This window comes from Mycobacterium sp. 23, assembly GCF_048287075.1.
GTDB lineage: Bacteria > Actinomycetota > Actinomycetes > Mycobacteriales > Mycobacteriaceae > Mycobacterium > Mycobacterium gordonae_B.
The window spans coordinates 1-56,662 of the sequence record NZ_JBLVUX010000005.1 but is presented as its reverse complement, the minus strand read 5'-3'; the positions used below and the strand labels follow the sequence as shown (position 1 = coordinate 56,662).

At 67.1% G+C, this 56,662-nt stretch carries 51 protein-coding genes and 4 pseudogenes (1 of these 55 cut by a window edge); 25 read left to right on the top strand and 30 right to left on the bottom strand.

The annotated features are described in order from the left end of the window. On the bottom strand, window positions 1-4,399 hold the 5' portion of the coding sequence (locus ACNQS7_RS01630) for a type I polyketide synthase (protein ID WP_418011151.1). Its footprint begins 8,027 nt before the window's first position; 4,399 of the gene's 12,426 nt are visible here — the first part of the coding sequence; it begins with the start codon at window positions 4,397-4,399; its stop codon lies beyond the left edge, outside the window. 295 nt (window positions 4,400-4,694) lie between these two features. Beyond that, the gene (locus ACNQS7_RS01625) at window positions 4,695-5,045 is read right to left on the bottom strand and encodes a hypothetical protein (protein ID WP_418011150.1); all 351 of its coding nucleotides are present in this window, start codon (window positions 5,043-5,045) and stop codon (window positions 4,695-4,697) included. A gap of 176 nt (window positions 5,046-5,221) precedes the next feature. Between ACNQS7_RS01625 and rbpA the strand changes: the two genes are divergently transcribed. Further along, entirely contained in the window at window positions 5,222-5,557 is a 336-nt protein-coding gene (gene rbpA / locus ACNQS7_RS01620) for an RNA polymerase-binding protein RbpA (RefSeq protein ID WP_418011149.1), read from the top strand. Between the two features lie 34 nt (window positions 5,558-5,591). On the opposite strand, the pseudogene ACNQS7_RS01615 reads toward rbpA, so the two are convergent. The 4 genes and pseudogenes from ACNQS7_RS01615 to ACNQS7_RS01600 form a co-directional block, all read right to left on the bottom strand. Further along, window positions 5,592-6,389: pseudogene (locus tag ACNQS7_RS01615) on the bottom strand (polyprenol monophosphomannose synthase); the annotation flags it as partial. 113 nt (window positions 6,390-6,502) lie between these two features. Continuing rightward, window positions 6,503-8,182 (bottom strand): annotated as a pseudogene (gene lnt, locus ACNQS7_RS01610) (apolipoprotein N-acyltransferase); the annotation flags it as partial. 115 nt (window positions 8,183-8,297) lie between these two features. Then, window positions 8,298-9,830, bottom strand: a complete 1,533-nt coding sequence (locus ACNQS7_RS01605; RefSeq protein ID WP_418015846.1) for an amidohydrolase — start codon at window positions 9,828-9,830, stop codon at window positions 8,298-8,300. A 103-nt stretch (window positions 9,831-9,933) separates the two neighbouring features. Beyond that, window positions 9,934-10,428, bottom strand: a complete 495-nt coding sequence (locus tag ACNQS7_RS01600) for an FxsA family protein (protein WP_418011148.1) — start codon at window positions 10,426-10,428, stop codon at window positions 9,934-9,936. A gap of 72 nt (window positions 10,429-10,500) precedes the next feature. Between ACNQS7_RS01600 and ACNQS7_RS01595 the strand changes: the two genes are divergently transcribed. Next, a complete protein-coding gene (locus ACNQS7_RS01595) occupies window positions 10,501-11,193 on the top strand; it encodes a dienelactone hydrolase family protein (RefSeq protein WP_418011147.1) in 693 nt (230 codons plus the stop codon). Further along, a complete protein-coding gene (locus ACNQS7_RS01590; RefSeq protein ID WP_418011146.1) occupies window positions 11,190-11,708 on the top strand; it encodes a hypothetical protein in 519 nt (172 codons plus the stop codon). The genes ACNQS7_RS01595 and ACNQS7_RS01590 overlap by 4 nt, the downstream gene beginning before the upstream one ends. Window positions 11,709-11,725: 17 nt before the next feature. Here ACNQS7_RS01590 and ACNQS7_RS01585 read toward each other — a convergent pair whose 3' ends face one another. Continuing rightward, window positions 11,726-12,115, bottom strand: a complete 390-nt coding sequence (locus ACNQS7_RS01585) for a PPOX class F420-dependent oxidoreductase (RefSeq protein ID WP_055579704.1) — start codon at window positions 12,113-12,115, stop codon at window positions 11,726-11,728. Between the two features lie 141 nt (window positions 12,116-12,256). On the opposite strand from ACNQS7_RS01585, the gene ACNQS7_RS01580 reads away from it, so the two are divergent. Together ACNQS7_RS01580 and ACNQS7_RS01575 are read left to right on the top strand one after the other, a co-directional pair. Further along, window positions 12,257-13,060, top strand: a complete 804-nt coding sequence (locus ACNQS7_RS01580; RefSeq protein WP_418011145.1) for an SDR family NAD(P)-dependent oxidoreductase — start codon at window positions 12,257-12,259, stop codon at window positions 13,058-13,060. A gap of 178 nt (window positions 13,061-13,238) precedes the next feature. Then, window positions 13,239-15,194 carry a PE domain-containing protein gene (locus ACNQS7_RS01575; protein ID WP_418011144.1) on the top strand — a complete coding sequence of 652 codons (1,956 nt, stop codon included), beginning with the start codon at window positions 13,239-13,241 and terminating at the stop codon, window positions 15,192-15,194. A 79-nt stretch (window positions 15,195-15,273) separates the two neighbouring features. Here ACNQS7_RS01575 and cobN read toward each other — a convergent pair whose 3' ends face one another. Beyond that, window positions 15,274-18,846: a cobaltochelatase subunit CobN gene (gene cobN, locus ACNQS7_RS01570; protein ID WP_418011143.1), complete on the bottom strand. Its 3,573-nt coding sequence runs from the start codon at window positions 18,844-18,846 to the stop codon at window positions 15,274-15,276. 57 nt (window positions 18,847-18,903) lie between these two features. Between cobN and ACNQS7_RS01565 the strand changes: the two genes are divergently transcribed. Next, window positions 18,904-19,104, top strand: a complete 201-nt coding sequence (locus tag ACNQS7_RS01565) for a hypothetical protein (protein WP_055579700.1) — start codon at window positions 18,904-18,906, stop codon at window positions 19,102-19,104. 2 nt (window positions 19,105-19,106) lie between these two features. Here the strand turns inward: ACNQS7_RS01565 and ACNQS7_RS01560 are convergent, their stop codons facing one another. Further along, a complete protein-coding gene (locus tag ACNQS7_RS01560) occupies window positions 19,107-20,621 on the bottom strand; it encodes a molybdopterin-dependent oxidoreductase (RefSeq protein WP_418015845.1) in 1,515 nt (504 codons plus the stop codon). A 196-nt stretch (window positions 20,622-20,817) separates the two neighbouring features. On the opposite strand from ACNQS7_RS01560, the gene ACNQS7_RS01555 reads away from it, so the two are divergent. The 3 genes from ACNQS7_RS01555 to ACNQS7_RS01545 are packed head-to-tail and all read left to right on the top strand — an operon-like array spanning window position 20,818 to window position 22,798. Next, on the top strand, window positions 20,818-21,645 hold the full coding sequence (locus ACNQS7_RS01555; protein WP_418011142.1) for an SDR family oxidoreductase: 828 nt from the start codon (window positions 20,818-20,820) through the stop codon (window positions 21,643-21,645). Between the two features lie 38 nt (window positions 21,646-21,683). Next, on the top strand, window positions 21,684-21,914 hold the full coding sequence (locus ACNQS7_RS01550; protein WP_418011141.1) for a hypothetical protein: 231 nt from the start codon (window positions 21,684-21,686) through the stop codon (window positions 21,912-21,914). Further along, window positions 21,911-22,798 carry an oxygenase MpaB family protein gene (locus ACNQS7_RS01545; RefSeq protein ID WP_418011140.1) on the top strand — a complete coding sequence of 296 codons (888 nt, stop codon included), beginning with the start codon at window positions 21,911-21,913 and terminating at the stop codon, window positions 22,796-22,798. The genes ACNQS7_RS01550 and ACNQS7_RS01545 overlap by 4 nt, the downstream gene beginning before the upstream one ends. A gap of 6 nt (window positions 22,799-22,804) precedes the next feature. On the opposite strand, the gene ACNQS7_RS01540 is transcribed toward ACNQS7_RS01545, so the two are convergent. The 3 genes from ACNQS7_RS01540 to ACNQS7_RS01530 form a co-directional block, all read right to left on the bottom strand. Then, on the bottom strand, window positions 22,805-24,202 hold the full coding sequence (locus ACNQS7_RS01540; protein ID WP_418015844.1) for a flavin-containing monooxygenase: 1,398 nt from the start codon (window positions 24,200-24,202) through the stop codon (window positions 22,805-22,807). Beyond that, on the bottom strand, window positions 24,093-25,709 hold the full coding sequence (locus ACNQS7_RS01535) for an FAD-dependent oxidoreductase (RefSeq protein WP_418011139.1): 1,617 nt from the start codon (window positions 25,707-25,709) through the stop codon (window positions 24,093-24,095). The genes ACNQS7_RS01540 and ACNQS7_RS01535 overlap by 110 nt, the downstream gene beginning before the upstream one ends. Window positions 25,710-25,779: 70 nt before the next feature. Then, on the bottom strand, window positions 25,780-26,457 hold the full coding sequence (locus ACNQS7_RS01530; protein ID WP_418015843.1) for an alpha/beta hydrolase: 678 nt from the start codon (window positions 26,455-26,457) through the stop codon (window positions 25,780-25,782). Between the two features lie 153 nt (window positions 26,458-26,610). Between ACNQS7_RS01530 and ACNQS7_RS01525 the strand changes: the two genes are divergently transcribed. From ACNQS7_RS01525 to ACNQS7_RS01510, 4 genes are all read left to right on the top strand, one after another. Further along, window positions 26,611-26,766 (top strand): hypothetical protein, encoded by a 156-nt coding sequence (locus tag ACNQS7_RS01525; protein ID WP_418011138.1) that lies wholly within the window; start codon window positions 26,611-26,613, stop codon window positions 26,764-26,766. A gap of 74 nt (window positions 26,767-26,840) precedes the next feature. Continuing rightward, complete coding sequence (gene cobG, locus ACNQS7_RS01520; protein ID WP_418011137.1) at window positions 26,841-27,932, top strand: precorrin-3B synthase; 1,092 nt, start codon at window positions 26,841-26,843, stop codon at window positions 27,930-27,932. A gap of 9 nt (window positions 27,933-27,941) precedes the next feature. Next, on the top strand, window positions 27,942-28,568 hold the full coding sequence (locus tag ACNQS7_RS01515) for a precorrin-8X methylmutase (protein WP_418011136.1): 627 nt from the start codon (window positions 27,942-27,944) through the stop codon (window positions 28,566-28,568). Then, the gene (locus ACNQS7_RS01510; protein WP_418011135.1) at window positions 28,565-30,031 is read left to right on the top strand and encodes a precorrin-2 C(20)-methyltransferase; all 1,467 of its coding nucleotides are present in this window, start codon (window positions 28,565-28,567) and stop codon (window positions 30,029-30,031) included. The genes ACNQS7_RS01515 and ACNQS7_RS01510 overlap by 4 nt, the downstream gene beginning before the upstream one ends. On the opposite strand, the gene bla is transcribed toward ACNQS7_RS01510, so the two are convergent. From bla to ACNQS7_RS01485, 5 genes are read right to left on the bottom strand one after another with little or no spacing between them, the layout of a single operon-like run. Further along, window positions 30,028-30,936: a class A beta-lactamase gene (bla, locus tag ACNQS7_RS01505; protein WP_418011134.1), complete on the bottom strand. Its 909-nt coding sequence runs from the start codon at window positions 30,934-30,936 to the stop codon at window positions 30,028-30,030. The two genes, ACNQS7_RS01510 and bla, sit on opposite strands and share 4 nt — an antisense overlap. Beyond that, window positions 30,933-31,667, bottom strand: coding sequence for a cobalt-precorrin-6A reductase (locus ACNQS7_RS01500; protein ID WP_418015842.1), 735 nt, complete (start codon window positions 31,665-31,667; stop codon window positions 30,933-30,935). Before ACNQS7_RS01500 ends, bla begins: the two co-directional genes overlap by 4 nt. Next, window positions 31,664-32,419 carry a precorrin-4 C(11)-methyltransferase gene (gene cobM, locus ACNQS7_RS01495; protein WP_418011133.1) on the bottom strand — a complete coding sequence of 252 codons (756 nt, stop codon included), beginning with the start codon at window positions 32,417-32,419 and terminating at the stop codon, window positions 31,664-31,666. Before cobM ends, ACNQS7_RS01500 begins: the two co-directional genes overlap by 4 nt. After that, complete coding sequence (gene cbiE, locus ACNQS7_RS01490; RefSeq protein ID WP_418015841.1) at window positions 32,416-33,588, bottom strand: precorrin-6y C5,15-methyltransferase (decarboxylating) subunit CbiE; 1,173 nt, start codon at window positions 33,586-33,588, stop codon at window positions 32,416-32,418. Before cbiE ends, cobM begins: the two co-directional genes overlap by 4 nt. Beyond that, window positions 33,585-34,334, bottom strand: coding sequence for an SDR family NAD(P)-dependent oxidoreductase (locus ACNQS7_RS01485; RefSeq protein ID WP_418011132.1), 750 nt, complete (start codon window positions 34,332-34,334; stop codon window positions 33,585-33,587). Before ACNQS7_RS01485 ends, cbiE begins: the two co-directional genes overlap by 4 nt. 35 nt (window positions 34,335-34,369) lie before the next feature. On the opposite strand from ACNQS7_RS01485, the gene ACNQS7_RS01480 reads away from it, so the two are divergent. After that, complete coding sequence (locus tag ACNQS7_RS01480; RefSeq protein ID WP_055579687.1) at window positions 34,370-34,777, top strand: F420-dependent biliverdin reductase; 408 nt, start codon at window positions 34,370-34,372, stop codon at window positions 34,775-34,777. Between the two features lie 14 nt (window positions 34,778-34,791). On the opposite strand, the gene ACNQS7_RS01475 is transcribed toward ACNQS7_RS01480, so the two are convergent. Beyond that, complete coding sequence (locus tag ACNQS7_RS01475) at window positions 34,792-36,252, bottom strand: hypothetical protein (RefSeq protein ID WP_418011131.1); 1,461 nt, start codon at window positions 36,250-36,252, stop codon at window positions 34,792-34,794. Window positions 36,253-36,499: 247 nt separating this feature from the next. Here ACNQS7_RS01475 and ACNQS7_RS01470 point away from each other — a divergent pair, with 247 nt between their 5' ends. The 3 genes from ACNQS7_RS01470 to ACNQS7_RS01460 all read left to right on the top strand — a co-directional run bounded on the left by ACNQS7_RS01470 (window position 36,500) and on the right by ACNQS7_RS01460 (window position 40,205). Further along, a complete protein-coding gene (locus ACNQS7_RS01470; RefSeq protein WP_418011130.1) occupies window positions 36,500-36,814 on the top strand; it encodes a DUF2563 family protein in 315 nt (104 codons plus the stop codon). A 2-nt stretch (window positions 36,815-36,816) separates the two neighbouring features. Then, window positions 36,817-39,165, top strand: a complete 2,349-nt coding sequence (locus ACNQS7_RS01465) for a hypothetical protein (RefSeq protein ID WP_418011129.1) — start codon at window positions 36,817-36,819, stop codon at window positions 39,163-39,165. Window positions 39,166-39,287: 122 nt separating this feature from the next. Then, entirely contained in the window at window positions 39,288-40,205 is a 918-nt protein-coding gene (locus tag ACNQS7_RS01460) for a hypothetical protein (RefSeq protein WP_418011128.1), read from the top strand. A gap of 178 nt (window positions 40,206-40,383) precedes the next feature. Here ACNQS7_RS01460 and ACNQS7_RS01455 read toward each other — a convergent pair whose 3' ends face one another. From ACNQS7_RS01455 to ACNQS7_RS01435, 5 genes and pseudogenes are all read right to left on the bottom strand, one after another. Further along, entirely contained in the window at window positions 40,384-40,800 is a 417-nt protein-coding gene (locus tag ACNQS7_RS01455; protein WP_120795212.1) for a low molecular weight phosphatase family protein, read from the bottom strand. A gap of 30 nt (window positions 40,801-40,830) precedes the next feature. Continuing rightward, on the bottom strand, window positions 40,831-41,499 hold the full coding sequence (locus ACNQS7_RS01450) for an arsenate reductase ArsC (protein WP_133449264.1): 669 nt from the start codon (window positions 41,497-41,499) through the stop codon (window positions 40,831-40,833). 39 nt (window positions 41,500-41,538) lie between these two features. Beyond that, window positions 41,539-42,609: pseudogene (gene arsB / locus ACNQS7_RS01445) on the bottom strand (ACR3 family arsenite efflux transporter); the annotation flags it as partial. Continuing rightward, complete coding sequence (locus ACNQS7_RS01440) at window positions 42,606-42,971, bottom strand: ArsR/SmtB family transcription factor (RefSeq protein ID WP_120795209.1); 366 nt, start codon at window positions 42,969-42,971, stop codon at window positions 42,606-42,608. The pseudogene arsB and the gene ACNQS7_RS01440, both read right to left, overlap by 4 nt. 102 nt (window positions 42,972-43,073) lie before the next feature. Further along, the gene (locus tag ACNQS7_RS01435; RefSeq protein ID WP_120795208.1) at window positions 43,074-43,565 is read right to left on the bottom strand and encodes an ArsI/CadI family heavy metal resistance metalloenzyme; all 492 of its coding nucleotides are present in this window, start codon (window positions 43,563-43,565) and stop codon (window positions 43,074-43,076) included. 101 nt (window positions 43,566-43,666) lie between these two features. Here ACNQS7_RS01435 and ACNQS7_RS01430 point away from each other — a divergent pair. After that, window positions 43,667-44,025: pseudogene (locus ACNQS7_RS01430) on the top strand (Rv2640c family ArsR-like transcriptional regulator). Between the two features lie 70 nt (window positions 44,026-44,095). On the opposite strand, the gene ACNQS7_RS01425 reads toward ACNQS7_RS01430, so the two are convergent. Further along, a complete protein-coding gene (locus ACNQS7_RS01425; RefSeq protein WP_133449262.1) occupies window positions 44,096-44,749 on the bottom strand; it encodes an adenylate/guanylate cyclase domain-containing protein in 654 nt (217 codons plus the stop codon). Then, complete coding sequence (locus ACNQS7_RS01420) at window positions 44,746-45,414, bottom strand: methyltransferase family protein (protein ID WP_240743954.1); 669 nt, start codon at window positions 45,412-45,414, stop codon at window positions 44,746-44,748. Before ACNQS7_RS01420 ends, ACNQS7_RS01425 begins: the two co-directional genes overlap by 4 nt. Window positions 45,415-45,489: 75 nt before the next feature. Between ACNQS7_RS01420 and ACNQS7_RS01415 the strand changes: the two genes are divergently transcribed. From ACNQS7_RS01415 to ACNQS7_RS01385, 7 genes are all read left to right on the top strand, one after another. After that, window positions 45,490-45,861 (top strand): ArsR/SmtB family transcription factor, encoded by a 372-nt coding sequence (locus ACNQS7_RS01415; protein ID WP_133449308.1) that lies wholly within the window; start codon window positions 45,490-45,492, stop codon window positions 45,859-45,861. Next, entirely contained in the window at window positions 45,858-47,813 is a 1,956-nt protein-coding gene (locus ACNQS7_RS01410; protein WP_240743953.1) for a heavy metal translocating P-type ATPase, read from the top strand. The genes ACNQS7_RS01415 and ACNQS7_RS01410 overlap by 4 nt, the downstream gene beginning before the upstream one ends. Before the next feature lie 135 nt (window positions 47,814-47,948). Next, window positions 47,949-48,290, top strand: a complete 342-nt coding sequence (locus ACNQS7_RS01405) for a hypothetical protein (RefSeq protein WP_120795205.1) — start codon at window positions 47,949-47,951, stop codon at window positions 48,288-48,290. Further along, window positions 48,287-48,766: a MerR family transcriptional regulator gene (locus ACNQS7_RS01400; RefSeq protein ID WP_133449261.1), complete on the top strand. Its 480-nt coding sequence runs from the start codon at window positions 48,287-48,289 to the stop codon at window positions 48,764-48,766. The genes ACNQS7_RS01405 and ACNQS7_RS01400 overlap by 4 nt, the downstream gene beginning before the upstream one ends. Before the next feature lie 11 nt (window positions 48,767-48,777). After that, window positions 48,778-49,110 carry a YnfA family protein gene (locus ACNQS7_RS01395; protein ID WP_120795203.1) on the top strand — a complete coding sequence of 111 codons (333 nt, stop codon included), beginning with the start codon at window positions 48,778-48,780 and terminating at the stop codon, window positions 49,108-49,110. A gap of 26 nt (window positions 49,111-49,136) precedes the next feature. Then, complete coding sequence (locus tag ACNQS7_RS01390) at window positions 49,137-49,502, top strand: STAS/SEC14 domain-containing protein (RefSeq protein ID WP_120795202.1); 366 nt, start codon at window positions 49,137-49,139, stop codon at window positions 49,500-49,502. 163 nt (window positions 49,503-49,665) lie between these two features. Further along, window positions 49,666-49,992, top strand: a complete 327-nt coding sequence (locus ACNQS7_RS01385) for a hypothetical protein (RefSeq protein WP_120795201.1) — start codon at window positions 49,666-49,668, stop codon at window positions 49,990-49,992. A gap of 208 nt (window positions 49,993-50,200) precedes the next feature. Here ACNQS7_RS01385 and ACNQS7_RS01380 read toward each other — a convergent pair whose 3' ends face one another. The 5 genes from ACNQS7_RS01380 to ACNQS7_RS01360 are packed head-to-tail and all read right to left on the bottom strand — an operon-like array spanning window position 50,201 to window position 56,146. Beyond that, window positions 50,201-50,632: a transposase gene (locus tag ACNQS7_RS01380; protein WP_120795200.1), complete on the bottom strand. Its 432-nt coding sequence runs from the start codon at window positions 50,630-50,632 to the stop codon at window positions 50,201-50,203. 2 nt (window positions 50,633-50,634) lie between these two features. Continuing rightward, window positions 50,635-52,890, bottom strand: a complete 2,256-nt coding sequence (locus ACNQS7_RS01375; protein WP_205879846.1) for a tyrosine-type recombinase/integrase — start codon at window positions 52,888-52,890, stop codon at window positions 50,635-50,637. Next, window positions 52,877-54,082 carry a tyrosine-type recombinase/integrase gene (locus ACNQS7_RS01370; protein ID WP_133449260.1) on the bottom strand — a complete coding sequence of 402 codons (1,206 nt, stop codon included), beginning with the start codon at window positions 54,080-54,082 and terminating at the stop codon, window positions 52,877-52,879. The genes ACNQS7_RS01375 and ACNQS7_RS01370 overlap by 14 nt, the downstream gene beginning before the upstream one ends. Before the next feature lie 26 nt (window positions 54,083-54,108). Beyond that, window positions 54,109-55,359 carry an ImmA/IrrE family metallo-endopeptidase gene (locus ACNQS7_RS01365; protein WP_120795196.1) on the bottom strand — a complete coding sequence of 417 codons (1,251 nt, stop codon included), beginning with the start codon at window positions 55,357-55,359 and terminating at the stop codon, window positions 54,109-54,111. 49 nt (window positions 55,360-55,408) lie between these two features. Further along, window positions 55,409-56,146: a hypothetical protein gene (locus ACNQS7_RS01360; protein ID WP_011855061.1), complete on the bottom strand. Its 738-nt coding sequence runs from the start codon at window positions 56,144-56,146 to the stop codon at window positions 55,409-55,411. Window positions 56,147-56,662 lie beyond the last annotated feature (516 nt).

Here is a 56,662-nt window from a genome sequence, read left to right as displayed (position 1 = left end):
ATGACCAATCCGACGGCATCGGCAGCAGCAACCGGACATCACCGGGGACCAGGGTGCCGCTGGTGTCGGGGAAGAAGCCGTACACCGAATCGCCGACCGCGAACTCGGTGACGCCGGGTCCGACCTCGACCACCACGCCGGCGCCCTCGCCACCCAGCAACGCTTCGTGGGTGAACATGCCCAGCGTGATCATGATGTCGCGGAAGTTGGCCGCGATGGCGTGCAGGGCGACGCGGACGTAACCGGGCTCCAGCGGCGCGTCGGCGTTGGGCACCGGCTCCAGCCGCAGGTTCTCGAAGGTGCCCGCACTGCTCAGGCCCAGCCGCCACGGCCCGTCGCCCGGCGGTTCGAGGATGTGGTCGACCGCGCGACTGCCGCGAACCCGCGGGGTGTAGATCTGGCCCGCGCGCACCAGCAGCTGCGGCTCGCCCACGGCCAGTGCCGCTGTCAGCGCCGAATCATCGAGTGGTGCATCGGAATCGATCAACAACAGACGACCGGGGTTTTCGGTTTGCGCCGAGCGCACCAGGCCCCAGACCGCGGCGCCCGCCAGATCGGTGACGTCCTCGCCCGGCAGCGCCATCGCGCCCCTGGTCGCCACCACAAGCACACCCGTCTCGTGCTCGGTCAGCCAGGACTGCAGCGCGGCCAGCGCGCGGTGCGTACGTTCGTAAGTTGCGGTGACCGGATCCTCGTCACCGGCGACGGATTCGAAGATCTCATACGGCGTCATAGCGGCACCGCCGGTGGCGGTTGCCGGCGTCCAGACCAGTTCGAACAGCCGGTCCGGTCCGGATCCGGAAAGTGCCGCGCGCAAGCGCTTTTCGTTCACCGGGCGGGCCACCATGGCAGCGACCGACAGCACCGGCAGACCCAGGCCGTCGGCCAGCTCGACAGAAACCGCGGACTCGCCGGCGGGGGCGATCCGCACCCGTACCCCGGAAGCGCCCGCGGCGTGCAGCGTCACGCCCTGCCAGGCGAACGGCAGCATGAGTTCGGCTGCCGGATTGGCCAGTACCGCGGCGTGCAGGGCGGCATCGAGCAGCGCCGGATGCACCCCGTAGGCGGCCGAACCGCCTGCCGCCTCCGGCAGCGTCACCTCGGCGAACAACTCCTGACCCCGGGACCACAACGCCGTCAACCCGCGGAACGCCGGACCGTACCCGTAGCCGTGCTCGGCCAGCCGCTCGTAACCGCCGGCCAGATCGATGGCGACAGCGCCCTTCGGCGGCCAGACCGACAGATCCGCGCCGGGCTCGACGGAGCCCGGACGCAATGTGCCCTCGGCGTGACACACCCACACCGAACCGCCGTCGACGTCGGCGTGCGAGTAGATCGACACGCCCCGCTGCCCGGTCTCGTCGGCGGCCGCCCCGACAATCACCTGTACCGCAACCGATCCCGAAGCCGGGATCACCAGCGGTGACCGCAACGTCAGCTCGTCGACCGCCGAACAGCCGACCTCGTCGCCGGCGCGGATCGCCAGTTCGACGAAGCCCGTGCCGGGGAAGACGGCCATGCCGGAGACCGCGTGGTCGGCCAACCATCCCTGCGCACTCGCAGAAAGCCGGCCGGTGAGGACGACACCGCCCGAGTCGGGCAACTCCACCACCGCGCGCAGCAACGGGTGTTCGCTGGCGGTCAGCCCCAGACCGGAGGCGTCAGCCCCGGTGCCCTCGCTGGACAGCCAGAACCGGCGCTTGTCGAACGCGTAGGTCGGCAACTCGACAAACCCGGCACCGTCCAGCACTCCACGCCAGTTCACGGCCACCCCTGCGACGAAGGCAGCCGCCGCCGAGGACAGGAACCGTTGCAGTCCGCCATCTTCGCGACCCAGGGTGGGGACCACGACGGGTTCGGTGTCGCACGCGCTGACGGTGCCCTCGATACCGGCGATCAGGGCCGGATGCGGACTCGATTCGATGAACACCCGGTAGCCGTGTTCACAGGCACTGCGCACCGCCTGGTCGAGTTGCACGGTCTGGCGAATGTTGCGGTACCAGTACTCACCATCCAAACCGGCAGTGTCCAAACGACTTCCGGTCACGCTGGAGAAGAAGGCGATGCGCGACGAGGACGGCTTCAGTCCGGCCAGCACCTCGGTGAGCTCGCCGCGGATAGCCTCGACCTCCGCCGAGTGCGACGCATAGTCGACGTCGATACGGCGAACACGTAGCTCCCGCTCGACGCAGACCGCACTGAGTTCGTCGAGCGCGGCCCCCTCGCCGGACACCACGACCGCAGACGGGCCGTTGACGGCAGCGATGTCGAGCCGGCCACCGAAGGGCGCCAACAACTCTCGCGCCTGCTCGGCACCACATGCGATCGAGAGCATTCCGCCCGGCCCGGCCAGCCCGGTCAGCAACCTGCTGCGCAGCGTCACCACCCTCGCGGCATCGTGCAGCGTGAGCGCACCGGCGACATAGGCCGCGGCGATCTCACCCTGGGAGTGACCGATGACCGCATCCGGGCGCACCCCGATCGACCGCCACAGTTCGGCCAGCGACACCATCACGGCGAACAGCACCGGTTGCACCACGTCCACGCGATCCAGGCGCGGAGCACCGGGGGCGCCGCGCAGCACGTCGAGCAGCGACCAGTCGACGAACTCAGCGAAGGCCTCCGCGCATGCGTCGATCTGCCGCGCGAATACCGGTGCGGTGTCCAGCAATTCGACCGCCATGCCGGGCCACTGGGAGCCCTGGCCGGGGAAGACGAAGACGGTCTTGCCGGTCGGGTGGGCCACGCCGCTGACGAAGTCGCCCGGTTCATCGTCGGCCAGGGCGGCCAATCCGGCCAGCAGTCTGTCGCGGTCTCCCCCGACGATGACCGCCCGGTGTTCAAACGCGGTGCGGCCGGCCAGCGACCAGGCGACATCGGCGATGTCCAGATCGTCACGCCCACCGATGTATTCGGCCAACCGGGCAGCCTGCGCCGTCAAAGCCGAGGCCGACTTGGCCGAGATCGTCCACGGCACCGCCGGGCGCTGCGGGCCGGCTTCGCGCAGTTGCGCGGCCGGCGCCGACTCGATGATCACGTGCGCGTTGGTGCCGCTGATCCCGAACGAGGACACCGCCGCACGGCGGGCACGGGCCGACTCGGTGATCCAGGGCTGCGGCTGGGCCAACAATTCCACTGCCCCCGCCGACCAATCCACGTGCGGGGACGGCACATCCACGTGCAGCGTCGCCGGCAACACCTCGTGGCGCATGGCCTGGACCATCTTGATCACGCCGGCGACGCCGGCGGCGGCCTGGGTGTGACCCATGTTGGACTTGATCGACCCCAGCCACAGCGGCTGCCGTCCGGACTCCGCGCGTCCCTGCCCGTAGGTGGCCAACAACGCCTGCGCCTCGATCGGGTCACCGAGCGTGGTGCCGGTGCCGTGGCCCTCGACCACATCGACGTCGGTCGCCGACAGCCCGGCGTTGGCCAGCGCCGCGCGCACCACCCGTTGCTGGGAGGGGCCGTTGGGCGCGGTCAACCCGTTGGATGCGCCGTCCTGGTTCACCGCGGTTCCTCGCACCACTGCCAGCACCGGGTGTCCCAACCGCTGGGCGTCCGAAAGCCGTTCCACCACAACGACCGCGCCGCCCTCAGACCATCCCACTCCGTCAGCGGCGCCCGCGTAGGCCTTACACCGGCCGTCCGGAGCCAGGCCCCGGTGCCGGCTGAACTCGACGAAGACCGTCGGGGTGGCGTTGACGGTCGCGCCACCGGCCAGCGCCAGGTCGCACTCTCCCGATCGCAGCGACTGCACCGCCATGTGCAACGCGACCAGCGACGAGGAGCACGCGGTGTCGACCGACACCGCGGGCCCTTCCAGGCCCAGGACATACGACACCCGGCCGGAGGCGACACTGGACGTCATACCGGTTAGCCGGTAGCCCTCGATCTCCTCAGCAAACATTCCGTAGCCCTGAGCGATGATTCCAGCAAACACACCCGTGGCGCTGCCCCGCAGCCCGCCGGGATCGATTCCGGCCCGCTCCAGGGCTTCCCAGGACAGCTCCAGCAGCATCCGGTGCTGGGGGTCCATCGCCAGCGCTTCGCTGGGGGCGATGCCGAAGAAGGCGGCGTCGAAGTCGGCGACACCGTCCACGAAGCCACCGGTGTTGGCGTAGGTCTTGTGCTGCGCGTCGGGGTCGGGATCGAAGAGCTGGCCGACATCCCATCCACGGTCGTTGGGGAACTCCGCGATGACGTCGCGGCCCTCGGCGACCATCTGCCACAGGCTGTCCGGGGAGTCGACGCCGCCCGGGAACCGGCACGACATTCCGACGATGGCGATCGGCTCGCTGGTCCGCTCCAGCAGCGCGCGGTTGGTCTTCTTCAGGCGTTCAACCTGGACCAGCGCTTTCCGCAATGCTTCAGTCGCATGCTGGAGCTGATCACTCATCACTAACCCCTCGCCTAATTTGGTCGTCTCTGACCCGCCGGATGCGGCTCTCGCCGAGTCATAGAAACTGCTGCGCGAAGCGATGCCTTGGTGCAGCATTCCGACCCAAGAATCTCGCTCGTGAGTATCGCCAACTCCGGCAGGATTTCAAAAACGTCAGATACTCCCAGCAGCTAGCCGAAGGCCGGCCGGGCACCCCGCGTACCGTGAGCCTCCTGCACTCCCTTGTACACGCGGCCCGCCGTTCATGGCGCGACTGTACCGGTCCGCGCGGTACCCGCGTTCCGCGAGCGCGTCAGACTCCCACGCGACGCCAGCCGTCCGCGGCCCTGGCCGCGCGCAACAACTCGTCGCACAATTCGCGGAGTTCGGCGGCCGCCGCGCCTTCATCCAGGGCGGTGGCGACGTCCTCCGCGGCACATCTGACCTGATAGACCCGATCCGAGAGGTCGGCGGCCTCGTCGGCCGACAACACCACGGCGTCGACGGGCAAGGCAGCGGTTTCACCGCGGGAAATCATCGCCCGCTGCTCATAGGCCCGCTGCCGGCACGACTGCCGGCAGTACTGGCGGCGGCGACCCATTCCGACGTCGGTCACATCACGACCACACCAGCGACAGGGCTGGGGCCGAAGGCGACGACTCACGCCTGACGACTTTAGTCCGATACCGGCCGTGATCCCGGTATCATGGACAGTCGCGTCGCGCACCGCGCAGCAACGTGGAAAACCGGGAACTTGTGCAGACGGTCTTAACGTTTGCTTAGACAGATCCAGAATTACGGGAGCACCAGCAGCTCGCCGGACCCAAAGGAGCAGCACCAATGGCTGATCGTGTCCTACGAGGTAGTCGCCTCGGAGCCGTGAGCTATGAGACCGACCGCAATCATGACCTCGCACCGCGCCAGATCGCTCGGTACCGCACCGAGAACGGCGAGGAGTTCGAGGTCCCGTTCGCCGACGACGCCGAGATCCCCGGCGCCTGGCTGTGCCGCAACGGCATGGAAGGCACCCTGATCGAAGGTGACATTCCCGAGCCGAAGAAGGTCAAGCCGCCTCGGACGCACTGGGACATGCTGCTGGAGCGGCGTTCGGTGGAGGAGCTCGAAGAGCTGCTCAAGGAGCGCCTGGAGCTGATCCGGTCCAAGCGCCGCGGTTAGCGAGCCGGGCGCGTAGCGGGTCGCCGCCGTCAAATCACGTGTGGGCGCGGCTGGACCGGGTGCGGTTGCGCCGGCCCTCAATGCCCCACTGGGCAACCTTGACCAGCGCCTCGCGGATGTTCGAGCCGCTCATCTTCGACACACCGATCTCACGCTCGGTGAAGGTGATCGGAACCTCGACGACGACGAAGCCGGTGTTCACGGTTCGCCAGGTCATCTCGATCTGGAAGCAATAGCCCTTGGAGTCGACGCTGGCCAGGTCGATCGTCTCGAGCACTTCGCGACGGTAGGCCCGGTAGCCGGCGGTGATGTCGTGGACCCCGACGCCCAGGGCCAGCCGCGAATAGGTGTTGGCGGTCCAGGACAGGGCCCAACGGCGCCACGGCCAGTTCCGCACCGTGCCACCGTGCACATAGCGTGAGCCGATTGCCAGATCGGCGCCGGCCTCGACCGCCTCCAGCAGCCGGTAGAGCTGCTCGGGCGCGTGGCTGCCGTCGGCGTCCATCTCGACCAGGACCTGGTAACCGCGGCTCAGACCCCACGCAAAACCTTCCAGATATGCCGCGCCCAGACCGTTCTTCACGGTGCGGTGCAGCACATGGATGCGATTAGGATCGGCCGCGGCCAGCTCGTCCGCGAGCCGGCCGGTGCCGTCGGGACTGTTGTCATCGACGATGAGGACGTGCACGTCGGGGCAGGCGTCGGTGACCCGCCGATGGATCAGCGGCAGGTTCTCGCACTCGTTATAGGTGGGGATGATCACCAGGACGCGCTGGCTGGGACTGTTGCCCGCAACCTCGGGCCCAGACTGGCCGGTGGTCATGTAGCTCCTTCATTTCGCCCGATAGACGTTCGGTCGCCCTCGTCGGACTGGCCTTCGTTCGCAGTCTCAACGTGTGCCGTCGCTGATTCGTTCGCAACTTCCTCGTTGTCCGTTTCAGCTGACGGCGTATCGGAATTGTCAGGTTCGCCCGCCGGCCCCGACCGCCTTCGCAACCGAGGGCGCCTCGGACGTGGGAACCAGCCGGAGGAAGAACTATTGTGCCGTATCGCGAAGACGATCACCGCGCCAGCTGCCCCGACCAGCACCCATTGCAGTATCGGAGCCCACCGGGTGGCGGGTGTGAGCTTGGTCTTGAGGCGCACCTGGATATCGATGTAGTCAGGAGTGAAGAAGTCGGTGCGCTTGAGTTCGGCGCCGTCCGGGGCGATCACGGCGCTGATCCCGGTGGTGCCCGCCACCAGGACGTACCGGTCATGCTCGACGGCGCGGACCTTGGCGAACGCCAGCTGTTGCTCACTCATCGCCTTGGTGAAGGTGGCGTTGTTGCTGGGCACGGTCAGCAACTGCGCGCCGTTGAGGACGGAGTTGCGCGCCGCGCGGTCGAAGACCACTTCCCAGCAGGTGGCGACGCCGACGGGGATGCCGGAGATGTGCACGGTCCCGGTGCCGGGCACGGGGACGAAGTAGCCGGCGCGGTCGGCGTAACCGGAGAGATGCCGGAACAGCCACCGCATCGGCAGGTACTCGCCAAACGGCTGCACGATCGCCTTGTCGTGCCGGTCAGCGGGCCCGGTGCCGGGGTTCCAGACGATCATCGTGTTGGTGTACTCGGGGTTGTCGTTCGTGCTGCCCGGCTTCGCGAGCAGCGTGCCGATCAGGATCGGCGCCCCGATGGCGTCGGCGGCCTTGGAGATCTCCTGGCCGGCGTCGGGGTTGACGAACGGATCGATGTCCGAGGAGTTCTCCGGCCAGATGACGAAACGGGGTTGTGGCGCCAGGCCGGCCCGCACGTCTTCGGCCAGCCGCAGTGTTTCGCTGACGTGGTTGTCCAGCACCGCGCGGCGCTGCGCGTTGAATTCGAGGCCGAGCCGGGGCACGTTGCCCTGCACGACCGCGACGGTGACCGTCGGTTCACCGCCGGACCCGACGCCCGCGTGCCGTACCTGCGGCCAGACCAGGATGGCGCCCAATAACACCAGGCAGATCGTGACGCCGGGCAGCACGACGGCCGGCGGTTCGGATCGGTCTCGGGTCGTCCCGGTGCCGCGGCCGGCTCGAAACCACTTCCCGATCTCGATTGCGATCGCCGTGAGGCTCGCACCGACCAGAACCACCGCAACCGACAACAGCGGGACACCGCCGAGCTGAGCCAGTGGCAGTAGCGGGCCCTCGGCCTGACTGAAGGCAACCGCTCCCCACGGGAACCCGCCGAACGGAACCGTGCATTTGAGCCACTCCTGGGCGCCCCAGAGCACCGCGAACCAGATTGGCCATCCGGGCAGTCGGCGCACCACCACGGCACACAAGCCGAATAGAGCTGGGTAGGTTGCGCACACCGCCGCCAGTACCAGCCACGGCATGTCACCGACCAGCGTGCTGATCCACGGCAACAGCGCCAGGTAGAACGCGACACCGAACAGGAAGCCGTAGCCCAGCCCACCCACCGGGGTGGTGGCGGGATGCTTGAGCACCCAGCTCAGCAGGGCGATGGCGACCACGGCGGCCCACCACCAACTCAGCGGCGGGAAACTCGCATACATGAGCAGCCCGCCGAAGAGCGTGGCGGTCAGTCTTGTCAGCCTCGGGCGCAGCCGGTCCCAGACGGCCGGGGTCCGCGCCATCCCGCGGCGGGCCAGCCCGCCGAGCCGGGCCGGGACGCTGGGCCGAGCCGCCGGCAACTGCTCCGGTTCGGTACCCAGCGAATCACTCGTTGTTTGCTCCGGGTCCGGTGTGCCGTCAGCCATAGATGACCGAACCCCGGTGCACGGTTTGACGGCACCGCGGCAGGGTGTCGTTGTCGTCCAGCCGGGGCAGTGCGGGGACCCGGGAACGCGGGTCGGTGGACCAGCGTTGGACGGCGTCGCGCGGTGCGCTGACGTCGAGGACGCCGGCGTCCCACACCGCGTAGGAGGCGGGCGCGCCGGGGACCAGGGTGCCGGACACCCCGTCGCGGACGCCACCGGCCCGCCAGCCGCCGCGGGTTGCCGCGGCGAAAGCCGCCCGTGCCGACACCGCGCTGCCGGGAGTGCGGTGGTGAATCGCGGCGCGCACGCCGCCCCACGGCTCAAAACCGGTGACGGGCGCGTCAGAGCCGAAGGCGAGGGGCACGCCTTGCGATGCTAACAGCGCCAGCGGGTTGAGCCGGCAACCTCGCTCGGGGCCGAGTCGCTGCGCATACATGCCTTCCCGGCCGCCCCACAGTGCGTCGAAATTGGGCTGGACACTGGCGATGACGCCCCAGGCTCCCAACTTGGCGGCCTGTTCGGCGGTGACCATTTCCAGGTGCTCCAATCGGTGTCCGCACCGAGCGACGGCAGCCACCCCGAGGTCGTCCACGACCCGCGTGAATGCGTCGACCACCGCGGTGACCGCCGCATCGCCGATGACGTGGAATCCGGCAGTCACACCCGCCTCGGTGCACGCGCGGACGTGAGCCTCGATCGCCTGCGGGTCGAGATGACGGGTGCCGGTGCAGCCGGGCGAGTCGGCATAGGGTTCGTGCAGCCACGCGGTGCGCGACCCAAGCGCACCGTCGATGAACAGATCGCCCGCCAACCCCCGCGCGCCGGTCTCGGCGATCAGGGCGCGGGCCTCGGCGGCGGTGGTCACGGTCTCCCCCCAGTACCCGATGACCTCGACGCCCTCGCTGAGTCGACGCAGGGCGTGCCAGTCGTCGAGCCCGCCGATCTGCGGCCCGGCGCATTCGTGGACTGCGACGACGCCCGACGCGGCCAGCGCTTTCAGTGCGGCCACGCGGGCCTCGGCGAGTTGATCGTCGGTCAGCAGGCCGCGGGCGACGGCCCGCACCTGGTGATGCGCATCGCCGGTCAGTGGCTGCTCAGCGGCGAAACCGGCCGCTGCGGTCAGGTCGGGGACGAGCCGCCTCAGGGCGGTAGAGGCCAGCGCGGAGTGCACGTCGACGCGGGTCAGGTAGGCGGGACGGTCGCCGAGCACCCGGTCGAGGTCCTCGGTGCTGGGCGCGGTGTTCTCCGGCCACGCCGACTCGTCCCAGCCATGACCCCACACCGGCCGACCCGGGTGAGCCGCCGCATGGTCGGCGACCATCTGCAGAAATTGCGCCCGGGAACCGGCCGCCCGCAAGTCCAGCCCGCTGATGGCCAAACCTGTTGCGCTCACATGGATGTGGCTGTCCACGAAGCCTGGGGCCACGAACGCTCCGGCGAGGTCCTGAACGTCGGCGTCGGGGAATTGTCGACGACCCACCTCATCGCTGCCCAGCCACGCGATGACATCACCCCGCACGGCCATCGCGGTGGCGTCGGGATGACTCGGGCTGTGCACCCGGCCGTTCACGAGCAGCGTGGTAGACGTCACGGCAAAACCCTAGATGGCGGGCGGAAAGCCCGAATAGCTACCAGGGCGGCTGGTCGGCGCGCGGAGCGCGGGTCAGGGTCGGCGGCTCGCCGTCGATGACGTCGATCACCTCACCGTCGATGTAGTCCCGACGCGGCACGTCGGCCGGGGTGGCGCCGGCCAGCGGGACGCGCCGGAGGAATCCGCGCAGGGCGACCGCGGTGAGGGCCGGACGTGCGGCTGCCCGGATCGGCGGCACCAGCAGCAACAGCCCCAGCAGCGTGGTGGCCAATCCGGGGACGACGACCAGCCCGGTCGCCAGCGCGGTCAGCGCGCCGTCGCTGAGCGCGGTACGCGGTTCCTGCACACCGGACCGCAGCTGCATGAACTGTCGGGTGAGCTGCAGCCCGCCCATCGGAGCCCCCAGGCCCAGTCCCAGGACCAGGGTGCCCAGCAGCACCACAACGGTCCAGCCGACGCCGATCGCCGCCGCCAGCCCGACAGTCACCATGAGCTCGACGACGGCGTAGATGAGAAACAGCCGTCCAACCATGTGACGCCAACGTCTGCGGCGCACGCCGGAGTTCCTCGAACGGTCGCGCCCCGGCTGCAGTTAGATGACGCTATGACGACGATTGAGCTCAACACGCCGGCCGGACCGATCGATGCGCTGTTGAATGTTCCCTCCGGTCAGGGGCCGTGGCCGGGAGTGGTGATAGTTCACGACGCGATCGGCTACGCACCGGATAACGAGGCGGTGTCGCAGCGGGTGGCTCGCGCGGGCTACGTGGCGCTCACGCCGAACCTGTATGCGCGGGGCGGCCGGGCGCGGTGCATCACCCGGGTGATGCGGGACGTGCTCACCAAACACGGCCCGGCCATCGACGACGTGATGGCGGCGCGCGAGCATCTGCTGGGCATGCCCGAATGTTCCGGCCGGGTCGGCATCGCCGGCTTCTGCATGGGTGGCCAATTTGCTCTTGTACTGTCGCCCAGAGGTTTTGGTGCTTCTGCGCCGTTCTACGGGACGCCGCTGCCGCGCAAGCTCAGTGAGACATTGGACGGTGCCTGCCCGATAGTGGCCAGCTTCGGCAGCCGCGACCCGCTGGGAGTCGGCGCGGCCGAGCGGCTGCGAAAAGTGACCACGGCCAAGAACATCACCGCCGACATCAAGTCCTATCGCGGCGCCGGGCACAGCTTCGCCAACCAGCTGCCCGCCCAGCCGCTACTGCGTGTCACCGGCTTCGGCTACGACGACGCCGCCACTGAAGACGCCTGGCGCCGGGTGTTCGAATTCTTCGGCGAGCATCTGGGATGACCCGGATGCGCTGGGCCGGTGCCTGCTCGGCTGTCCTGGTCGCGCTCGCAGTCACACCCGGCCGGTCCGACGCCGAGCAGTTCACCGCCGCTGAGCAGCAGGTCATCGCATTGCTACCGCCCGGGTACAGCGCCGCCTCGTGCAGCCGGGCCGACAATGCCTTTGCGGCGGGGATCGCGAGCCTGGACTGCACCGATGACCTGCACACCGATACGCCGGACTATGCGCGCTTCACGCTGTATGACTCCTTGGATGCGCTGACGGCCGACTTTTACGCCAGCGTGGGGAGCATGTCGGTGTCGTCCTGCCCGGGTGCGAACGCCTCGCCGGGCACCTGGAATTACGGACCGCACCTGAGCAGTCCCGGCGGCAAGGTCGTATGCGGAATCGTCGAGGATCAGCCGGTTGTCGCCTGGACCCGCGACTCCCAGCTGCTGCTGGCGACGGTCAACGGCGGGCCGGACCTCGACGAGCTGTACCAGTGGTGGCAGCGCTACGGCGCCGCAACGGGTTGAGTCGCCGGCGCTTGTCGCTATGCCACCCGCAGCTCGAGGCCCACGTTGTTGTCCATGCCGCCGCGCAGCTTGCTGAAAAGATTGAAGACCTTGCCGATGATGCCGTAGCGCTTTCCGATCGCGTCATAGACGAGCTTCGTCTGCGATTTGTCGAGAATGGCCGCGGTGCCGTCGACGGGTTCGCTTTTGGGGCGACCGCGCATGTCGCAGATCGCCAGTTGAACGTGCGGCGTGTTGCGAATTCGCTTGACCTTCCACGACTTTCCCTCGGTGATGACGAGGAGTCGGTCGCCGCTCTCCTTGTCCAATGCGGCCCAGACGGGGACAGGCTTGGGCCGGCCGTCCTTGGTGAAGGTGGTGAGCAGGATGTATTGCGCTTTGGCCAGGTCGGCGAAGGTGGGTGTCACGGTGTCAATTTACCTGGCCGTGGCCTGCCGAGCAGACGCGAACTCGCACCCGGAAGGGCTTCCGCGTGCGAGTTCGCGTCTGCTCGCGGGGCTAGGTGGTGGGCCAAGGCACAATCGCACACTGAGCAAAGGAGACGTGGCATGGATCTGGGCTTTGCGGGATCGACCGCGGTCGTCACGGGCGGCAGTAAAGGGATGGGCCTGGCCATCGCCGAGACACTGGCGGCCGAAGGAGCCAGCGTTGCCGTGATGGCGCGGGGTCAACAGGCGCTCGATGCGGCGGTGGCATCGCTGCGCTCGGCGGGGGCTCCGGACGCGGTGGCGATCAGCGTGGACATGGCCGACGCCGACTCGATCGCTGCGGGCTTCGCCGCCGTGGGGGAACGGTGGGGCCGACTGAACTGCGTGGTGCACACCATCGGACCCGCTGACGGTTATTTCGAGCAGATGGACGATGCCGACTGGGACGCGGCGTTTGCCTTGGGCACCATGTCGGCGGTGCGATCGATCCGCGCCGCGCTGCCGCTGCTGCGGTCCGCCGACTGGGCACGGATCGTCACCCTGGCGGCGCACTCGATCCAACGGCAGAGCCCACGTCTGGTCGCCTACACCGCGTCCAAGGCGGCGCTGGCCAGCATCACCAAGAACTTGTCCAAAAGCCTTGCCGCGGACGGTATTCTGGTCAACTGCGTGTGCCCGGGGACCATTGTGACGGCCAGCTTCACCGAGAACCTCAAGGACATCCTCGCCGCCGACGGGCTCGATGCCACCAACCCGTGGGACGTGATGAGCTGGATCGACACGAACTTCCACCACCCCTGTGACCTCGGACGCGCCGGGCTCCCCGAGGAGATCGCCTCCATCACCGCGTATCTGGCATCTCGCCGCAACGGGTATGTCACCGGGGCGACCGTGAACGTGGACGGCGGGTCGGATTTCATCTAGGAGACCGCCCGGCCAGTGAACCGGGGTCACATTCCCCGGAACTTTTGTGTGGTTCGAGCCGACTTCTTCCGTGTGAGGGATTGCCCGCGGTCATCTGTGCGCGCGATCTGCCTCCGCCGCAAACTTCCCCGTTCCGGCACGAACGAGCTATGCACTACTGATTCCTGGAGGAGATCACGTGTCCTATGTGCTTGCAGCGCCCGAGTTGATGTCTCTGGCAGCAGCAGATCTCACCCAGTTGGGTTCGAAGGTCAGCGCAGCCGGCGCAGCGGCACACCAGGCCACGACCGGTGTGCTGGCGGCGGCGGCCGATGAGGTGTCGTCGGCGGTGGCGGCGCTGTTCTCCGGGCACGGCCTCGAGTTCCAATCGGCCAGCATCCAAGCCGCCACGTTCCGGGACCGATTCGTTCAGCTGTTGAACAGCGCCGGCGCGAACTATGCCTCCGCCGAGGCGGCCGGCGCTTCGCTTCTGGGGTTGTCCCCCAACCTCGGCCTGCTGGGTCTGGGCAATGTCGGTGACCTCAACCTCGGTAGCGGCAACACCGGCAGTTACAACTTCGGCGACGGCAACCTGGGCAGCGGAAACTTCGGCAGCGGCAACCTGGGCAGCAACAACCTGGGCTTGGGCAACCTCGGTCTGTTCAACTTCGGCCTGGGCAATGCCGGCTACCTTAACGTGGGCTTCGGCAACGGAAGCCTGGCTCAGGCAGCGCTGGAAAACAAGGTCTCATCGATCAATTTCGGCAGCGCAAACCTCGGCACCTACAACTTCGGTGACGCGAACGTCGGCAACAACAACCTCGGTGTCGGCAACCTCGGCAACGGCAACTTCGGCATCGGCAACAACGGCCTCAACAATGTCGGCTTCGGCAACATCGGGACAGGGAACATCGGCATCGGTTTGTCCGGCAACAACCAGATCGGCATCGGTGGGCTGAACTGGAGTGGCAGCGGTGGGTGGAACATCGGGCTGGCCAACAGCGGTAGCTTCAATTTCGGTTTCGCCAATACCGGAGACAGCAACTGGGGTCTGGCCAATACCGGAAGCCACAACATCGGTATCGGTCTGACCGGTGACAATCAGGTCGGCTTCGGCGGATTCAATTCCGGGACGGGCACTTCCGGCCTGTTCAACTCCGGAACCAACAACACCGGGTTCTTCAACTCCGGCGGCGGTAACTTTGGCGGCGGTCAGAACTGGGGTCTCTTCAACTCGGGCACCGCCAATTCCGGTGCGTTCAACGGGGGCAGCTTCGATACAGGCCTGTTCAACGGCGGCGACCACAACACCGGCCTGTTCAACGCGGGCAGCTACAACACGGGAGTTCTCAACACCGGCTCGTTCAGCTTCGGTGGTCTGAACGCGGGCCAGGGCAATATGGGCCTGCTCAACCCGGGCACCGGCAACGTCGGCATCGAGAACTCCGGCACATTCAACTCCGGCTTCGCCAACGCGGGCTACACGAACTTCGGCCTCTACAACGCCGGCTACTCGAACATGGGGATCTTCGATTCGGGCTTCGGCAACGCCGGCGCCTTCAACTCCGGCGGTGTCGACTTGAACACACTCACGGTCGGCGGCGGCAATGTCGGTTTCTTCAACTCGGGCGCCCTCAACACCGGATTCTCGAACTCGGGGAACCTCAACACCGGGTTCTGGAACGGCGGCAGCGTCAACACCGGCTTCGGCAGCGCGCTCACGCAGGCCGGCACCGTCTCGGGCTTCGGCAATTCGGGCGACCACCTGTCCGGCTTCTACAACATCGGCAATTACAACGCCGGCTACGGCAATGCGGGCCAGTACAACTACGGGTTCGAGAACAGAGGGAACGGGCAGGGCGGTTCGATGATGCTGACCCCGGACCTGTCCCCGAATGTGGGATTTTTCAACACCGGCACCAACGGGGTGGGCTTCTTCAACACCGGCCAGTACAACGTGGGCATCTCCAACTCAGGCTTCAACGACGTCGGATACGGCAACTCGGGAATGGTCAACACGGGGTTCCAGAACACCGGCAGCTACAACATCGGCTACGCCAACTCCGGCACCTGGAACTCGGGCTACCGCAACTCGGGCAATTACAACTCGGGCGGCTACAACGACGGCGACAACACCTCGGGCTTCTTCCGGTAGCCGCCCTTGCGCGAGCAGACGCAAAAGCCCCCAAAACCGTTGGTTTTTGCGGGCTTTTGCGTCTGCTCGCCAGGCGAAATCAGCCCTCGAGGTCGCCTTCGGTTTCCAGCAGCACCTGGCGCAACCCGTCGAGCGTGTCTGCCTGGGGTTCGGCCCACATGCCCCGCCCGGCGGCCTCCAGCAGTCGCTCGGCCATGCCGTGCAGCGCCCAGGGATTGGACTCGTTCATGAATTTGCGGTTCTCCGCATCCAACACGTAGCGCTCGCTGAGTTGCTCGTACATCCAGTCGGCCATCACCCCCGCAGTGGCGTCGTAGCCGAACAGATAGTCCACCGTCGCGGCCATTTCGAACGCGCCCTTGTAGCCGTGCCGGCGCATCGCCGACATCCACCGGGGGTTCACCACTCGGGCCCGGAATACCCGAGTTGTCTCCTCCGACAGGGTGCGGGTGCGGATGGCGTCGGGCCGCGTGTTGTCGCCGATGTAGGCGGCCGGCGCCTGGCCGGTGAGCGCGCGCACGGTGGCCACCATGCCGCCGTGGTACTGGAAGTAATCGTCGGAGTCGGCGATGTCGTGTTCGCGTGTGTCGGTGTTCTTGGCGGCCACCGCAATTCGGCGGTATTGCCGGTTCATGTCGTCGACGGCTTCGCGGCCGTCCAGGTTGCGGCCGTAAGCGAATCCGCCCCAGGCCGTGTACACCTGCGCCAGATCGGCGTCGTCGCGCCAGTTGCGGCTGTCGATCAACTGCAGCAGCCCGGCGCCGTACGTGCCCGGCTTCGATCCGAAAATCCTTGTGGTGGAACGTCGTTGGTCACCGTGCTGAGCCAGGTCGGCCTGCGCGTGGGCGCGGACGTAATTGTCCTCGGCCGGCTCGTCGAGAGTCGCGACCAGTTGGACGGCGTCATCCAGCATGGTGACGACATGCGGGAACGCGTCCCGGAAGAAGCCGGAGATTCGGACGGTGACGTCGATGCGGGGACGGTCCAGCTCGGCCAGCGGGATCGCGGCGAGGTCGACGACACGGCGCGACGCGTCGTCCCAGACCGGCCGGACACCCAGCAGCGCCAGCACTTCGGCGATGTCGTCGCCCGCGGTGCGCATCGCCGAGGTGCCCCATACCGACAGACCGACCGATTGCGGCCACTGTCCGTGGTCGGCGCGATAGCGCTGTAGCAGCGAATCCGCCAGCGCCACACCGGCTTCCCAGGCCAGCCGGGATGGCACCGCCTTGGGATCGACCGAGTAGAAGTTGCGCCCGGTCGGCAGCACATTGACCAGGCCGCGCAACGGTGACCCTGAGGGGCCGGAGGGGATGAACCGGCCGTCCAGCGCCCGCAGCACCTGCTCGATCTCTGATGCGGTGCCGGCCAGCCGCGGCACCACCTCGGTGGCGGCGAAGCGCAGCACGGCCGCGACGTCGGCATTGTCGGTGAGTCGATCCGCCGCTTCCGGGTCCCAGCCGGATTCCTGCATCGCCGCTATCAATCCGCGCGCGGCGGCCTCGGTCTGGTCAACGGAGGTGCGTTCGTCGGTGCCGTCCTCTGCCAGGCCCAGCGCCTGGCGCAGGCCCGGCAACGCGTGCGTGCCGCCGAACAGCTGACGGGCCCGCAGGATGGCCAGCACCAGATCGAGTTCACCGTCCCCTGTAGGCTTTTGGCCCAGGATGTGGAGGCCGTCGCGGATCTGGACGTCTTTGATCTCGCACAGCCAGCCGTCGACATGGAGCAGCATGTCGTCGAAGGTGTCTTCTTCGGGACGTTCGGTGAGCCCGAGATCGTGGTCCATCTTGGCCGCCCGGATCAGGGTCCAGATCTGCTGGCGGATGGCGGGCAACTTGGCGGGATCGAGTGCGGCGACGTTGGCGTGCTCGTCGAGCAGCTGTTCCAGACGCGCGATGTCCCCGTAGGTTTCGGCGCGGGCCATCGGTGGGATGAGGTGGTCGACGAGCACCGCGTGTGCGCGGCGCTTGGCCTGGGTGCCCTCGCCGGGGTCGTTGACCAGGAACGGGTAGATCAGCGGCAGATTGCCCAGTGCGGCGTCGGATCCGCAGGCCGCCGACATGCCGAGCGTCTTGCCGGGCAGCCATTCCAGGTTTCCGTGCTTGCCCAGGTGCACGATCGCGTGCGATCCGAACCCGGCATCCAACCAGTGGTAGGCGGCCAGATAGTGGTGGCTGGGCGGGAGGTCGGGATCGTGGTAGATGGCGACGGGGTTTTCGCCGAAGCCGCGCGGCGGCTGGACCATCAGCACCAGGTTGTCGGATTGGATTGCGGCGATGACGATTTCACCGTCGGGGTCGTTGCTGCGGTCGACGAACAGGTCCCCGGGCGGCGGGCCCCAGTGCCGGGTCACCACATCGGTCAGCTCGGCGGGCAGGGTGGCGAACCAGTCGCGGTAGTCGGCGGCCGACACCCGAATCGGGTTGCCGGCCAACTGCTCCGAGGTAAGCCAGTCGGGGTCCTGTCCCCCGCGTTCGATCAGGGCGTGGACCAACGCGTCGCCGTCGCCGGCTTCAACGCCGGGCAGATTTCCCACCTTGTAGCCGGCGTCACCCATGGCCCGCAGCAGTGCGACGGCACTGGCCGGGGTATCGAGGCCGACGGCGTTGCCGATGCGCGCGTGTTTGGTGGGATAGGCCGAGAACACCAGCGCGACGCGCTTGTCGGCGGGGGCGATGCGGCGCAACATCGCGTGCCGGACCGCCAGACCCGCCACCCGGTCGCAGCGCTCCGGGTCGGCAACGTAGGAGATCAACCCGTCGTCGTCGATCTCCTTGAACGAGAACGGGACGGTGATGATGCGGCCGTCGAACTCGGGCACCGCGACCTGAGTGGCGACGTCGAGTGGGCTCAGGCCGTCGTCGTTGTCGCTCCACTGCGCCCGGGAACTGGTCAGGCATAGCCCCTGTAGAATCGGAATATCAAGCGCTGCAAGGTGTTCAACGTTCCAGCTGTCGTCGTCCCCACCGGCCGACGCCGCGGCGGGCTTGACCCCGCCCGCAGCCAGCACGGTGACCACCATCGCGTCGGCCGCACCGAGGGTTGCCAGCAATTCGGGTTCGGCGGTGCGCAGCGACGCACAGTAGACGGGCAACGCTTCACCGCCCGCGCGTTCGATCGCCTGGCATAGTGCCTCGACGTACGCGGTGTTGCCGGCCAGCTGCTGGGCGCGGTAGTACAGCACCGCGATGGTCGGACCCGGCGCCGGCGCCGCTGTCCGCTCCAGCACACCCCAGGTCGGGGTCGCCTCCGGTGGCGAGAAACCGAACCCGGTCATCAGCACCGTGTCGGACAGGAACGCGTGCAATTGGCGGATGTTGTCCACGCCGCCGTGTGCCAGATAGATGTGCGTCTGCACCGCGATGCCCGCCGCGACAGTGGAGCGACCGGTCAGGTCCGCGTCAGGGGCTTGCTCGCCGCTGACGAGCACGGTCGGCACCCCGCTGGCCAGCACCGTCTCGATGCCGTCTTCCCAGGCGCGGTACCCGCCGAGGATCCGCACCACCACGATCGACGCGTCGGCCAGCAGGTCCGGCAACTCGACCTCAGACAGCCGTGCCGGGTTCGCCCACCGGTAGTTCTTTCCGCTGGAGCGGGCACTGATCAGGTCAGTGTCGGACGTCGACAGCAACAGAACGGTCGGCTCAGCCACCCCTCATTCGTACCGCAGCGCGGTCGCGCTACCGAATCGGCACGTAGGGTTCGGAGTATGAGCAGGGGTTTCGTCGTCACCTTCGCGGTCGGGTTGATCATCGCGCTGTTCGGTCTGATCTGGGCGCTGCAGGGATTCGGAGTGCTCGGCGGTAGCCCGATGAGCAACACCACCACGTGGTCCGTCATCGGTCCGATCACGGCGCTGGTCGGCGTGGCGATCGCGGTATTCAGTTGGCGGAAGCTGTCTTCGAAGTAGCCCTACTTTTCCGTCACGGAGAAACTCACGCTGTGCCAGCCGGTAGCGCCGTCGGGGACCGGGTCGGCCCGCTGCTCGGTCTGGACGGCGCCCGTGTTGTCGATGGCGCGCACGGTAATGGTCTGCTTGCCAGGGCTTTTCGCCTGCCACGGAAAGCTCCACAGCCGCCACGTCTCGTTCGAGTAGGCGGCGCCGAGTTCGGCGGGCTGCCACGCCCCGTCGCCGATTCGGACCTCCACGGCTCGCACGCCACGGTTCTGCGCCCAGGCGACCCCGCCGAACACCACCGGCCCCAGAGGCACCTGCTGACCTCTCCTCGGCACGTCGATTCGGGACTCGGTCTTGACCGGCGCCTGCGCGGCCCACCCCTGCCGCGTCCAATAGGCCTCTGCCTTGTCGAAGCGGGTCAGCTCGAGCTCGACGACCCACTTGGTGGCCGACACGTAGCCGTAGAGTCCAGGCACCACCAGACGGGCCGGGTAGCCATGCTCGACCGGCAGCGGCTGACCGTTGAGGCTGACGGCCAGCAACGCTTCGCGACCATCGGTGAGGGCCTGTACCGGCGTACCGGCGGTGAAACCGTCGATCGAGGTCGAGAGCACCATATCGGCGTCCTTGTGCACACCGGCCGCCGCCAGCAGGTCCGCCACCCGGTAACCCGTCCAGATGCCCGTCGAAATCAGTTTTCCACCGACTGGATTCGACACACAGGTCAGCGTCGCCACCGTTTCGACGATGTTGAAACGGGCGAGGTCGTCGAAGCTGTATGTGGTTTCGCGGTCGACCATGCCATGGATGCGCAGGCGCCAGTCGCGGTGACTGATCTGGGGAACACTGAGCGCGGTGTCGATCCGGTAGAAATCGGTGCTTGGTGTGATGAAGCTCGGGAGCGCAACGCCTTTCGGTTGCACCTCCGCCGGTATCGGCGGTGCCGACGACCGAGGTGGCGGGAGGACGAAGGTTCTGCGGTCGGCCGCCACCGACTGCACCAACCGGGCGATGACGGCACCCGCGACACCGCTGACGACTCCGAGTCCGAGCACGCCCAGGACGAGCAACCGCCGCCTGCCCACATCCGTCTGGTCGCTGCTCTCGTCGGGGCGCTCGGGATCAGGCGTGATTCGACGAGTGAGCAGGCGCAGGGCCGCCACACCGCAGGCGGTGCCGACAATGGTGGGGATCGTGTCGAGTGCTGTCGCACCCGGCCGCGACAGCACGGCGACGCATCCCAGCACACCACCCGCGACGATGACAGCGCTGCCGACCGGACGGCGCCCGGTCTCGACGGTCCCGGCGATCGCCGCCAGCGTCGCGATCACGATGAGCACCACGACGGCCAGGAACGGCTTGTCCAGTGTTCCGAGGGTCTGAATCGCCCATTCTTTGACCGGTCCGGGTGTCAGGTCGACGACTGCAGTGCCGACGGCAGTCCGGGCATCGGCCCGTCCACCGAACGGGATGCTGACCAGCTGGGCGACCCCGAGGGCGACGGATACCGCCGCGACCCCGGCAAGCATCCGTTCGTTCGATGAGGCGGCGACCACCGGCGCTACTCTACCGCTTTGCGGTGACTGCGATGTAAAAGACTGCAGCACAGTTGAATTCAAGAAATCTTGCGTCACCGCCGGTCATCGGCGCGAGGATGCGCTGCCCACCGCAAATCAGCAAGGGATTGGCGGGACGGCGAGGGTCGCGACGTCGTACCGTGTAGCGATGACATCTTCGGTTGCCGGAAAAGTCGTCGCCATCACCGGAGGCGCTCGCGGAATCGGCCTGGCCATTGCCAGCGCGCTGCATAGTTCGGGCGCTAAAGTCGCCATCGGGGACATCGATGAAGCCGGCGCGAAGGCAGCGGGCGAGCGCCTCGGGTTGCCGCTCGCTACGCGATTGGACGTCACCGATCGCTCGTCGTTCACCGAGTTCCTGGACGCCGCGGAGAATCAGCTCGGTCCGCTCGACGTGGTGGTGAACAACGCCGGCCTGATCACGGTGGGCAGCGCGGTCGAGGAAACCGATGAGGCCACTCAACGCCTGTTCGACGTCAACGTCCACGGGGTCATCCTGGGCACCAAACTGGCCGCGCAGCGGATGCTGCCCCGCCGCCGCGGCCACGTCATCAACATCGGGTCGCTGGGCAGCGTGTTGCCCACCGAGGGCATCGCAACCTATTGCGCGACAAAGCACGCCGTGCTCGGCTACACCGACGCGGTCCGCATGGAGACCCGCGGCAGGGGTGTCCACTTCACCGTGATCATGCCGACGCTCACCAACACAGACATGGTCGCCGGCGTCGGGCATGCGAAGGGCTTCAAGAACGCCGAGCCGGAAGACGTCGCACGGGCCGTCGTCGGCGTAATTGGAAAGCCGGAACCACGGGTGGCCATCCCTCGTTCGCTGGGGCTCACGGTGTGGGCTCAGCGTCTGATGCCGTTGGGTGTCGCCGAGGCCCTCGGCCGTGCCCTGGGCACCGGGCGCGTCTTCACCAGCGACCTGCAACGCGAGCAGCACGACGTTTACACCCGGCGGACCGGCCTCTCCTGAATCCGGAGATAGTTGAGGGCCAAAGTCGTCTGCTCAGCATGCTGCGCTACTTTCTGCGCGCCGAAGCAATGCGCGATGTAGAGCTGCCCTCGGCACTACCGGTGGCGGTACTGCCGGTATTGGCTGCCAAGGTCGTTCGTTATCAATTACTTACCCGCACGCGGTGGGGTACCGCCTACGTCCAGCGGTGGGGCGACAGGTCTCGACAAAGAGTGCTGCGCCAATACTTCGGCGACCAGGCCCACGACGTGGGAAAGTTACCGCTGTGAGCACACGCATCGACCTGGGCCCGCGGTCATTGCTGTGGCGCTGGGCGGGCGACATGCGGATCGCGTTCGAAGGGGGCACGGCCGGCCTGATGCAGACGATGCATCCCGCCATCGGCCAGGGGCTCATTGACCATTCGAACTTCTTCGACGACCCCGTGGACCGGGTATTCCGTTCCCTGCCAGGCATTCTCGGTACCATCTACGACGGACCCGAGGCGGACGAGACCGGGCTCAAGGTGCGGGATTTCCACCGCGACATCAAGGGAGAGATGCCCGGCGGACAGCGTTATCACGCCCTCAAGCCGGAGACGTACTGGTGGGCGCACGCCACTTTCCAGGTGATGGTGCACCGCCTCGCCGAGTACTGGGATGTGCACCGCCTCACCGACCGCGAGCGTGAACAGCTCTACCAGGAGGGCTGCGAGTGGTACCGGCGTTACGGCATGTCGGAATCGGTACTGCCACCGACGTTGAGCGAGTTCAACCGCGAATATGAGCGCTACTGCGCAGAAGTGCTGCAGCCCAACGCCGCTTCGGACTTTCTGATCGAGTTCATCCATCGCACCGCGATCCCCGACATGAGCGCGTCACCGGATTATCCGAGCACTCCCCTGCTCAAACCCATCATGGACGTTCTGCTGCCCACCATGCCCGTCCGCACCGCCCTGGCACCGCCGATGCGCCTGGTGATTTTCGGCGGTCTGCCCCCAATTGTGCGCGAGCGCTTCGGGATTGGCTGGTCCGGCGTCGACGAGACCAGTTACCGCGCAGTGCGCGCGACCATCAGACAGGGATGGCGCGCCGTACCCGCGGCATTGAAATGGCACGATGCCGCCCGCAAGGGCTGGCTGCGCGAACTGGGCAGCGTTCCCCGTCGCGTGTAGCCGGGTTCAGGCCCTTCGCACGTCGAAGTCGGCGAGCTCGGGCTGCCGCAGCAGCTCATGGTGGGTTTCGGGCGTCCACGGGAACAGTTCCGGCAAGCCGTCTTTGCCGAGATACCAGCTGTTGCAGCCGCTCACCCAAATGGTCTGCGGCATCGCGGCTTTCATGTCTTCGTTGTATTGCTTGGTAGCGGCCTCCGTGGGCGCGGCCGCGACCACCCGCCCGGCACGCAACTGCTCGATCCACCACATCACGTAGTTCGCCTGGTCCTCGGCGATGGGAATCAGGGATTGGTTGCCGATCGGCGAGTGCGGTCCCATCATCATGAACAAATTAGGGAAGCCCGGTACAGCGATGGACCGGTACGCCATCGGGCCGTCGGCCCAGGCTTCGTCCAGGGTCAACCCGCCTTCCCCGATGATCTCCATCGGCCGCACATAGGCCCGGGCGTCGAACCCGGTGGCGAACACCAGCAGATCAAGTTCGTGCAGGACGCCGTCCGCGGTGACGATGCCGCGCGCCTCGATGTGATCGATCGGGTCGGTGATGATTTCCACGCCAGGCTTCTGCACGGATTTGTAGAAGCGCCCAGCCATCACTTGCCGTTTGCACATCGGCTGGTAGTTCGGGGTAAGTTTGGCGCGCAATTGCGGGTCGCGCACCGAAAGCCTTAGGTTCCAACGACATTCGGCGGTGGCCAGGCGCCGTTGCCAACCCGGCTGGATCGGGGCGCGGCCGAAAATCAACCGGAAGAACCAACCCCAGAACAAGTAGGGCAACCGATTCAGCCCCGCGAAGCGCGACAGCAGCGCCTGCGTCAGCTTCGAGTAACGGGGATTGGGCAGCGGGTAGACCCACTGGGCAGTGCGCTGGAAGACCTTGAGCTGCCGCACCGTGCCGCCCAGCTCCGCGGTGATCTGCACTCCGGTGGACCCGGTACCGATCAGGCCGATCCGCTTGTCGGGCAACGACACCGAGTGGTCCCAGCGCGACGAGTGGAACGCGGGCCCGGCGAATGAGTCGCGACCGGGGATGTCCGGGTAGCGCGGCACCCGCAGCACCCCGGTCGCAGTGACCAGGACGTCGAACGTCTCCTGCCCTGCCTCGGTGGTGAGTCTCCACTTTCCGTCGTCATACTCGGCCCGGGTGACGGTGGTGCCGAACCGGATATGCGGACGAATACCGCGTTCGTCGGCCACCTGCTGGAAGTAGCGCTGGATCTCCCCTCCCGGCGGCAACCAGTGGGACCAGTTCGGGTTGGGCCGGAAGGAGTACGAGTAGTAACGCGACGGCACATCACAGGTGAGTCCGGGATAGGTGTTGTCGCGCCAGGTGCCTCCGACGTCGTCCGCCTTCTCGAAGATGGTGAACGATTCGATGTCGGCATCCTGCAGTTTGGCCGCCATGCAGATGCCGGACATGCCGGCGCCGATGATCGCGACCTTCAGTGCACGTTGCTGCATGACAGCCTCCCGGTGTTGGCGATGACGTGCACGTTACGCCGATCGGGCCGGCGTCCCCCAGAGATTCGCGGGTGCCCACAACTCCGCCGGACCCCTCGTGGACGGACCGCACGTCCGTCCGGCGGTGTTGTGCCCGCGCGACCCGCAGCATCATGGCGGGCCGCAGCAATTGAGCCGGCGGGTCGATCATCGCGGTGACCCGCATGAACTGCGCGGCGACGACGGGGTCGGACTCCGCCGCAGTCATCACCGGCTCGAGGCAGGAATTGTTGAAGCGAATCCACAGCGGTCGCGGACCCGGCACCTCTGGCAGCGCGAGATCAGACGCCACGGCGGTCTGCCAAGCGACCCGCACCTTTTTCGCGGCAGTGTGAGTGAAGCGGCGGACCAGGTGATGACCGCCGCGTCGCAGACAGTCCCGCAACACCGTCGCTTCGACGGCGGCAACCGTCATGCCCTGCCCGTAGATCGGGTTGAAGCTGCACACGGCGTCCCCCAGGACCAGCAGACCATCGGGGATCCGCCGCATCTTGTCGTAGCGCCGCCACCGGTTGGAGGGCACTCGATGGTGCACGATGTCGCCGACCGGCTCAGCGTGGCGCATCGCCGCCGCGACTTCGGGCGCGAACTCTGCTGCGTAAGAAAGTATTTCGGCGTAATCACGCGGCGGTTCAAGCCCGGCCATGGTGCCGGCAGCGATCATCCAGGAGTTGTTCTCGTATCCGATCATTGCGAACATCCGCGGCCGGCCCGGTCGCGGGAAGTGGGCGATCATGTGTTCTTTGATGATGCCGGGCGGTATGTGAACGACTTGACTGGCGTAGGCGAGTTGTACCTTGACCTCGTCCTCCGGTGGGCGTCCGTAGCCGAGTTGCTCGAGGAAGACCGGCGTGCGGGACCCACGTCCGGTGGCGTCGATGACGAGGTCAGCTGCGAGGGTCTTCTCATGGTCGGCCGGGCGGTCGATCACCCGCACCCCGTTGACACGCCGGCGATCTGGTGTCGCGGTCAGACCGACGACATCGTGTTGCTCACAGAAGGTCACCTTCGGAATCATCCGAACTCGTTGTCGCACATTCCATTCCAGCATCGGACGACTTGGTGACACGATCTGGGGCGCGGCCGCAGACCGGCCCGAGCGCACCAGCGCATGCCCGTTGAACGACCAGTCCAGCTTGGCGAAATCCCCGTCGTCCCAGGTGGTGGCCCCCTGAGCGATCAGATCGTCCCGGATGCCGGGGAAGAGCTCTTCGAGCACCCGGGTCAGCCTCGCCAGGCAGGCGTGGATCAACCGCCCCTGCGGAACCCCACGGCGGTTGACCGGCTCGTCGGGCAGGACGTCACGTTCGACGACCGTCACCCGGTCGTAGTAGTCGGACAACACCCGGGCCGCCAGCAGGCCGCCCATGCTGGCACCCAGCACCACCGCATGACCACCGTGTCGCACCATTGCACACTCCTTTGTCCATGGACTGCCACGAAGTGTGCTGCGGCGCCGCGCGGGCGCTTAGAGTAGTTGACTACTTAAATTCGGCGCGGGCGAGCACTGCAATCCGCTCCGCGACGTCCCGGGCCACCTGCTGCGCGCCGTCGCTTTCGCCCGGCACGTAACGATCGGCGGCCGCGTCGTAGTCGGCGCCGGCGATCGAACCGTGATCGGCCGCCAGTGTCACCACCTGCACCGGCCAACCGGCATGCTGCAGCGCCGACGCGAATTCTTCACTCGCAGTGGGCGGTACGACGTCATCGGCCAGACCGTGCAGCAGGGTGAAGGCAGAATGCGCCTGGGCTCCAGACAGGAGTTGGGTGACGGCACGTCCCGAGATCGGGTCGTTGGCCATGAAGGCGCCGGCCAGGCAGACGGTGTGCGCGATCGCCACGTTGTGGCGCTGCGCATCCAGCGTCAGGCCCGCCGCGGCGGCACCACCCATGGACCATCCCACCAGCACGATGCTGCCGGTTGCCCGCTCACGGGCGAAGTCGACCGAGCGCAGCAGGTCTGCGCGCCCGCCATCGTCGGCGTGAGAATTCCAGTCCGGCGCGATGACAGTGGCACCGTGTTCGGCCAGCCGCCGCGCAAGGGGCCGGACCGCAGCGCGCGCGTCACTCTGCATGCCGTGCCACAGCAGGATGGTTGGCCGCGCCTGGTCGCCGAAGACATCGACCGACCGTCCCGGGGCGTATTCGAGCGTCTGCACAGACACCGGTTGCCCGCGGATCGTGTCGACAAACCATGCCCGGCGGGGCCGTGCGAAACATGTGCACATTCTTTGAGTCAGCGCCACCCACTTGTTAATGACAATCATTTTCAATAACTATTGGCCGTCACTGAAACGAGAGGAGCAAACCAGATGCGCACGGCGTCCAGGAAATTCAGGCTGACGGCGAGGGTGGTGGTCGTCGCGGCGGCCGCGGTTTTCGCCGCTTCGACCCTGTCCGGTTGCGATGCGTTGTATTCGCAGCTGCACCAGACCGTCCCGCACGACCACGAGGGCCACATCCACTGAGTGTTGATCCCGAAGTCCGGGCGACGTCTGCTCGGACTTCGGGACCGGCACTGGCTTGTCAGTAATCTGGGCAGATGGCCCGCCTCCGCGACTCCGACGCCTGCCCGGGCGCGCTGCAGGTGCACCAGGCCGCAGATGGCCCGCTGATAAGGGTTCGGTTGCCGGGAGGCACGCTCACCGCCGCGCAATTGGCGACGCTGGCTCGCCTGTCTGCCGATTTCGGGTCGTCGACCTTGGAGCTCACCGGACGGGGCAACGTCCAGCTACGCGCGGTCACCGACGTCGTCAAGGTCGCCGGAGGCATCGCCGAATCCGGGCTGCTGCCCTCACCCACCCACGAGCGCGTCCGCAACATTGTGGCGTCCCCGCTGTCCGGCCGGCTCGGCGGAAACGCCGATGTGCGGGGTTGGGTTGCCGACCTGGACGCGGCGATCTGCGCGGAACCCGGCCTGGCCGGGCTGGGTGGCCGGTTCTGGTTCAGCCTCGACGACGGCCGCGGTGACGTGTCGGGTCTGCACGCCGATGTCGGCGTGCACGTGTTTCCCGACGGCCCCAGGCTGGTGCTGGCCGGTCGCGACACCGGCATCCCCGTCACCGATGTCTGCCAGAACTTGATCGACGTGGCGCTGAAGTTCCTCAAGATCCGTGGAAAGGCCTGGCGGGTAACCGAACTCGATAATCTCGGCGATCTGTTGCCGGGCGCGGACCTGGGTCCCGCCTTTCCCTCACTCGGCAAGGCGCCGGTGGGATGGATCCCGCAGGACGACGGCCGGGTCGCGCTGGGAGCCGCCGTGCCTCTCGGAGTGCTGGCCGCCCGCGTCGCCGAATTCCTGGCCGCCATCGAGGCACCGATCCTGCTCACCCCGTGGCGGTCGGTGCTGGTGTGCGACCTCCCCGAAGAACGCGCGGACGTAGCACTCCGCGTGCTGGCGCCGCTGGGTCTGATATTCGACGAGAACTCCCCCTGGCTGGCCATCAGCGCGTGCACCGGCAGCCCCGGGTGCGCCCACTCCGCCGCCGACGTGCGGGCAGACGCCGCGCGAGCACTGGACGCCGGTTACCCCGGGCACCGGCACTTCGTCGGATGCGAACGGGCGTGCGGCAGCCCGCTGGACGGCGAGGTGCTGGTTGCCACCGGCACGGGGTACCGGCTGCTGAGGTCTTAAGGTGAGCGAGTGCTCGACTACATCCGCGACGCCGCGGAGATCTACCGGCAGTCGTTCGCGACCATCCGCGCCGAAGCCGACCTCACCCGATTTCCCGCCGACGTCGAACGCGTGGTGGTTCGCCTGATCCACACCTGCGGCCAGGTCGACGTCGCTGAGCACGTCGCCTACACCGACGATGTGGTCGGCCGGGCCCGGGCCGCGTTGTGCGGCGGCGCGCCGGTGCTGTGTGACTCGTCGATGGTGGCTGCCGGGATCACCAAGGCGCGGCTGCCGGTGGGCAACGAGGTGGTGTCGTTGGTCGCCGATCCACGTGCGGCCACGTTGGCCGCCGAGCAGGGAACCACCCGCTCGGCTGCCGCCGTCGACCTGTGGGCCGATGAGTTGGACGGCGCCGTGGTCGCGATCGGCAACGCCCCGACCGCGCTGTTCCGCCTGCTGGAGTTGGTCGACGAAGGGGTTGCCCCGCCCGCGGCGATATTGGGTGGGCCCGTCGGTTTCGTCGGCTCCGCCCAGTCCAAGCAGGAGCTCATCGAGCGCCCGCGCGGCATGTCCTATCTGCTGGTGCTGGGCCGCCGCGGCGGCAGTGCCATGGCCGCCGCGGCCGTCAACGCGATAGCAAACGAGCGCGAATGACGGGCACGCTATGGGGGGTGGGGCTGGGTCCCGGCGATCCAGAGCTGGTGACGGTCAAGGCGGCGCGGCTCATCGGCGAGGCAGACGTGGTGGCCTATCACAGCGCCCGGCACGGTCGCAGCATCGCGCGCGGCATCGCCGAACCGTACCTGCGGCCCGGTCAGATCGAAGAGCACCTGGTGTATCCGGTGACCACCGAGACGACCGACCATCCCGGGGGCTATGCGGGCGCGCTGGAGGACTTCTACGTCGCGGCCACCGAACGGATCGCCGCACACCTGACCGCCGGGCGCAACGTGGCACTGCTGGCCGAAGGCGACCCGCTGTTCTACAGCTCCTACATGCATCTGCACACCCGTCTGACGGAGCGGTTCAATGCGGTGATCGTGCCGGGCGTCACGTCGGTGAGCGCCGCGTCGGCCGCAGTCGCCACTCCCCTGGTGGCCGGCGACGAGGTGCTCTCGGTGTTGCCGGGCACGCTGCCGGTAGCGGAGTTGACCCGCCGGCTCGCCGATGCCGACGCGGCGGTGATACTCAAACTCGGTCGCTCCTATCGCAATGTGCGCGAGGCGCTTTCGGCTTCCGGACAGCTCGACGACACGTTCTACGTGGAGCGGGCGAGCACCACGGGCCAGCGGGTGCTGCCCGCCGCTGACGTCGACGAGACCGGTGTGCCGTACTTTTCACTGGCCATGCTCCCGGGCGGCAGGCGCCGCCGTAGTGCGACCGGCTCCGTCGCCGTGGTGGGACTGGGGCCTGGTGGCACCGACTGGATGACACCGCAGAGCCGGCGCGAGTTGGCCGGCGCCACCGACCTGATCGGCTACGCCGGATATCTCAACCGGGTTCCCCCGCGCGAAGGACAGCGGCGCCACGCCAGCGACAACACCGACGAACCGGCCCGCGCCCGGTTGGCCTGCTCGCTCGCCGAGCAGGGGCATGCCGTGGCAGTGGTGTCATCGGGTGACCCGGGTGTGTTCGCGATGGCCACCGCGGTTCTCGAGGAGGCCAAGCAGTGGCCGGACGTGCAGGTCCGGGTGATCCCCGCGATGACCGCCGCCCAGGCGGTGGCCAGCCGGGTGGGCGCGCCCCTGGGCCATGACTATGCCGTGATCTCACTGTCGGACCGGCTCAAGCCGTGGGACGTCATCGCCGCACGCGTGGCTGCCGCGGCGGCCGCCGACCTGGTGCTGGCGATCTACAACCCGGCGTCGAAGTCGCGGACCTGGCAGGTCGGCGCCATGCGGGACCTCCTGCTGGCCCATCGCGAACCGGGCACGCCGGTGGTGGTCGGCCGCAACGTGTCCGGTCCGGACGAACAGGTACGCGTGGTGCGGCTGGCGGACCTGAACCCCGCCGACGTCGACATGCGCTGCCTGCTGATCATCGGTTCGTCCCAAACACAGTGGCATACAACAGATTCCGGCGACCGAGTGTTCACGCCCCGAACCTATCCGGGCTAGCCGCTGACAGCGGAGGCCACGATGCGCGCGGCGTCGGCGACGAATGCCTCGTCGGGCTGAGCGTCGTATCCGCCGGCGGCCATATCGGTGTAGATCGCGATGACGTGGGGGACGCCGGCCGGCGACCATACGACAGCGACATCGTTGGCTCGCCCGTAGTCGCCCGACCCGGTCTTGTCGATCACCTTCCAGTCGGCCGCAAACGCGGCACGGATCCGCTTTCCGCCGGTGGTGTTGCGGGCCATCCAGTCGATGAGCAGCGTCCGCTTGTCCTGCGGCAGTGCGTCGCCCAGCACCAGCTGCTGGAAGACACCGGCGATCGCGCGCGGCGTCGTGGTGTCCCGCTCGTCGTTTGGCGGGTTGCCGTTGAGCTCCGGCTCCGCCTGGTCCAGTCGACTCGTGCTGTCCCCCAGGCTGCGCAGGTAGGCGGTCAAGCCGGCGGGTCCGCCTATCCGGTTGAGCAACAGGTTAGCGGCGGTGTTGTCGCTGTAGCGGATGGCGGCATCGCACAACTCGCCGACGGTCATTCCGGTGTCGACGTGCTGCTCGGCGATCGGCGACGGCGAGGTGATGTCGGCCTTGCTGAAAGTCACGCGCTGGTCGAGGTAGGCGAGCGGATACTGGTGCAACACCGCCGCCACCAGAGGCGCTTTGAACGTGGAGCAGATCGCGAACCGTTCGTCGGCGCGGTAGGCAATCGCCGCGGCCGTGCCGCTGGCGGGCACGTAGACCCCCACCCTGCCCCGGTAGCGTCGCTCGATTTCGGCGAACCGATTGGACAGGTCCGGCGCTGGGCTCGAGGTGGCAGTCGGCTGCGTGCGACGGGCACCGTTGGCACACGCCGCCAGCGGCAGCACGGCGGCCGCCGTCAACAATTCGCGTCGGCGGAGTCGGGGCGAGCTCACGGTGTACATACCTCCATTACCCAGCGCGCGGCTGCCGCGACGCTGCCGACCGTCCTGACTCCCTCGGGTAACGGCGGTCGCTCCACCATCACCACCGGAATCCTTAGTGCCGCGGCGGCATCCACCTTGCCGCGGGTCATCTCGCCACCGCTGTTTTTCGTCACCAGCGCGTCGATGCGGTGTTGGGCGAGAATCTTCACTTCGTCGTCGTACCGGTACGGGCCGCGCGAGAGCAGCAGCCGGTGGTGTCGCGGCATCGCGGTGTCATCCGGGGCGGTGACGGCGCGGATCAGGAACCAGGCGTCGCTGTCGGCGAAAGCGGCGGCGCCGGATCGTCCGGTCGTCAGAAAGACTCTCGAATAGCGTCGCGCGGCAACTTCTTTCGCTGCTGCGGTGTCTGACGCGACGACGGTGGCCGAACCCGGATCCCAGGGCGGGCGGGCCAGCACCAGGTGCGGAACCCGCAACTCGGCGCACGCCCGCGCGGCGTGCGCGGTCATGGTGGCCGCGAACGGATGGGTGGCGTCGACGACGGCGTCGATGCGTTCGTCGCGCAGCCACTGGCGCAGTCCCTCGACACCGCCGAAGCCGCCGATACGCACCGGGCCCACCGGCAGCGCTGGGTCGGGAACCCGGCCGGCCAGCGAGCTGACGATATCGACATCTGGGTGCAGGGCTTTCGCCAATGCGCGCCCCTCGGCGGTACCGCCGAGCAGCAAAACCCGCATCAGTGTGGCCCTTTGTCACGCCGCGCTACCGAATACAGATAACTGTCGGTAAAACCTTCGGCCCCCAGCACGTCGCCGACCACGATGACGGCGGTCTTGGTGACGTTGGCCTGATGCATCTGCCCGGCGATGTCGGCCAACGTGCCACGCAACACAATCTGCTTGGGCCAGCTAGCGAAAGCGACTACAGCCGTGGGGGTTTGAGCGCTATAGCCACCGGCGAGGAGCTGCGGGACGATGCTGTCGATTTGCGCTGCGGCCAGATGCAGAACCAGCGTGGCACCGGATCGGGCGAGGGCCGTGAGGTCTTCGCCGGGCGGCATGGCGGTCGACAGGGTCGAGACTCGGGTCAAAGTGACGGTCTGCGCGACTCCGGGGACGGTCAGTTCCCGCTTCAGCGCGGCCGCCGCGGCGGCGAAAGCCGGTACGCCCGGCACGATTTCGTAACCAACGCCGATGGTGTCGAGTCGCCGGCACTGCTCGGCGAGCGCGCTGTAGAGCGACGGGTCACCGGAGTGCAACCGCGCGACGTCGTGGCCGGCGGCGTCGGCCTCGGCAAGCTCGGCGATGATCTGATCCAGCGTCAGCGGGCCGGTATCGACGATCTTGGCGTCGGGCGGGCATTGCGCGAGAAGGTCGGTGGGCATGATGGAGCCGGCATACAGGCACACCGGGCAGCGTTGCAGGAGCCGCTGGCCGCGCACGGTGATCAGATCCGCGGCGCCGGGCCCGGCGCCGATGAAGTAGACCGTCACTGCTTGGTCACCGACCATTGCGTGACGGGATACTGGGGCCGCCAGCCGGTGAAACCTCCCAGCGGTTCGCCCTGGTAATGCTGGAACCGCCGGAGCTCACCGCCAAGTCTCGAATATTGTTGCGCCAGAATGGCTTCAGACTCCACGGTGACGGCGTTGGCCACCAGGTGCCCGCCCGCGGCCAGGTGTTCCAGACAGGCGTCGAGCAGGCCCGGGCGGGTCAGACCGCCGCCGAGGAAGATCGCCGACGGGTGCGGCGCCCCGGCGAACTCGTCGGGCGCCGCCCCGCGCAGCTCGACGCTCACACCGTTGGCCGCGGCGTTGAATCCGATGTTGAGCCGGCGTCGTTCGTCGAGTTCGAACGCCACCGCGGTGCAACCCGGCGCGCTGCGGCACCACTCGACGGCGATGCTGCCCGAGCCGGCGCCGACATCCCACAACCGCCCGCCCGGCCGCGGGTCCAGGGCCGCCAGTGTCGCCGCCCGGATTGCGTGCTTGGAGATCTGTCCGTCGTGCATGAAGGCGTCGTCAGGCAGCGATGCCCTGCGACTGTCGGGCAGGTAACGGATCGCGATCACGTTGAGATCGTCGACGTCCTGGCCGGCGTCGTGCGCCCACGTGCGGGCGGTGCCGTCGCGGCGGCGTTCGTCGGGCCCGCCGAGCAGTTCCAGGACCGTGAATTCGGAGTCGCCACGACCGTAGGCGTCCAGCGCCGCGGCCAGGGTCTTTGGTGTGATGTGGTTGCGCGACAACACGATCGCCTGGCCGCCGCGCCGGATCGCGGTGTGTGGTTCGGCCGTGACCAGACTGATCACCTCGGTGTCCTGGACGTTCCAGCCCATCCGCGCACACGCCAGGGTGACCGACGATACGTGCGGCATGACCCGCACCTTTTCCGCACCGAAGAGACGGATCAGCGTGCCGCCGATGCCGTGCAGCAGCGGGTCACCGCTGGCGACGACGTGGATGTCCGGCCCGTCGGCCGGCAGGGCTTGCAACGCGGGCAGCATCGGGGACGGCCACTCCCGGCGCGGCGCCGCGATGGTGTCGCCGATCAGTTCGAGCTGCCGCTTGGATCCGTAAATGGTTGCGGCCCGTTGCAATTCGGATCTGGAGGCCGCGGACAGGCCGGCGGTTCCATCGGCGCCGATGCCGACGACGATGATCATCGCGGCATCCTGCGCCATACCGGCTGCGGTAACAGTCGCAGCGCGAAGAACATCGGTCGCAGCGCCCACGGAATCCAGACGGTGCGCCTGCCCTTGGCCAACGCTCGGGCTGTCGCGGCAGCGACCTGTTCGGGAGTGCTGGACAAGGGCGCGGGCGTCATGCCGTCGGTCATCCGGCCGATGACGAACCCGGGCCGGGCGATCAACAACTGGACCCCGCTGCCGTGCAGCGCGTCGGCCAGTCCGTTGGCGAAGCCGTCCAGGCCGGCCTTCGCCGAGCCGTAGACGTAATTGGCGCGACGCACGCGCACCCCGGCCACCGAGGAGAACACCACCAGCGATCCCTGTTGAGCGGTGCGCATGGCTGACGCGAGATGGGTGAGCAGGCTGACCTGGGCGACGTAGTCGGTATGCACGATGGCGACGGCGTGCGCGGCATCGTGTTCGGCGCGGCCCTGGTCACCGAGGATTCCGAAAGCCAGGACCGCGGTGCCGATGGGGCCGTGTTCGGCGATCAGTGCCTTCACCAGCGGGCCGTGCGAGGCCACGTCGTCGGCGTCGAATTCCTGAGTGTGCACGGCGCTGGCGCCGGCGGCGAGCAGCGTGGATTTCTGATGCTCGAGCCGGTCGGCGTTGCGCGCCGCCAGCACCACGGTCGCTGCCGGCGCCAGGCGTCGCGCGAGTTCAATGCCGATCTCGCTGCGACCGCCGAAAATTACCAGCGGACCAACGCGGGTGTCGTCCACGGCTGTGATTATTGCCTGCGCTAGCGTGAAGGGCGATGGCCAAGACCACGACCCGTCTCACCGACGATGCGCTGGCGTTCCTCTCCGAACGCCATCTGGCCATGTTGACCACGCTGCGCACCGATAATTCTCCGCACGTGGTGGCGGTGGGATTCACCTTCGACCCCAAGACTCACATCGCCCGGGTGATCACCACCGGTGGATCTCAGAAGGCACTCAATGCCGAGCGCGCCGGAGTGGCGGTGCTCAGCCAGGTGGACGGGGCGCGGTGGCTCTCCCTGGAGGGCCGGGCCTTGGTGAACAAGGAACTCGACGCGGTCCGCGACGCCGAGCTTCGTTATGCCCAGCGCTATCGGACGCCGCGGGCCAATCCCCGGCGGGTGGTGATCGAGGTGCAGATCGAGCGGGTGCTGGGCTCGTCGGATCTGCTGGACCGGGGCTAGCGCGGTCTGCCGTCTCACGTAATGGTGTAGTTCACCCATGCCCCGCCAGCCGGTCCGGCTACGGAATGCAGACGGGAATTCTGCACCCCGGTTCGGGGCAGTTGGAACGTGAAGCCTGCCGCCGCGCAGGCCGCCGGGGCATTGGCGAAGGTCACCGGAGCCGTCACAAACCAGGTGCCGGAGGCGTTCTGGCAGGCCGCGGGATGCGTGGCCGCGCACGGTGCAGCCACCCAACGGCTGTCGGTGCTTTGCAGGGTGCAGGTGCCGACGCTCACGCGGGGTTCGTCCGGCGCCCAACTCCACAGCGTGCCCTGGATGCGCCCGTCTTCGGGCAGCAGTTGGTCGAAGCCGAACAGGTTGACGCCGCAGTTCGTCATTGACTGCGCTTTCGGAGGGGTCAGGGCCGCCGGGTTGGTGGGCGGTCGGCTCGGGTTGATGAGGGCCGAGATGAAGGTGGAGTCTTCGTAGTAGCGAACGATTTTCGAGGCGTAGATGGCGGGGCCGTACGTGGCGTCGCATTTCGGATAGGGCTGGTAGTCGAAGGTCGAGCCGCTCTGCACTTCCTGGCCGTCCCAGTTGTAGACCGTGGTACCCCAATTCGGCACACAATCTCCGACGAGTACGACCTGAGCCCCCGCAGTGCGCACGTCGTCACGCGAGATGGTCCGCGGGAAGTCGGCACAACCGTTCGCGGTGATGTCGCCCGGCGCGGGATGGTAGATGAGGCTGGTGCCGTTGGGGCGGCGCAACTGTCGCTCCAGAGAGTCCAGTGCCGAAGCGTAAGCCTTGGCATCTTTCAACTGGTCCTCGATCAGGATCAGGACCACCTCGTCCGGATTGGCGTTGAGCCAATCAGTAATCGCCGGAAGCACTTTGGTGAGTACCGGTTCGGTCGTGCAACCCAGGTTCGCTTGATCGGGCCCGCGTCCGTGGCACACCGTGACGGCACGGTTGCCGAGTTGATCGATCTGCGGGATGTAGTGCAGGTCCAATTCGATGCTGCGCGCGTCGATCTCGAACTGCTGTGGCATTGACAGCTGCTGGTTGGAGTCGGCGTGGGACGGGGTGAACTGGCTGACGAGACTGTTGAACGAGTTGTGGGTGCCAATCCACTGGGCGTCCTTGAAGGGAACCGGGTTGCCCAGAGCGTATTGGAACTGCGCCGTTCGATGTACCCACGACTGCAGGTAGGCAACTGTTGCCGCCTGGGTCACCTTCGAGGCGAGCGGAACCAGGCAGAGGTTGTCGTTGACCCCGACACGACGACATTCCGCGGCCACCGCGTCGGCGAACTTTCCCGTTCCGACGCAGGGAAAAGCGAAGGGGGTGATGGCATTACAGGGTGCCGTCGGTGAAGGGGGTGTCGGGACGTCGTTGACGTCGGCGGTGACCGGTGGCGCCGACGCGAGGGCCAGCATGACTGCGCAGATCACGACGGCGGACTGCAGCCACCGGGCGCATGGGGCGCTTGACATGCGCGAAAGATTGACACGGCTGGGTCGTTGGTACGAGAAATGTTGTCGAACTGTGGGTGTGTTGAAATCACTTCGTTAACATTTGTCTCTTTGGTTTGTCGAGCACCATGAGCCACTTAGGCATCAGCAGCCCCTGGAGCCGGCGGCACCACGTTTGCCCGCCTTTGCGCGACAACTCGCGGTGAATTGCCGGCCACTTCGGGCCGGTTTAGCCTCACCACGATCCAACGACCAGGAGGGAGTGCTGATGTTCGTCGACGCTGGTCTGCTGCGCTCGGGAGGTGATCAATCTCGGCAGGCAGGTGACCACGTGCATCGAGCAGCAGGACATCTTTCGCGGGCAGAGTTGCCAGCCGCGATGTTCGGCGACTTCGCCGCCGCCGAGTCTTTCCACGAGGCGACTGGTTCGGTCCAGGTTCGCCACGCGCAACTCCTGTTGCAGCACAGTCAGATACTGGACAACACCGGCAGTTGTGCCGCAGTGGCTGCCGCGGGTTTCGCCGACATGGACGACAACAACGCGGGGACCGTGCGGGCGGTGCGGTGCGACTCCGCTACCTGAGCGTGGCGCATCTGGTCGCCGAGGTAGGCGGCGACCCATGGGCAGTCAGCAGTAGCCTTCATCGCGGTCGCCCGGCACAAATTTCGGCTCTGGCCCAAGCTTTCCATGATGCCGGGCGGCTGACGGGCGAAGCCGAGTCGGCGTTCAGTGAAGCACGGCGTCGCTTCGAGGCAGCGTGGAACCGCGAGAACGGCGATCACCCGATCAACGATGCGGCCGAAGTTCAACGCGCGACGGGTTCGCTGGGCGTGCAGGCTGCGCAATTGCCGGAGATAGCAATCGATTTGGAGCGCGTGGCGGCGATTCTGGCGGAGGCACAGCGCGCGTCGGCCGGATTGATCCGGGTGCTGGAGGGTCAGTTGGAGGCCGTGGATCGCGAGATTGGCGAAGCTCATCAGCTGTTGGACTCCCACCACCTCCCCATGTCGCACGAGATGGCCCTTGGTGACATCGTCGGTGAACTCGAGCGGCAGGCTATTGACGAAACTGCGGCGGCCCTGCGCCAGATCGAGCACATCCGGGAGATGTATTCGGACCTGTTGAACCGGTTGAAGACTCGGATGCGTGTGCGGGGTGGTTACGACGGGGCGGTCGAGGCGCTGGACGGCACCGAAGCCAGGTCGCCGCAATCACCGACGCAAGCCGAACGAGACGTTCACGCGGCACTTGCCGGCGACCAGTCGGCGGCATCGCGGGTGAACGCCGTCCTGAATTCGATTACTGCCGAGCAGCGATCGGGCCAAAAGCCACTGACGCCGGAGCAGGCATCGGTGCTGAGCCAGTTGCAGGCGCAACAGCACGGGATGTCGATCAACGCGCTGTGGACTGCTGAGCAACGTCTCGGTGACCAGCGGGAGATGATCGCCAATTCGTGGCAGCTGATGAGCAACCCCGCTCTTGCCTTCCCCCGGACCGACCTCAAGCCCGGTGCGATGCAAGGACACGAGATGGCAAGGGGCGGTGAGGCGCAGTTGCCGGAGTATGTGCAGGGCCTGAATTGGGCGTGGCCGGCCTACCTTCCGCAGCTCGGCCTGATTGCGAACATCATGAAAGCAGGCAATCCGGTGTTCCAGACGAATACAGACCTAGACCGGCGAATGATTCGCCATGCGGGCGAGGTCATGAACCTACTGCCGTGGCAACTTGACCTCGCCGGCACCGACGGTCACGAACAGACTGACCGAATCATGGGTTCGGTTGTGGCAGATCTCTTTACGGCGGTATCGGCGGATCACCCCGTAGTCCACGGCATGGTAACCAGCTCGGAAGGAAACGCATTCCTGGACAACATGTCTCGACACTTCTGGTCGGACGGGGGGAAGAGCGCCGCCGCACTCTTCGAGTGGGTTGAGGGCGCTGCACGGGGACCCGAGGCGAAACTCGCCGCCGAAACGGCCAGGTGCTACGGCTTGTATCTAGGTGAGCACGGTGCCGACCTGATGCGCCTTCCCGGTGGACATTCGATGGGTGAGGTGAACCCGCACCTGGTGCGGGGCATGGCACACGGGCTCACGCCCTATATGAGCAATATCGCAGGTGTGCCGGGCGGTTCGCCGGACTTCGGCAACTTTCACGACTCTCCGAATGAAGTGGAAAGCGGAAAGATGCCTTTCGCCAAGCGTGTCTTTTCGGTTCTGAGTACGGACAAGGTGGCCTCGGACTACTTCAACGGTGCCGCCGACCGCCAGGCGCTGCTCGCCGAGGCGGCCTATGCTCGGGAATTAACAAGTCACGCAAACGATCTCAACAGTTACAACGAAAACCTGCACAACGCCATGACGTTGCGCGGGTTGGTCAACTTCGGCATCGACAGCGCAACCCGTGCCGAGGTGGACAACCATGCCGTGAGCCAAGACGCGGCCCAGCAGGCTTCCTACGACCAGCGCAAGACCGCGTATGAAGCCGCCGCGCGGGCGATTACCGGCGCAGTGGGCCTGGTACCCGAGGGCGGTCCCGTCATCGGCACGGGGCTCGGGGTCGCCGCCATCATTGCCGAAAGTGACTTCCTCGGACCGGCCCCCACCGCGTCGTCCCCGAGCGACTACTCCATGCCGTACATGTCCATCGGCTCGGCCGATCGCGAACTGTTGAATGCCGTCATCGCTTCCGGGCAGCGGGTCGCCATCGAGCCCAGTTTCCTGATAGGTGGCCGGATCGGCACGCCGGACGAATTGGCCGGCAGCATCCCGAATCTGACGTCGGCCCACTACGACCACGTTCTCAACGAGGCTTTGACCGAGCTCTTCGCGCAGAGTTTCGGCGATGCTCCAGGACGGCCGTTCATACCCGACCAAGACATGATGAACCGTTACAACCAGTTCGCGAAGGATTCGAGTCCACCGGGCCGCTAGGCCGCTGCACCTCGCGAAGAGTGAGTAACCAAAACCCGCGAAGGGCGATAGCATCCCCACGTGCCGAACGCGCCACTGGCTGACCGCCGCCCTGACGCAGGTCAGGCACTCGGAAGGACGCGATGAGCGGAGACGACGACCAGCTGCGAATCATCCTGGGCCAGCTGTCGCAGCTGTTGGGAATTCCGCCGCCGCCGATGATCACCCCCGATCAGTTGGCCTCCGGGGCGTCGAGCATCAGCCAACTGCTGCGTGCCCTCGGTGCAGCGGCCAATGCTGGCGACGCCGACGACTACGGCGAGGCCCTGTCCGGGCACAACGAGCGCGAAGCCAAGACCTCCGATGCGCTGACCAAGTTCCCGGCTAATGAGGAGCAGGCCGCCGCGCAACTGGCCGGAGTCGGCGGCTCCGGTGAGATGAGCCAGATGCTGCAGCAGATGCCGCAGATGGCCTCCGGTATCGCCGGGGGTATCGCCGGTGTGCTCGGGGGTGTGCTCCAACCACTGAGTCAGATCCCCCAACAGCTCGCCCAGGCCGGTCAGCAGGCCATGCAGGCGGGGATGGGCATGATGCAGCACGGCGCCGGCGCGGCTGAAGAGGCGCCCGAGGAGCTCGGCGGCGCCGAAGGCGGATTGGGCGGTGCGGGTGGCGACTTCTCAGGAGCCGGCGGCGGTAGCGGCAGTGGCGGCGGAGGCGTCGAAGGGACGACGCCAACGGCGATGCTGGGCCCCCCGCCGACGCCCTCGGCCGGCACCGTGCCGGCTTCGTCGCAGGGTGTGACATCGGCGCCTGCTGCCGCACCTGAGCCGGCGCCAGCTCAGCGCGGAGCGATGGGCGCGATGCCGATGATGCCGCCGGGGGGCATGCACGGGGCGGGTGGGGCGAGCGGTGAGGCCAAGCCTGACACCAAGCGCATCGTGGGGCCGACAGTGAAAAACGGGGCGCCGGTATTATCTGTAATCGCTTTGGGGGTGTGTAGGACTGTTACCCGCGTGCGTTTGGGGGTCGGTTTCCTTTGTTGGGGACAGTGTTATCTGTAGTGGTGTCACCGACGTGTTGTGGGTTCGTGGCGGGAACCGGATCGGCCGGCTGGGCGTCTAAACGGGGTATGGATGCTGAGGAGCGCGAAGCCTTTGTGAATGATGGGTTGGATCCGGACGACACGAGCGTTGTTGCCGCGATTGATTTGGTGCGGTGGGAGTTGTCGTTGCTTCTCGGTCAGGACGATTGACTGCTGAGCTCGTCGGCGAGGGCCTGGACGCGGGTGTTGATGTCGTCGCGGATGATTCGCATGCGCTGGATGCCGTCGATACCGCGTAGGGAGGGTTCGTCGGTATCCCAGCGTTGAATGCGGGTGCCGGGGTGGTCGGCGAGGTGGGCTTGGCTGCCGACGATGATAACCAGGTCGGCATCGTCGATCATCTGGTCGGTCAGTTGGGTGGGCTGATGGTAGGTGATGTCGACGCCAACTTCGGCCAGCACCTGCGCTGAGAGAGCGTTGACCGCGGTCTTGGCGTGCGTGCCGGCCGAGGCGATGTGGATGTTGGGTGCGGAGAGGTGGCGCATGAGTCCGGCGGCCATGACGGATTTTCCGGCGTTACTTACGCAGACGAACAACACAGATATGTCAGCCATAATGGTTGTGTCCCTTGGGGTTTTCGTCGGCTAGTTGGTGACGGGCACGTTGAGTTGGGCCAGCAGCTGGTGGATGCGTTGGTCGATCTGGTCGCGGATCGGGCGGACAGCGTCGAGGCCTTGGCGGGCCGGGTCGGGCAGTTCCCAGTTTTCGTAGCGTTTTCCGGGGAAGATCGGGCAGGCGTCGCCGCAGCCCATGGTGATGACGACGTCGGCGGCTTGCACGATTTCGTCGGTCCAGGGTTTGGGGTATTCGCTGGTGATGTCGATGCCGACTTCACGCATGGCTTCGATGGCGGCGGGGTTGATCTCGCTGCCGGGTTCGGATCCGCCCGACCAGGCGAGCGCGTTGTCGCCGGCGTAGTGGGTGAAGAACCCGAGTGCCATTTGGGAGCGGCCGGCGTTGTGGGTGCAGAGGAACAGCACGGTGGGTTTGCCGTCGCTGATCTTGCCTTCGACCCGTGCGAGGGCGTGCAGGCGTTGGCGGGCGAATCGTTCGGCCAGCAGGGGCAGGAAGTTGGCAATGGTGGCGCGGCTGGCGAATTGGTCATACGAGGAGCCGAGATACCGTTCGATGGTTTCGGTGCCGAACGTGTCGGCGAACTCAGATTCCAGCCGGGTGGCGGCAGTTTTCAGCGCGAGTTGTTGGTCGATGGAAAGGTCACCGCGTAGCTGATGGGTCACGGGGCTGTCGGTCATGGTCGATCATTCCGTTCTCGTCGAGCCGGTGGTGGGCACGTGTTGGGAGGTGTGATGGTGGAACCGTTTCCGCAGGGCTAGCGAGACATAGACCAGGGCGACCAGTACCGGAACCTCGATGAGTGGGCCGACCACCCCGGCCAGGGCTTGGCCGGAGGTGGCCCCGTAGGTGGCTATCGCCACCGCGATGGCGAGTTCGAAGTTGTTGCCGGCGGCGGTGAATGCCAGCGTTGTTGTGCGCTCGTAGCCGAGATCCAGCAGCGTGCCGAGCAGGTAGCCCCCGCCCCACATGATCGCGAAGTAGGCCAACAATGGGAGGGCGATGCGGGCTACGTCCCACGGTTGGTGGGTGATCTGATCGCCTTGCAGGGCAAAGAGAATCACGATGGTGAACAGCAGCCCGTAGAGCGCCCACGGCCCGATCCGCGGCAGGAACTTCGACTCATACCACTGGCGGCCCTTCGTCTTTTCTCCGAGGCGCCGCGAGAGGTAGCCGGCGGCCAGTGGGATGCCGAGGAAGATGAGCACGGATTTGGCGATCTGCCAGGGTGAGGTGTCGATGGTGGTTTGTTGCAGGCCGAGCCAGCCGGGCAGCACCGTGAGGTAGAACCAGCCCAGCACGGCGAACATGATGACCTGGAAGATCGAGTTCAAGGCGACCAGGACGGCGGCGGCTTCACGGTCGCCGCAGGCCAGGTCGTTCCAGATGATGACCATGGCGATGCAGCGGGCCAGGCCGACGATGATCAGGCCGGTGCGGTATTCGGGCAGATCCGGTAGCAGCAGCCAGGCCAGGGCGAACATCAGCGCCGGGCCGAGCACCCAGTTCAACACCAGTGAGGAGAGCAGCAGTTTGCGGTCGCCGGTGACGGTGTCGAGGCGGTCGTAGCGGACTTTAGCCAGCACCGGATACATCATGATCAACAACCCGAGCGCGATCGGCAGTGAAATGCCGTCGATCTGAACCTTGTCCAGCGCGCTGTTCAGGCCGGGGATCCAGCGCCCCAGCAGCAGCCCGGCGACCATCGCCGCGCCGATCCAGACCGGCAGGAACCGATCCAGGGTGGAGAGCTTGCCGACCGGTGTCGACGTCGTGGCGGTGTCGGTCATGCCGGCACCCCAGCCGAGGTGCCGAGCAGGACGGTCAGGCTGGCCAGCGCGTCGGGCACGACCGCGTAGTACACCCACGACGCTCGACGCTCCGATGTCAGCAGGCCGGCGTCGCGCAGGACTTTGAGGTGATGGCTCACCGTGGGCTGGGAGACCTCCACCCCGACCGAGATGTCACAGACGCAGGCCTCGCCGCCGGCGTGGCTGGCGATCGCCGAAAACAGCTGCAGCCGCACCGGATCGGCCAGGGCTTTGAGCTTGACCACCATATCGATGGCCTCAGCTGCTGTGAGGGGTTCGCGCAGCAGGGCCCCGGGTGGGCAGCACGTCTCGTCGTCGACCTGGACCGGTGATTTCGACATACATCAATATTGATACTCATCGAATCCATCGTCAAGTCGGGTGGTCGATCGCGGAGGGCCCACCATCATGGCGATGGTGGGCCCTTGGTGCCGCGAGTTGGGTCAGCAGCAGGACGTGGTCTTGGCCGTTTCAGGCTCGGCCTCTGCGGCAGCGGTGCCGCCACAGCAGACGCCACCACCCTGGTCAGCCTCGCCGCCGGCGAGCAGCTGGGGACTGGTGCCGAACGTCTCGGAGTCGGCCAGCACGGTGTAGACCTCCCATTTCTCGCCGGCCGGGCCGGTGACCCAGACCTTGTCCTGGGTGGCAAAACAACAGGTGGTGCCGATCTCCTCGTCGGTGAACAGGCCTTCGCCGGTCAGTCGGGCGATCTCGGCGTGCACCTTCTCGCTGGACTCGACCTCGACACCGAGGTGGTTGATGGTGCCGCCCTTGCCGGGGTTTTCCAGCAGCACCAGCTTCAGTGCCGGCTCGGTCACCGCGAAGTTGGCGTAGCCGGGCTTCACCTTGGCCGGGGAAATGCCAAACAGTTTGGTGTAGAACGTGATCGCCTCGTCGAGATCGTCGACGTTGAGCGCTAACTGAACACGGGACATGATCCACCTCCACTGAGGATGAGACATATATCGAACTGACGCGTCCCGCTCAGAATGCCACCTTTTCGATATATGTCAAGAATTGTGGCAGGATGGTTGTCATGCCCAAAGCGTTGCCCGTGATCGACATGTCCGCCCCGGTGTGCTGCGCCCCGGTGGCCGCCGGGCCGCTCAGCGACGCCGATGCCCTGGAGGTGGCGATGCGGCTGAAGGCGCTGGCCGACCCGGTACGGGTGAAGATCATGTCGCTGATGTTCAGTTCGCGCCCCGGGGGGAGACCAGCGCGCATCTGGCCGCGGTGCTCGATCTGGCCGAATCCACCGTGAGTCATCACTTCGGGCAGCTGCGTAAGGCCGGGCTGGTGATCTCCGATCGGCGCGGCATGAACGTTTTTCACCGGGTGAAACCCGAAGCCCTGCAAGCCCTGTGCGTGGTGCTCGACCCGAACTGCTGCACGTAGCCCAAGGGGCGCTGTCGGGGTTGCTTTCGAGGGGTGCGGTCACCGTGGTGAATAGCCCCGCGGCGGGCCGTCACGAGTGGCGCGGCGAAGGGTCGGCGCAGTCGGCCGAGCAGAACCACCAATCCCGGCCGCCGTGGTGGCGGTGAGCGGGTGCGGTCGCCGGGTCGATACGCATGCCGCAGACCGGGTCACGCGGATAACGGGCCGCGGCCAGCGCGATCCGGTGCAGCGGGACCGCGGTGGTGATATTGCGCAGCACCGGCGCACCGATCGGTGTGGTGGGCAACCCGATCCCGGTGGCCGCCGGCACGATCGCGTCGGTCAGCACCGCGTCGCCGGCGCCGGCCAGGGCGGTGATGCGGGCGGCGATATTGACCGCATGCCCAAAGAAATCGCCGCCGCGGCCGATGGCGGGCCCGTGGTGGATGCCGGCCCGTATCGGCAGAAATCCGTCGGCAGCGGCCACCCGGTCGGCCAGGACGGTGATCGTGGCCATCATCTGGCTGGGGGTGGCGGCGGCCAGCATGACCGCATCCCCAATCGTCTTCACCACCTGCACCCCGGGCCCGAGGGCGGCGTGGGCGAGGTCGGCCAGCCGCGCCGCCAACTGGGCGGCCTCCCGATCGCCGCAGGCCTCGGTGAGCACGCTGTAGCCGGCCAAGTCGACGAAGGCCACCGTCACCTCCACCGTGGTGAAGTCAATGGTGGTGTCGGGCAACATCATTGGCCCCGCATCATCTGACGATCGCGGATGCGGCCGATCCACGGCAGGAAGCGGCCCACCGTAGCGGCGTAATCGGTGTAGGCGCGGCCATGGACCCGGCGCAGATAGGGTTCCTCCACCCCACGCACCTGCACCTCGATCCCTACGACCGCGATCACCAGCCCGGCGATCGCCACCAGGTTGCCCACCATCAGCGCCAGGCCGATCAAGGTGACCAGCAGCGCGGTGAAGATCGGGTTGCGCACCAGCGCGAACGGGCCGGTGGTGACCAGCTCGGTGGTTTCGGTGTCGTCGACCCCGATCCGCCACGACGCCCCCAACCCCAACTGCGCGACCAAGGTCAGCACGATCCCGCCGGCCACCACCACGACCCCGAACCCCTGCACCCATCCGCGGTCGAAAACGCCCAGGGCAGACAGGCCGGCCAGGGCGGCGGCCGGTGCCCCGACCCCCACCAGCAGATACCCCACATCGGCGACCGCCAGCGCCCACCACTCCAGCGTCGGCTCGGGGCGCCAACCGCGCCGGTTGCCGCTGTCACCGGTGCGGGCCAGCTGAATCCGGCGCCGCCACGCCCCGATCACCAGCATCAACACCACAAACAAGCCCAGCGCCGCATAGGCCATCGCGCACGCCCCCTTCCCGGCCGGCTTGACCAAACCCACCCCGGCATCGTTGCTTGGCGATGTTGCCCGGCTTGACCGATCAATGATGTGTGACGCTATCATCGTCGTGTGGCGATGAAAAGTGGTGTGGTCGAGGCCCCGGTGTGCGGGAGCTTGGATGCGGCGACGGCGTTGTTTCACAGCCTGTCCGATGGCACCCGGTTGGCGATCCTGCGGCGGCTGGCCGTGGGTGAGGCCCGGGTGGTGGATCTGACCGGCGAGCTGGGGTTGGCGCAGTCGACGGTGTCGGCGCATCTGGCCTGCCTGCGCGACTGCGGCCTGCTCGATTACCGGCCGCAGGGCCGGGCCTCGGTGTACCGGCTGGCCCGCCCGGAGCTGTTGGAGATGTTTCGCGCCGCCGAAGCGGTGCTGGAGGCCACCGGCAACGCGGTCGCGTTGTGCCCCAACTACGGCCACCCCACCACGCGGAAGAAGGCAACACGATGAGCGAAGCGTGCGGCTGCGGCAACGACCGCGACGAGGACGAACGCGAACCCGAACGGCTCTGGGAGGTCAGCGAACTACGCGCCGCCGCCGCGGCCGGGGTGCTGCTGCTGGCCGGCTACGTCGTGGGCTGGACCGACGGGCCGCGGCCGATCGAAATCGGCCTGTACGCGCTGGCGTTGGCGATCGGGGCTGCGACGTTCGTGCCCTCGACCGTGCGGCGGCTGGCCAAAGGCCAGATCGGGGTCGGCACGCTGATGACGATCGCCGCGGTCGGCGCGGTGATCCTCGGCGAGGTCGGCGAGGCCGCCATGCTGGCGTTCCTGTTCTCGATCAGCGAGGGGCTGGAAGAATACTCACTGGCCCGCACCCGCCGCGGCCTGCGCGCATTGCTGTCACTGGTGCCCGATCAGGCCACCGTCCTGCGCGACGGCACCGAAACGGTCGTTGCGCCCAACGAGTTGCGGGTCGGCGATCGGATGCTGGTCAAACCCGGCGAACGGGTCGCCACCGACGGCACCATCGTGTCGGGGCGCACCGCACTGGATGTTTCGGCGATCACCGGCGAATCCGTACCGGTGGAAGCCGGGCCCGGCGGTGAGGTGTTCGCCGGGTCGATCAACGGCACCGGCGTGCTGGAGGTCGAGGTCACCAGCACCGCCGCGGATAACTCCCTGGCCCGCATCGTGGCCATCGTGGAAGCCGAACAATCCCGTAAAGGTGAAGCCCAGCGCCTGGCCGACCGCATCGCCAAACCCCTCGTCCCGGCCATCATGATCGCCGCCGCCGCGATCGCTGCCATCGGGTCAATCCTGGGTGATCCGGTGGTGTGGATCGAACGCGCCCTGGTGGTACTGGTCGCCGCGTCGCCGTGCGCGCTGGCGATTTCGGTGCCGGTCACCGTGGTCGCGGCGATCGGCGCGGCCAGCAAGCTCGGTGTCCTGGTCAAAGGCGGCGCCGCGCTGGAAGCCCTCGGCGCGGTGCGCACCATCGCCCTGGATAAGACCGGCACCCTGACCGCCAACAAACCCACCGTCATCGACGTGGCCACCACCAACGGGGCCACCCGCGAACAGGTGCTCGACGTGGCGGCCGGGTTGGAGGCGCGCAGCGAACATCCCCTGGCCGCAGCGATCCTCGCCGCCACCGATGGCCCGGTCCGCCCGGCCGAGGATGTCGAAGCGGTCACCGGCGCCGGGCTCACCGGCCACCGTGACGGCCGCCGGCTGCGGCTCGGGAGACCCGGCTGGCTCGATGCCGGCCCGCTGGCCGACCAGGTCGCCGCGATGCAGGCCGGCGGCGCCACCGCGGTCCTCGTCGAAGACCACGACCACCTGATCGGCGCGATCGCGGTGCGTGACGAACTGCGCCCCGAAGCCGCCCACGTCGTCGCGGCGCTGCGCCGCGGCGGCTATCGGGTGGCGATGTTGACCGGCGACAACCCAGCGACCGCGACCGCCCTCGCTGAACAGGTCGGGATCGACACCGTGCATGCCGACCTGCGACCCGAAGACAAAGCCGCCCTGATCGCTCAACTGCGCCAACAACAATCGACCGCCATGGTCGGTGACGGCGTCAACGACGCTCCCGCCCTGGCGACTGCCGACCTGGGCATCGCCATGGGGGCGATGGGCACCGACGTGGCCATCGAAACCGCCGACGTCGCCCTCATGGGCGAAGACCTGCGCCACCTCACCCAAGCCCTCGATCACGCCCGCCGGGCCCGGCGCATCATGCTGCAAAACGTCGGACTCTCCTTGGGCTTGATCACCGTACTCATCCCGCTGGCCCTCACCGGAATATTGGGGTTGGCCGCCGTCGTCGCGGTGCACGAACTCGCCGAGATCGTCGTCATCGCCAACGGCGTCCGCGCTGGGCGCACCAAACCCCTCGACGAGGAGATCGCTGCCGCCCAGCCGGCCACCGCACCAGCGCCAACCGCAACGATCCGTTGACCGTCGCGCCCGAACACCGAAAAGATGGTGGTCAGGTGCTGTGGTGGGGTGCTGCCCCGGTCGAGCACGGCGTGCCAGCGTGCCTGGCCATGCAGGGTTGCATTCCGTACCTAGGTACAGGTTTATCGTCGAGCTATGGCGTTCGATGAACCCCCCGGCTGGGTGCCCGAGTCGTGTTCGTTACCGACGGCCGAGCAACCGCTGCGGGTGGCCGAGTTCGACCGGTTGTTCGGTCAAGCAGTGCTGGGTTGGGACCGACCCAGTGCCACCCGGTTGGACCTGGCCCTGGCCGCCGATGCCGAGGACGACGCCCGTGACCTGGCCGCGCGTGAAGTCGGCTGCTGCTCGTTCTTCGGCTTCGAGTTCGACTCGGACGGGTCGAATGTGGTCATGCGCATCGAGGTGCCGCCGTCGCGGGCCGAGGTGCTTGATGCCGTGACCGAGCGGGTCGCAGCAGCTGTGCGGGGCCCACGGTGAACGGGACGGGATTGCGCAGCGGGCAGGTCGCGGCCGCGGCGGGGGTGAACATTGACACGCTGCGCTATTACGAGCGCCGCGGTCTGCTGCGTGAGCCGCAACGGTCGCTGGGTGGGCATCGGCTGTATCCGCCGGAAACGGTCACCATGATGCGGGTGATCAAAGCCGCCCAGCGTTTGGGCTTCACCCTCGACGAAGTCGCCGAATTGTTGGCCGCCACCCGCCTCGGTGGCCGTTCTGATGTGGGGCTGCAGGCACGGGCCGCGGCCAAGCTGGCCGAGGTCGACGAGAAATTGGTCGAGCTGACCGCGGTGCGCGACACGCTGCGCGCCGCGCTGGCCGCCGGCTGTGACGATCTCCTGGCATGCGTCGAGAGTCCTTGCTGCCCACTGCCATTCACTACCGGGAACGATAGCGCGATGGGAGGTGGCACCCAGGGGTGCTGCAGCCCCTCAACGTCGGGCCCGATCGCCTAGGGTCACCGATCATGGTGGTGCGTTCAATCCTGTTATTCGTGCTGGCCGCGGTAGCCGAGATCGGCGGTGCGTGGCTGGTATGGCAAGGCGTCCGCGAACAACGCGGCTGGCTGTGGGCCGGGCTGGGAGTGATCGCGCTCGGCGTCTACGGGTTTGTCGCTACCCTGCAGCCCGACGCTCACTTCGGCCGGATTCTGGCGGCCTACGGTGGGGTGTTCGTCGCGGGATCGCTGGTCTGGGGCATGGCGCTGGATGGGTTTCGGCCCGATCGCTGGGATGTGATCGGGGCCCTGGTCTGCATGGCCGGGGTGGCGGTGATCATGTACGCACCCCGCGCACACTGACACCCTCTTCACGAGGCGGTGAGGCTGTGATCGAGTTCCTGCCGGACACGACCGGCAATGTCGTCGGGATCAGTTTTCGCGGCAAGCTGTACCGAGGGAGCTACCGCGACGTGCTCGCGCCGCGCATCGAGTCGTTGTTGGAGCGCTTCGCGTCACTGCGGGTGTTGATCCTCATCGACGAATCGTTTAGGGGCTGGAGTGTTCCCGCGGCGTGGGCCAACACGGTTTTCGACGTCAAGCACCGACGGGACTTCGACAAGATCGCCATGGTGGGTGCCCCGACATGGGAGGAATGGTGCGTAAAAGCACCCGCTACGTTGCTGCTGCGCGGCGAACTGCGGACTTTCCCCCGCAGTCAACTCAACCAGGCATGGGAGTGGCTGCACTCATAGCCACCCGTTCGTCGATTCGTCGACTCGGCCACTGCCTCACCTCAGACGACAGTCGACCGACGACGATTGCGGTTCCGCAGACGGGATCGTCGAACTGAGCTCTTCCAGAAATGGCTCGACGACACCAGGCAACGTCGAACGTCAATCCGCGGCATCCGGCGACGTGGGTGAACCATCCGGTGTGGCAGCCAATTTCGCTCGCACCGGCCGCTGCCACCTCGTCAGCGGGTTGCTCGGCAATCGCCGAACTCACCCACCAGCCGCCCTGGCCGAGCAGCAGCGACAACTCCCACCGCACAACAGCAACCGCCATCACCACCTGCTCGTCATCCGGATCAACACCCTCATCCACGAGCGCCGGGCGCTCCTCAGCATCCACACCCCATCGGACAGCCAACCCGCCGCTCCGGTTGCCGACCAGACCCGCACGGCAACGGTGACGCCACTACACATCCCCGCCACCCACGGCGGTCACCAGCGAGAACGTTGACTCGCGCCCGACCGCCGACCGAGAGTTCGAAAACACCGGCAACCGACCATCAAGGACATCCCTACAGATAACACTGTCGCTCACGATCAGAACCAATCCCTTACCCCGTCAGCGACAGTCAAGGACACCGCAATACGGCCAACAGGTAACCCCGCTCCTGTTTTGCCGGGCGCAGCTCGACCATTTCGCCGGGGTTGGGCTGCCGGTGTCATCCTTGCCGGGCGGTGCCGTGCTCACCGGTGGCGCCCAGGCGGTGGATTTCACCGTGGGCGGCGGCCAGGTCGTGTTTGAGCTGTTTGATTTCGGCTTTGAGTGCGCTGATGGTGGTTTCGTAGCCGCGTTTTTGGGTGCGCAGCTGTTCACGCAGCGCTGCGGTGACACTCGAGGGCGTCGCGGCGTTGTCGGGGGCCGCGGTGCTCAGCCGTGGCGCAGGAGTGTTGGCGGCGGCTTTGACCTCGGCCAGCAGGTCGGCGTGGTTGTAGATGGTCTTGCGGGAGACATCGGCGTAGCGGGCCAGGGCGTTGGGGTTGATGGTCAGGCCTTTGCGTTGCATTTCGCGCAGCGCCTTTTTGATCTTGGCGCGGGCTTGGTTGCGGCTCTTGGTCGAAGCACGGCGCAGCCCGTCGAGGGAACGGGGCATACTCACCGCCCGCCGGGGCGTGGGCGCGGTTGGCCGGCCTTGTCGAGAGCCGACTGGTGTGCCCCGCGGGTCTGGATCTGCAGCAGCGGCAACCGAGGCGCGGTCCCCGCGCCGGCCACCGATCCCTGCCCTGGTGTCTGCCCGGGTGTGTTGAGGCGATCGATGATGGCCTGCAGCGAGGCGATTTCGCGGCGCCGCTCGATGATCCAGATGTTGTCGTCGGTCAGCTCGCGTCCGGCGCGTGCCCGGTACTGCTCACGGCGGGTGGCGATCAGTGCTTCGGTGGCGGCCAATTGCGCACGCAACTCGCCCAGATGCGTGGCGTCGGTGGCGAAATGCCCGCACGATAGACAGGCGTTGCCCTTGTCGCAGGTCTTCAGCGGCGGCAGCAGACACACCCCGTTGGGTAGCACCCGGTCGGTGCGCGCGGCCAGCTGAGTCATCTCGTAGATGTCGTGCGGGGCGATATCCACCTCGGCGCCATGTGCACCGATCTTTTTGTGCTTGAGGAATTCTGCTTCGGCGGTGGCTGCCAGGGTGGCCGCATACCGGGCGGTCATCTCCGGGCTCTTATGCCCGAGGTAGCGCTGAACGACGTGAAACGGGACGCCGTCGTTGAGTAGCTCGGTGGCCCGGGTATGGCGCAGCCGATGGGTTTGGGTGAACCGCAGCGGCCGGCCCGCGTGATCGGTCATCGAGTGCATTGCGTCGAGCTTTTCCAGCATCGTGCGGTAGGTGGTGTAGGGCCGCGGCCGCTGGCCGCGGTATTGGTTTTTCAGCCCCAGAAACAGATACCGCGGATTCAGTTGCGGGTAGGTGGCTTTGAGCCAGTCTTGCTGTTCGGTGATGATGTCGACGACGGCCTGCTCCACCAGGATGGTCGGGATGACCCCGTCGACTTTGGTCTGCTGATAGCGCAGCCGGGCCACGAACGCCGCACTGTCGGGTTGGCTGCCCACGGGACGGTCGTGTCCGGGAATCGCCTCAAGCGGGTCGTGGTCGAGCATGAGGATTTCGGAGGCGCGCCGCCCGGTCAGCGCTTGCAGCAGCCACACCCGCGCGGCCTGCGGATCGCCCAGGCCCGGCAGGACGGTCAGATTCCCATCCGCCCGGGTCAGCACCACCTTGGCCTTGGCATCGGCGGCCAGCACGTCCAGGTAGGTCAGCATGCGCTGCAGATCCCCGGTCGAATACCAAGTCAGGTCGCGTTCACCGCGGCGCCGGCGCGGAGCGTTCAGCGGCGACCACAACGCGGTGTGGGTCAGCGTGGCTTGGCGCCACCGGGGGTTGCCGGTGGCGGTGGCCGCTTCGGCGGCGTGATCGTGCATGAACGTGTAGAACGCCTGGGTTTGGGCTTGCAGGCTGGCCACGGTGCCCGCGGTCAAACGGTGCGAGTGGGTGGCGGCCTGCGGGGAGCGCAGATACTCCAGGTAATCGACGAACACCTGCCGCAACCGATCGGGATCGGTACTGAACAGGGGGTCGTCGAGGTGGCCGTGGCTGCGGGTGAACCGGCCCAGCTGCGATCCCAGATTGCGGCACCGGTCGGTGACCGAGGACCAGGTCAGCAGATCGTAGGTCAAGGCGCTGCGCAGCCAGAACCGCAATCCTTCACGCAGCCAGGCCGGTTCGATGCCGCGCAGCCGGACCGTCTTGTCGTGGCTGGGTTCATGATCGCGTTGCGGAATCCGCGGATCAGCACGCAGATCCCAGATGTCATGCGACCACCACGGGGCCTCGGTGCAGCGCACCGCCACGCTCAGGTGCAGATGCTCGATCAGGTGGCCGATGTTGCGCCGCGAACCGGCCGAGGGCAACCGGTGGTTGCGCCGTTCAAACACCAGCGTGGCCTGCCGCATCATCTCGGTCGGGTCCAGCTCAGCGACGCTGACCGGCGAAGACCCGGTGCGACTGGTGTGCTCGGCGATTGCGCCCGGCAGCGCGCGGGCCAGCCAGCCCAGCAGCGACGGCTCGATCTTGCGCAGCTGTTGATCCCAGCACAGCCACACCCACCAGGCGATCTCCTGGCCGAAACGCACCGGCGCACCCATCGGTGTGTAGTCGCGTTCGGTCTCGGCGTATTCGGGGCGGCGGTACTGGCTTGCGAAGACGAACACCTCGTCAAACGGGGCGGTGGCGATCCGGTAGACCGAGCGCCGCCACGGTGTGGGAACCCGAGCCCACTGCGCTTCCCACGGGTGCGCGGCCCCCAGCGGTCCCGCCCCGGTCACCGCCGCCGGCGGATCAGTCGGAGGAATCATGGTGCACGCCTTTCCATCCGGCCACGTAGTTGCGCCACTGAGCCAGGGTGCGCATCTCGGCGTCCTCGGTGACCCACCCGTAGGTCGACAGCGTGGTCTGAATGTCGGCATGACCCAGCCGGCGCATCACCACATGCGGCGGGGCGCCCGAGAGCAGCAGCGCGGTGGCATGGGTGTGGCGCAGCCAGTGCGGCGTCCACTGCCGCGGCAGCGCAGGGCACCGATAGGTCAGGGAATCGACTTTGGCGTAGACGGTTTCGGGTCGCGTCGGGGCGAACCGCTGGCCACGGACCAGGTTGACGAACACAAAATGGGTGTCCAGATCCGGCACCACCAGATCGGCCCCGCGGTCCACCAGATGCCACACATATGCCGAATACAGTGCCTCCAGGTCATCCCCGATATAGATCCGGCGGGCCCGCAGCGTCTTACCGCGCACCCCGCGCGGATGGTCCTGGCGCGCGGCCACATCGATAAACGGTGTGCCCCCGGCGCCGATATGAAAATCCTGGTGCCGCAACGACAACGCCTCACCCAGGCGCATCCCGGTCTCGGCCAGCACCGCGAACAGCAACCGGTCCCGCAACCCCGAGTCCGGCCCCGACCACTGCTGCCCACTCTGGGTGGCGCAGCCGTCGAGGATCGCGCTGACCTGGGCGGGCAACAACACCGGTGTCGCCGCCCGGTTGCCGCGGCGCACCGTGTAGACCGGTCGGTCCTTGACCCGCGGCGACCCCACCCCGGCCAGCATCGGCACATACCGTGACCGGGAGCGCTTGCCGCGACTGATGAACAGCCGCTGATACGGCCCAGCCAGGCCGTGCGCATCGGCATGGAAGCGATAGCACGCCAGCACCGCCGCCGCCCGCAACTGCGTGCTCGCCGGACTCAGCCAGCCTTGCGGTGCTCCGATGCGCGCGGTGCCCGGCAGATCGCCGGTGCGCAGATAAGCCAGAAACTGGCCGAACAATCCCGTGGAGATCTCACGCCAATCCGTGCCGGTGTGTTCCAACACCGTCCACCACGCCGCCAACCCGGCCGCATACGCCTTGACGGTGTTCGGCGAGGCCTCATCATCGCGCAGAAACTGCAAGAACTCCTCAGCCGCCCTGACCGGCAGGCCATCGGCGCCCAGCACCGTGTAGGTGTCGGGCCGATCGGTCAGAGCAACCCGCTGTGTGCGTGACATCCCCCCGACCGCCCCCGACCGCTTCTCTAGGCCTGCCGGCGGGCCCGTTCAAACGGCACCACGATCTGCCCACCATCACCGGGCCCCTCGCCGTCGCCATCACCGGCACTCTTGACCCGGGCCACCCGAAGCCGAGCCCGCCCCGGGGCGTCACGCTGACCGGCCAACACATCGGCCATCAGATCCGCCGGGAAAATCAGGTTGTGCGCCATCAACGCCTCGGCCGACGCGGTGCCATAGCAGGCCTCGATCCATTTGCGCAGCAACCGCGGCCGCTCCGGCTTACGCGCATCCCAACCCGGCTCGGTCTTACCCCACGTGTGCCCGGTATCGGTGTTGATCCTGGTATACAGCTGCTTCTGCAATGTCTCCGCCCGCGCATTGTCGATCAGCTTCGACTCGCGCAAGTGCAAAATCAACGCCCCCAACGAGATCCGCCACTTCAACTTCACATCGACCAAATCGTTCAAAGTCGGGGCCACCGGAATCTCCGGTGCGATCGCCTCGGCCGGCGCCAACAACTCCGAGGCGAACCGGGAGGCCTCACGCTCCTCCGCATCGCTCACATCGCCATACCGGTGCAACACCAAATGCCCGATCTCATGGGCGATCGTCCAGCGCGTGCGCTCCCAGGAATCCAGTGCCCGCAACAACACCACCGGTCGCTCCCGGTAGGCACCGGTACGCGCCGAGCACCCCAAATGCTTCTCAGTCAACGCTCCGGCCGGATCCTCATCCTCACTGTCCCAGTCGACACTGCCCGAGATACGAGAATGCTTCATCCGCAACACCACTGGAACGCCGGCAGCCTCCAGCTCGTAGGTCAACGACTTGATCGGCACCCCCGGCTCCACGCCCAACCACTGGCGGGCCTGGGCCGCCGCGGTCACCACATCGGTACCCGCCGGCAGCGGCTCCAGACGCACCGCGGGCAACTTGGCCTGCCCGTTGAGCTGATCGAGCAGATCACCCACCACATTGGCGAACACCGCCAGGTACTCCTTCTCGGTGACCCTGGTGGATTTCGGTGCGCGAAACAGCAAGTCGTGAGCGAACACTCGCGATACCGGGGCAGTGGTGAAAAACGCCGCCGGGAACCGCAACAACGTCGCCAGCCGGTTGAACTCGGTAGCATCCAGCAGCGCGGTTTCGGCCTGCTCCAACCGGGTCTGCCGAGGCGAGCGCCACCCCATGTGATCCATCACCGCCGTGCCCGACAGTCGCCGCAACACCCGGGCCTGGCGGACCCGGACGCCGAACACCTCGACGGTTGTCATCGCCGACCACCTCGTCCCCGGTAGCCTCCGGCCGGTAGCACGCCATCGCCTAAGCCCCCGAATCCTCGCCCGCAGAAGGGTTTTCGGGCCACTGCTCGTCGAAGTCGCGGTCGTCCTCGTCGTCCTCGACGTCCTGCTGAGCAATCTCGGCCGCTGTCTTCGGTCGGATCGCCGCCGGCAGATCGACGAACGCCACAATCCGCTCGTCGGACGTGTCGATCTCCTCGACCATCGCCAGGATGCCTCCGGCCACCGACAACCGGCCCGGGGTCTCCCACCAGTACAGGACCAAATCCCAGTTCTGCCCGATCCCCGGCGGGCCCATCACCCGCTGCGACTCCGGCTCGTCGTCGTCGAGCACCATCTGCCGCCCCGGCTTCGGCGCCGGCATCGCCAACTGCTGCACCACCGCCCCGAGCGCCTCGGCCTCCTTCGGCGACATATGGCGCACCCGCGCGAACGCCATATCTGAATCGCCGAATCGCACCGAAACCCCCGGACCCGACGACATCTGCAGTGTCGAATCCGGCCCGCACGATGCGCTCCGCGACGGTGTGCGCGGCGGGTTGTCGAACCGAGAGCGCGCATCGATCGCGTTCATCGCCAACACCCTGGTCCGCACATCCGAACACAGCGTTCCGCCGTGCAACCTCATCGGATCGGGAAACTCTTCTGCCCACGAGGCCAAGGTCTTGTCGAACGCCAGCCCGATCTCGCCCAGCAGCATGGCCAACGCCACACGATGCTGGACCACCAGCCGCCTCAGCAACTCCAACGGAACCGCCATGGCAGAAATTCTGCATGGTTTTACCTACATCACCGGGTAGGCGCGCCGCGTGTCGGGGTGTCATTCTTGGTGCCTCGTCATAATCGAATTCTACATGTGTAAGACGTCAAATGCACTGCAAACACGGCACTTTCGCGCGATTCGCGTCACCAATTCGAGCTCCAAACCCGCACGTGGCCGCACCCCAGGCGGCGCGCGGAGCCTCAGCCCGATGGCGCATGGGCTGGCCGGCCGGAGCGCACCGCGCAAACACGTGTCGAGTGTGACCGATGGGGCGAATGTGACTCAGGAGGTAATCGGCGTGTCGCTCGGATCGGCAGCGGAAAGGCCGTGTGCACCTTACTGACGACCCACGCCACGGTCACAACCGGCCCGAGCGCCGCTGCCGGTCTGCGCCCGCGGTGAACGTTGACCACATGTGTACAACGCTGGGCCCGTCGCCTGGACGCCCTCTACATGTACCAGTCGTCACAACCAGCATCTATCGCGATCAACCCAAACCCTATTCCAGATAAG

Coding starts and splice junctions, on each gene's coding strand:
- ACNQS7_RS01475 (WP_418011131.1), bottom strand. CDS start 36,252: ATGTCAAGCGCCCCATGCGCCCGGTGGCTGCAGTCCGCCGTCGTGATC.
- ACNQS7_RS01370 (WP_133449260.1), bottom strand. CDS start 54,082: ATGTCACGCACACAGCGGGTTGCTCTGACCGATCGGCCCGACACCTAC.
- ACNQS7_RS01535 (WP_418011139.1), bottom strand. CDS start 25,709: ATGGTGCGACACGGTGGTCATGCGGTGGTGCTGGGTGCCAGCATGGGC.
- ACNQS7_RS01480 (WP_055579687.1), top strand. CDS start 34,370: ATGGCCAAGACCACGACCCGTCTCACCGACGATGCGCTGGCGTTCCTC.
- ACNQS7_RS01450 (WP_133449264.1), bottom strand. CDS start 41,499: ATGACCGACAGCCCCGTGACCCATCAGCTACGCGGTGACCTTTCCATC.
- cobG (WP_418011137.1), top strand. CDS start 26,841: ATGGCCCGCCTCCGCGACTCCGACGCCTGCCCGGGCGCGCTGCAGGTG.
- ACNQS7_RS01510 (WP_418011135.1), top strand. CDS start 28,565: ATGACGGGCACGCTATGGGGGGTGGGGCTGGGTCCCGGCGATCCAGAG.
- ACNQS7_RS01425 (WP_133449262.1), bottom strand. CDS start 44,749: ATGATGTTGCCCGACACCACCATTGACTTCACCACGGTGGAGGTGACG.
- ACNQS7_RS01595 (WP_418011147.1), top strand. CDS start 10,501: ATGACGACGATTGAGCTCAACACGCCGGCCGGACCGATCGATGCGCTG.
- ACNQS7_RS01590 (WP_418011146.1), top strand. CDS start 11,190: ATGACCCGGATGCGCTGGGCCGGTGCCTGCTCGGCTGTCCTGGTCGCG.
- ACNQS7_RS01365 (WP_120795196.1), bottom strand. CDS start 55,359: ATGACAACCGTCGAGGTGTTCGGCGTCCGGGTCCGCCAGGCCCGGGTG.
- ACNQS7_RS01560 (WP_418015845.1), bottom strand. CDS start 20,621: ATGCTTGCCGGGGTCGCGGCGGTATCCGTCGCCCTCGGGGTCGCCCAG.
- ACNQS7_RS01540 (WP_418015844.1), bottom strand. CDS start 24,202: ATGGCGGCCAAACTGCAGGATGCCGACATCGAATCGTTCACCATCTTC.
- ACNQS7_RS01380 (WP_120795200.1), bottom strand. CDS start 50,632: ATGCCCCGTTCCCTCGACGGGCTGCGCCGTGCTTCGACCAAGAGCCGC.
- ACNQS7_RS01410 (WP_240743953.1), top strand. CDS start 45,858: ATGAGCGAAGCGTGCGGCTGCGGCAACGACCGCGACGAGGACGAACGC.
- ACNQS7_RS01360 (WP_011855061.1), bottom strand. CDS start 56,146: ATGGCGGTTCCGTTGGAGTTGCTGAGGCGGCTGGTGGTCCAGCATCGT.
- ACNQS7_RS01580 (WP_418011145.1), top strand. CDS start 12,257: ATGGATCTGGGCTTTGCGGGATCGACCGCGGTCGTCACGGGCGGCAGT.
- ACNQS7_RS01440 (WP_120795209.1), bottom strand. CDS start 42,971: ATGTCGAAATCACCGGTCCAGGTCGACGACGAGACGTGCTGCCCACCC.
- ACNQS7_RS01395 (WP_120795203.1), top strand. CDS start 48,778: ATGGTGGTGCGTTCAATCCTGTTATTCGTGCTGGCCGCGGTAGCCGAG.
- ACNQS7_RS01470 (WP_418011130.1), top strand. CDS start 36,500: ATGTTCGTCGACGCTGGTCTGCTGCGCTCGGGAGGTGATCAATCTCGG.
- ACNQS7_RS01550 (WP_418011141.1), top strand. CDS start 21,684: ATGCTGCGCTACTTTCTGCGCGCCGAAGCAATGCGCGATGTAGAGCTG.
- ACNQS7_RS01525 (WP_418011138.1), top strand. CDS start 26,611: ATGCGCACGGCGTCCAGGAAATTCAGGCTGACGGCGAGGGTGGTGGTC.
- ACNQS7_RS01435 (WP_120795208.1), bottom strand. CDS start 43,565: ATGTCCCGTGTTCAGTTAGCGCTCAACGTCGACGATCTCGACGAGGCG.
- ACNQS7_RS01600 (WP_418011148.1), bottom strand. CDS start 10,428: ATGGTTGGACGGCTGTTTCTCATCTACGCCGTCGTCGAGCTCATGGTG.
- ACNQS7_RS01455 (WP_120795212.1), bottom strand. CDS start 40,800: ATGGCTGACATATCTGTGTTGTTCGTCTGCGTAAGTAACGCCGGAAAA.
- ACNQS7_RS01415 (WP_133449308.1), top strand. CDS start 45,490: ATGAAAAGTGGTGTGGTCGAGGCCCCGGTGTGCGGGAGCTTGGATGCG.
- ACNQS7_RS01460 (WP_418011128.1), top strand. CDS start 39,288: ATGAGCGGAGACGACGACCAGCTGCGAATCATCCTGGGCCAGCTGTCG.
- rbpA (WP_418011149.1), top strand. CDS start 5,222: ATGGCTGATCGTGTCCTACGAGGTAGTCGCCTCGGAGCCGTGAGCTAT.
- ACNQS7_RS01405 (WP_120795205.1), top strand. CDS start 47,949: ATGGCGTTCGATGAACCCCCCGGCTGGGTGCCCGAGTCGTGTTCGTTA.
- ACNQS7_RS01565 (WP_055579700.1), top strand. CDS start 18,904: ATGAGCAGGGGTTTCGTCGTCACCTTCGCGGTCGGGTTGATCATCGCG.
- ACNQS7_RS01605 (WP_418015846.1), bottom strand. CDS start 9,830: ATGGCCGTGCGGGGTGATGTCATCGCGTGGCTGGGCAGCGATGAGGTG.
- ACNQS7_RS01555 (WP_418011142.1), top strand. CDS start 20,818: ATGACATCTTCGGTTGCCGGAAAAGTCGTCGCCATCACCGGAGGCGCT.
- cbiE (WP_418015841.1), bottom strand. CDS start 33,588: ATGATCATCGTCGTCGGCATCGGCGCCGATGGAACCGCCGGCCTGTCC.